The sequence below is a fragment of the Streptomyces sp. NBC_00820 genome (genome assembly GCF_036347055.1).
GTDB lineage: Bacteria > Actinomycetota > Actinomycetes > Streptomycetales > Streptomycetaceae > Streptomyces.
In genome coordinates, this window is sequence record NZ_CP108882.1 from 6,802,724 (window position 1) to 6,859,991 (window position 57,268).

Annotated in this window: 46 protein-coding genes and 4 pseudogenes (1 of these 50 only partly in view); 24 read left to right on the forward strand and 26 right to left on the reverse strand. The window is 72.6% G+C overall.

The annotated features are described in order from the left end of the window. Positions 1-1,204, forward strand: the 3' portion of a protein-coding gene (locus tag OIB37_RS30355) for a discoidin domain-containing protein (RefSeq protein ID WP_330460806.1). The gene continues 974 nt to the left of window position 1, outside the view; only the last 1,204 of its 2,178 coding nucleotides appear in the window; its start codon lies beyond the left edge, outside the window; the stop codon is at positions 1,202-1,204. A gap of 60 nt (positions 1,205-1,264) precedes the next feature. Here OIB37_RS30355 and OIB37_RS30360 read toward each other — a convergent pair whose 3' ends face one another. Together OIB37_RS30360 and OIB37_RS30365 are read right to left on the reverse strand one after the other, a co-directional pair. Next, a complete protein-coding gene (locus tag OIB37_RS30360) occupies positions 1,265-2,548 on the reverse strand; it encodes an MFS transporter (protein WP_330460807.1) in 1,284 nt (427 codons plus the stop codon). A gap of 53 nt (positions 2,549-2,601) precedes the next feature. Further along, on the reverse strand, positions 2,602-2,931 hold the full coding sequence (locus OIB37_RS30365) for a transposase (protein ID WP_330460808.1): 330 nt from the start codon (positions 2,929-2,931) through the stop codon (positions 2,602-2,604). 77 nt (positions 2,932-3,008) lie between these two features. Between OIB37_RS30365 and OIB37_RS30370 the strand changes: the two genes are divergently transcribed. The 4 genes and pseudogenes from OIB37_RS30370 (at position 3,009) to OIB37_RS30385 (ending at position 5,658) form a co-directional block, all read left to right on the forward strand. Continuing rightward, positions 3,009-4,235, forward strand: coding sequence for an RNA-guided endonuclease InsQ/TnpB family protein (locus OIB37_RS30370; RefSeq protein ID WP_330462021.1), 1,227 nt, complete (start codon positions 3,009-3,011; stop codon positions 4,233-4,235). 32 nt (positions 4,236-4,267) lie between these two features. Then, positions 4,268-4,462: pseudogene (locus OIB37_RS30375) on the forward strand (alkaline phosphatase family protein); the annotation flags it as partial. Between the two features lie 17 nt (positions 4,463-4,479). Next, positions 4,480-4,737: pseudogene (locus OIB37_RS30380) on the forward strand (phospholipase domain-containing protein); the annotation flags it as partial. 66 nt (positions 4,738-4,803) lie between these two features. Further along, a complete protein-coding gene (locus OIB37_RS30385) occupies positions 4,804-5,658 on the forward strand; it encodes a phospholipid scramblase-related protein (RefSeq protein ID WP_330460809.1) in 855 nt (284 codons plus the stop codon). A gap of 77 nt (positions 5,659-5,735) precedes the next feature. Here OIB37_RS30385 and OIB37_RS30390 read toward each other — a convergent pair whose 3' ends face one another. Further along, positions 5,736-6,836, reverse strand: coding sequence for a hypothetical protein (locus tag OIB37_RS30390; protein WP_330460810.1), 1,101 nt, complete (start codon positions 6,834-6,836; stop codon positions 5,736-5,738). Continuing rightward, positions 6,833-7,633 carry a phosphatase PAP2 family protein gene (locus tag OIB37_RS30395; protein ID WP_330460811.1) on the reverse strand — a complete coding sequence of 267 codons (801 nt, stop codon included), beginning with the start codon at positions 7,631-7,633 and terminating at the stop codon, positions 6,833-6,835. Before OIB37_RS30395 ends, OIB37_RS30390 begins: the two co-directional genes overlap by 4 nt. Positions 7,634-7,857: 224 nt before the next feature. Here OIB37_RS30395 and OIB37_RS30400 point away from each other — a divergent pair, with 224 nt between their 5' ends. After that, entirely contained in the window at positions 7,858-8,472 is a 615-nt protein-coding gene (locus tag OIB37_RS30400) for a TetR/AcrR family transcriptional regulator (RefSeq protein ID WP_330460812.1), read from the forward strand. Between the two features lie 227 nt (positions 8,473-8,699). On the opposite strand, the gene OIB37_RS30405 is transcribed toward OIB37_RS30400, so the two are convergent. The 3 genes from OIB37_RS30405 to OIB37_RS30415 all read right to left on the reverse strand — a co-directional run bounded on the left by OIB37_RS30405 (position 8,700) and on the right by OIB37_RS30415 (position 12,512). Then, positions 8,700-9,824: a DUF2510 domain-containing protein gene (locus tag OIB37_RS30405; protein ID WP_330460813.1), complete on the reverse strand. Its 1,125-nt coding sequence runs from the start codon at positions 9,822-9,824 to the stop codon at positions 8,700-8,702. 107 nt (positions 9,825-9,931) lie between these two features. Further along, positions 9,932-11,125, reverse strand: a complete 1,194-nt coding sequence (locus OIB37_RS30410) for an anhydro-N-acetylmuramic acid kinase (RefSeq protein ID WP_330462023.1) — start codon at positions 11,123-11,125, stop codon at positions 9,932-9,934. Between the two features lie 4 nt (positions 11,126-11,129). Then, positions 11,130-12,512: an MFS transporter gene (locus tag OIB37_RS30415; protein ID WP_330462024.1), complete on the reverse strand. Its 1,383-nt coding sequence runs from the start codon at positions 12,510-12,512 to the stop codon at positions 11,130-11,132. A gap of 249 nt (positions 12,513-12,761) precedes the next feature. Between OIB37_RS30415 and OIB37_RS30420 the strand changes: the two genes are divergently transcribed. Beyond that, entirely contained in the window at positions 12,762-15,449 is a 2,688-nt protein-coding gene (locus OIB37_RS30420; RefSeq protein WP_330460814.1) for an ATP-binding protein, read from the forward strand. 45 nt (positions 15,450-15,494) lie between these two features. On the opposite strand, the gene pcaDC is transcribed toward OIB37_RS30420, so the two are convergent. The 6 genes from pcaDC to OIB37_RS30450 all read right to left on the reverse strand — a co-directional run bounded on the left by pcaDC (position 15,495) and on the right by OIB37_RS30450 (position 20,964). Further along, positions 15,495-16,652: a bifunctional 3-oxoadipate enol-lactonase/4-carboxymuconolactone decarboxylase PcaDC gene (gene pcaDC / locus OIB37_RS30425; protein WP_330460815.1), complete on the reverse strand. Its 1,158-nt coding sequence runs from the start codon at positions 16,650-16,652 to the stop codon at positions 15,495-15,497. After that, positions 16,649-17,995, reverse strand: coding sequence for a 3-carboxy-cis,cis-muconate cycloisomerase (gene pcaB, locus OIB37_RS30430; RefSeq protein WP_330460816.1), 1,347 nt, complete (start codon positions 17,993-17,995; stop codon positions 16,649-16,651). The genes pcaDC and pcaB overlap by 4 nt, the downstream gene beginning before the upstream one ends. Beyond that, positions 17,992-18,597 (reverse strand): protocatechuate 3,4-dioxygenase subunit alpha, encoded by a 606-nt coding sequence (gene pcaG / locus OIB37_RS30435; RefSeq protein ID WP_330460817.1) that lies wholly within the window; start codon positions 18,595-18,597, stop codon positions 17,992-17,994. The genes pcaB and pcaG overlap by 4 nt, the downstream gene beginning before the upstream one ends. A 7-nt stretch (positions 18,598-18,604) precedes the next feature. Then, entirely contained in the window at positions 18,605-19,378 is a 774-nt protein-coding gene (gene pcaH / locus OIB37_RS30440; RefSeq protein WP_330460818.1) for a protocatechuate 3,4-dioxygenase subunit beta, read from the reverse strand. 186 nt (positions 19,379-19,564) lie between these two features. Continuing rightward, the gene (locus tag OIB37_RS30445) at positions 19,565-20,209 is read right to left on the reverse strand and encodes a CoA transferase subunit B (RefSeq protein ID WP_330460819.1); all 645 of its coding nucleotides are present in this window, start codon (positions 20,207-20,209) and stop codon (positions 19,565-19,567) included. Beyond that, positions 20,209-20,964, reverse strand: a complete 756-nt coding sequence (locus OIB37_RS30450) for a CoA transferase subunit A (RefSeq protein ID WP_330460820.1) — start codon at positions 20,962-20,964, stop codon at positions 20,209-20,211. The genes OIB37_RS30445 and OIB37_RS30450 overlap by 1 nt, the downstream gene beginning before the upstream one ends. A gap of 184 nt (positions 20,965-21,148) precedes the next feature. On the opposite strand from OIB37_RS30450, the gene OIB37_RS30455 reads away from it, so the two are divergent. Next, entirely contained in the window at positions 21,149-21,616 is a 468-nt protein-coding gene (locus OIB37_RS30455; protein WP_330460821.1) for a MarR family winged helix-turn-helix transcriptional regulator, read from the forward strand. Positions 21,617-21,625: 9 nt separating this feature from the next. On the opposite strand, the gene OIB37_RS30460 is transcribed toward OIB37_RS30455, so the two are convergent. Beyond that, a complete protein-coding gene (locus tag OIB37_RS30460; RefSeq protein ID WP_443058223.1) occupies positions 21,626-22,642 on the reverse strand; it encodes a DUF3048 domain-containing protein in 1,017 nt (338 codons plus the stop codon). A gap of 150 nt (positions 22,643-22,792) precedes the next feature. Beyond that, on the reverse strand, positions 22,793-23,878 hold the full coding sequence (locus OIB37_RS30465) for an ATP-dependent DNA ligase (protein ID WP_330460822.1): 1,086 nt from the start codon (positions 23,876-23,878) through the stop codon (positions 22,793-22,795). Between the two features lie 74 nt (positions 23,879-23,952). On the opposite strand from OIB37_RS30465, the gene ligD reads away from it, so the two are divergent. After that, positions 23,953-24,972, forward strand: a complete 1,020-nt coding sequence (gene ligD, locus OIB37_RS30470; RefSeq protein WP_330460823.1) for a non-homologous end-joining DNA ligase — start codon at positions 23,953-23,955, stop codon at positions 24,970-24,972. A 320-nt stretch (positions 24,973-25,292) separates the two neighbouring features. Beyond that, positions 25,293-26,363, forward strand: a complete 1,071-nt coding sequence (locus OIB37_RS30475; protein WP_330460824.1) for a LacI family DNA-binding transcriptional regulator — start codon at positions 25,293-25,295, stop codon at positions 26,361-26,363. 21 nt (positions 26,364-26,384) lie between these two features. Here the strand turns inward: OIB37_RS30475 and OIB37_RS30480 are convergent, their stop codons facing one another. Beyond that, a complete protein-coding gene (locus OIB37_RS30480; protein WP_330460825.1) occupies positions 26,385-27,173 on the reverse strand; it encodes a VOC family protein in 789 nt (262 codons plus the stop codon). Positions 27,174-27,418: 245 nt separating this feature from the next. Between OIB37_RS30480 and OIB37_RS30485 the strand changes: the two genes are divergently transcribed. Next, positions 27,419-27,664: a WhiB family transcriptional regulator gene (locus OIB37_RS30485; RefSeq protein ID WP_330460826.1), complete on the forward strand. Its 246-nt coding sequence runs from the start codon at positions 27,419-27,421 to the stop codon at positions 27,662-27,664. A gap of 108 nt (positions 27,665-27,772) precedes the next feature. Here OIB37_RS30485 and OIB37_RS30490 read toward each other — a convergent pair whose 3' ends face one another. From OIB37_RS30490 to OIB37_RS30500, 3 genes are all read right to left on the reverse strand, one after another. Continuing rightward, positions 27,773-28,747 carry an acyl-ACP desaturase gene (locus tag OIB37_RS30490; RefSeq protein ID WP_330460827.1) on the reverse strand — a complete coding sequence of 325 codons (975 nt, stop codon included), beginning with the start codon at positions 28,745-28,747 and terminating at the stop codon, positions 27,773-27,775. 294 nt (positions 28,748-29,041) lie between these two features. After that, complete coding sequence (gene ddaH, locus OIB37_RS30495; RefSeq protein ID WP_330460828.1) at positions 29,042-29,818, reverse strand: dimethylargininase; 777 nt, start codon at positions 29,816-29,818, stop codon at positions 29,042-29,044. 155 nt (positions 29,819-29,973) lie between these two features. Continuing rightward, complete coding sequence (locus OIB37_RS30500) at positions 29,974-31,623, reverse strand: ABC-F family ATP-binding cassette domain-containing protein (protein WP_330460829.1); 1,650 nt, start codon at positions 31,621-31,623, stop codon at positions 29,974-29,976. Positions 31,624-31,954: 331 nt separating this feature from the next. On the opposite strand from OIB37_RS30500, the gene OIB37_RS30505 reads away from it, so the two are divergent. Continuing rightward, positions 31,955-32,806, forward strand: a complete 852-nt coding sequence (locus tag OIB37_RS30505; protein ID WP_330460830.1) for an isocitrate lyase/PEP mutase family protein — start codon at positions 31,955-31,957, stop codon at positions 32,804-32,806. Positions 32,807-32,858: 52 nt separating this feature from the next. On the opposite strand, the gene OIB37_RS30510 is transcribed toward OIB37_RS30505, so the two are convergent. Then, positions 32,859-33,275 carry an SsgA family sporulation/cell division regulator gene (locus tag OIB37_RS30510; RefSeq protein ID WP_330460831.1) on the reverse strand — a complete coding sequence of 139 codons (417 nt, stop codon included), beginning with the start codon at positions 33,273-33,275 and terminating at the stop codon, positions 32,859-32,861. Positions 33,276-33,499: 224 nt separating this feature from the next. Between OIB37_RS30510 and OIB37_RS30515 the strand changes: the two genes are divergently transcribed. Beyond that, complete coding sequence (locus OIB37_RS30515) at positions 33,500-34,621, forward strand: WD40/YVTN/BNR-like repeat-containing protein (protein WP_330460832.1); 1,122 nt, start codon at positions 33,500-33,502, stop codon at positions 34,619-34,621. A gap of 158 nt (positions 34,622-34,779) precedes the next feature. Continuing rightward, complete coding sequence (locus OIB37_RS30520) at positions 34,780-35,112, forward strand: plasmid stabilization protein (RefSeq protein WP_330460833.1); 333 nt, start codon at positions 34,780-34,782, stop codon at positions 35,110-35,112. Between the two features lie 10 nt (positions 35,113-35,122). On the opposite strand, the pseudogene OIB37_RS30525 reads toward OIB37_RS30520, so the two are convergent. Together OIB37_RS30525 and OIB37_RS30530 are read right to left on the reverse strand one after the other, a co-directional pair. Then, a pseudogene (locus tag OIB37_RS30525) lies at positions 35,123-35,317 on the reverse strand (YciI family protein); the annotation flags it as partial. Positions 35,318-35,326: 9 nt separating this feature from the next. Beyond that, positions 35,327-36,955 carry an IS200/IS605 family accessory protein TnpB-related protein gene (locus OIB37_RS30530; protein WP_330460834.1) on the reverse strand — a complete coding sequence of 543 codons (1,629 nt, stop codon included), beginning with the start codon at positions 36,953-36,955 and terminating at the stop codon, positions 35,327-35,329. A gap of 195 nt (positions 36,956-37,150) precedes the next feature. Here OIB37_RS30530 and OIB37_RS30535 point away from each other — a divergent pair. Both OIB37_RS30535 and OIB37_RS30540 read left to right on the forward strand, forming a co-directional pair. Further along, positions 37,151-37,471, forward strand: a pseudogene (locus tag OIB37_RS30535) (endonuclease V); the annotation flags it as partial. Positions 37,472-37,582: 111 nt separating this feature from the next. Beyond that, on the forward strand, positions 37,583-38,062 hold the full coding sequence (locus OIB37_RS30540) for a hypothetical protein (RefSeq protein ID WP_330460835.1): 480 nt from the start codon (positions 37,583-37,585) through the stop codon (positions 38,060-38,062). Between the two features lie 61 nt (positions 38,063-38,123). On the opposite strand, the gene OIB37_RS30545 is transcribed toward OIB37_RS30540, so the two are convergent. Further along, a complete protein-coding gene (locus tag OIB37_RS30545) occupies positions 38,124-39,326 on the reverse strand; it encodes a saccharopine dehydrogenase family protein (RefSeq protein WP_330460836.1) in 1,203 nt (400 codons plus the stop codon). Between the two features lie 385 nt (positions 39,327-39,711). Here OIB37_RS30545 and OIB37_RS30550 point away from each other — a divergent pair, with 385 nt between their 5' ends. The 3 genes from OIB37_RS30550 to OIB37_RS30560 all read left to right on the forward strand — a co-directional run bounded on the left by OIB37_RS30550 (position 39,712) and on the right by OIB37_RS30560 (position 44,615). Continuing rightward, a complete protein-coding gene (locus OIB37_RS30550) occupies positions 39,712-41,094 on the forward strand; it encodes a CaiB/BaiF CoA transferase family protein (RefSeq protein ID WP_330460837.1) in 1,383 nt (460 codons plus the stop codon). An 87-nt stretch (positions 41,095-41,181) separates the two neighbouring features. Next, positions 41,182-42,396, forward strand: a complete 1,215-nt coding sequence (locus OIB37_RS30555; protein ID WP_330460838.1) for an acetyl-CoA C-acetyltransferase — start codon at positions 41,182-41,184, stop codon at positions 42,394-42,396. Positions 42,397-42,437: 41 nt separating this feature from the next. After that, on the forward strand, positions 42,438-44,615 hold the full coding sequence (locus OIB37_RS30560; RefSeq protein WP_330460839.1) for a 3-hydroxyacyl-CoA dehydrogenase NAD-binding domain-containing protein: 2,178 nt from the start codon (positions 42,438-42,440) through the stop codon (positions 44,613-44,615). A 33-nt stretch (positions 44,616-44,648) separates the two neighbouring features. Here OIB37_RS30560 and OIB37_RS30565 read toward each other — a convergent pair whose 3' ends face one another. Then, positions 44,649-45,518: a MerR family transcriptional regulator gene (locus OIB37_RS30565; RefSeq protein WP_330460840.1), complete on the reverse strand. Its 870-nt coding sequence runs from the start codon at positions 45,516-45,518 to the stop codon at positions 44,649-44,651. 209 nt (positions 45,519-45,727) lie between these two features. On the opposite strand from OIB37_RS30565, the gene OIB37_RS30570 reads away from it, so the two are divergent. Continuing rightward, positions 45,728-47,194 (forward strand): amino acid permease, encoded by a 1,467-nt coding sequence (locus OIB37_RS30570; protein WP_330460841.1) that lies wholly within the window; start codon positions 45,728-45,730, stop codon positions 47,192-47,194. 42 nt (positions 47,195-47,236) lie between these two features. After that, on the forward strand, positions 47,237-47,725 hold the full coding sequence (locus tag OIB37_RS30575; protein ID WP_330460842.1) for a macro domain-containing protein: 489 nt from the start codon (positions 47,237-47,239) through the stop codon (positions 47,723-47,725). A gap of 75 nt (positions 47,726-47,800) precedes the next feature. Here OIB37_RS30575 and OIB37_RS30580 read toward each other — a convergent pair whose 3' ends face one another. Next, positions 47,801-49,333, reverse strand: coding sequence for a M1 family metallopeptidase (locus OIB37_RS30580; protein ID WP_330460843.1), 1,533 nt, complete (start codon positions 49,331-49,333; stop codon positions 47,801-47,803). Between the two features lie 173 nt (positions 49,334-49,506). Here OIB37_RS30580 and OIB37_RS30585 point away from each other — a divergent pair, with 173 nt between their 5' ends. The 3 genes from OIB37_RS30585 (at position 49,507) to OIB37_RS30595 (ending at position 54,485) form a co-directional block, all read left to right on the forward strand. After that, on the forward strand, positions 49,507-51,456 hold the full coding sequence (locus OIB37_RS30585; RefSeq protein WP_330460844.1) for a Xaa-Pro dipeptidyl-peptidase: 1,950 nt from the start codon (positions 49,507-49,509) through the stop codon (positions 51,454-51,456). 198 nt (positions 51,457-51,654) lie between these two features. Then, the gene (locus OIB37_RS30590; protein ID WP_330460845.1) at positions 51,655-52,782 is read left to right on the forward strand and encodes an oxidoreductase; all 1,128 of its coding nucleotides are present in this window, start codon (positions 51,655-51,657) and stop codon (positions 52,780-52,782) included. Positions 52,783-52,844: 62 nt separating this feature from the next. After that, positions 52,845-54,485, forward strand: a complete 1,641-nt coding sequence (locus OIB37_RS30595; RefSeq protein WP_330460846.1) for an ABC-F family ATP-binding cassette domain-containing protein — start codon at positions 52,845-52,847, stop codon at positions 54,483-54,485. Positions 54,486-54,555: 70 nt separating this feature from the next. On the opposite strand, the gene OIB37_RS30600 is transcribed toward OIB37_RS30595, so the two are convergent. Then, positions 54,556-57,012 (reverse strand): Tex family protein, encoded by a 2,457-nt coding sequence (locus OIB37_RS30600; protein WP_330460847.1) that lies wholly within the window; start codon positions 57,010-57,012, stop codon positions 54,556-54,558. Positions 57,013-57,268: the final 256 nt, after the last annotated feature.

A 57,268-nucleotide genomic window follows, 5' to 3' on the forward strand; every position in this document is an offset into this window, starting at 1 on the left:
GGTGGAGAACAACCGCATCCTCGACACCACCGCCGACGGCCTCAACCTCAACGGCAACGCGCACGGCGTCCGGGTCAGCAACAACTTCCTGCGCAACCAGGGCGACGACTCGCTCGCCATGTGGTCGCTGAACTCGCCGGACACGAACTCCAGCTTCGTGAACAACACGATCTCCCAGCCCAACCTCGCCAACGGCATCGCCGTCTACGGCGGTTCGGACATCACGGTCAGCAACAACCTGGTCTCCGACACCAACGCCCTCGGCAGCGGCATCGCGATCTCCAACCAGAAGTTCCTCGACCCCTTCAGTCCGCTGGCCGGCACCATCACCGTCGACGGCAACACCCTGGTACGCGCCGGCGCGATGAACCCCAACTGGAACCATCCGATGGGCGCCCTGCGCGTCGACTCCTACGACAGCGCCATCAACGCCACCGTCAACATCACCAACACCACGATCACCGACAGCCCCTACAGCGCCTTCGAGTTCGTCTCCGGCGGCGGTCAGGGCTACCCGGTCAGGAACGTCAACGTGACCGGCGCGACCGTGAAGAACACCGGTACGGTCGTGGTCCAGGCCGAGGCGCAGGGCGCGGCCACCCTCCGCAACGTCACCGCCACCCAGACCGGCGCCGCCGGGATCTACAACTGCCCCTATCCGGCGAACTCCGGCTCCTTCACCCTCACCGACGGCGGCGGCAACTCCGGCTGGAACAGCACCTGGTCGGACTGCTCCACCTGGCCCCAGCCCGGCCAGGGCAACCCGGACCCCGACCCCGCCCGCAACCTCGCCAAGGGACGTCCCGCCACCGCGACCGGCTCCCAGGACGTCTACACCCCGGGCAAGGCGGTCGACGGGGATGCCAACTCCTACTGGGAGTCGGCCAACAACGCCTTCCCGCAGTCCCTCACGGTCGACCTCGGCTCCCCCTACGCCGTCCGCCGGCTGGTGCTGAAGCTGCCGCCGTCCACGGCGTGGGGCGCCCGCACCCAGACCATCACCGTGCTCGGCAGCACCGACGGCTCGTCCTTCGCGACCGTGTCCGGCGCACAGGGCTACCGCTTCGACCCGGCCACCGGCAACACGGCCACGGTCTCGCTGCCCAGCGGCACCTCCCTGCGCCACCTCCGGCTGACCGTCAGCGCCAACACGGGCTGGCCGGCCGGGCAGTTCAGTGAGGTGGAGGCCTACCTGACGCCGTGACCGGTGTCCGTCGCGCCGACCGGGCCGGGCATGAAGGGCCGTTCCGCCTCCGTGCCCGGTTCAGCGGCGCAGCTCCGCGTGCGCCGTCTCCGGCATGCGCAGGTACACCAGCGAGGAGACGAGGCACAGCGCGGCGACGTACCAGGGGAAGAGCCCGGAGTGGCCCAGATCCTTGAAGAGCGTGCCGACGTACGGGGCCGTACCGCCGAAGAGGGCGACGGTCAGCGAGTAGGGAAAGCCGATACCGGCCGCGCGCACCCGGGGCGGGAACACCTCGGCGTTCACGGCCGCGCTGACCGAGGTGAAGCCGGTCAGCAGCACCATGCCCGCGCACTGCACGAGCAGCAGCGTCGTGAACGAGTCGCGCAGGGCGTGCAGCAGGGGCACCGCGAGCAGGGCGAATCCCAGGCCGAAGAAGAGGAGCACCGGCCGGCGGCCGAACCGGTCGGAGAGCAGCCCGCCGAGCGGCTGGAGCAGGCCGAAGAAGGCGAGCGAGATCGTGCCGGCGAGAAGGGCGTCCGACTTCGCGACGCCCGCGTTGAGTTCCGCGTAGGTCGGCAGGTACGACGTCCAGGTGTAGTAGGCGATGGTGCCGCCCGCCGTGATGCCGCAGATCAGCAGGGACTCGCGAGGATGGCGGCGCAGGGCCTCGAACAGGCCCGGCCGGGGCGCCTGTCGCTGCTCCGCGCTCCTGGTCTCGTGCGCGCCCTGCCGGATCCAGAAGCCCACCAGGCTGAGCACGGCACCGAGGACGAACGGAACGCGCCAGCCCCAGCCGTTCATCTGCCCGCCGTCGAGCGTGTCCACGAGCAGCGTGGCGATGCCGGACGCGAGGAGCTGTCCGGCGGTCGTGGAGACGTACTGGAAACTGGAGAACAGGCCGCGCCGTCCCGGCCGGGCCGACTCGACCAGGAACGTCGTCGAGGCCGCGAACTCGCCGCCCACCGACAGGCCTTGCAGGAGCCGGGCGAGCACCAGGACGACCGGGGCGAGGACACCCGTCGCCGCGTAGGTCGGCGTCAGGCCGACCAGCAGACTGCTGCCGCCCATCAGCAGGATGGTGACCGTGAGGGCCGCGCGCCGCCCGCGCCGGTCCGCGATCGCGCCCATGAGCAGTCCGCCGACCGGCCGCATGAAGAAGCCGACCGCGAAGACGGCGAAGGTCGACAGGAGCGGGACCAGTGAGTTGTCCGCGCTCCGCGGGAAGACCGCGGCCGCGATGTACGTCGCCAGGAACGTGTAGGTGTACCAGTCGTACCACTCCACGGCGTTGCCCACGGAGGCGGCGAGCAGTTGCCGTACGGGCCGCTTGGTCGGCAGGGGAGCCGTGTGTGTCTGTGTCATGTACCGGCCCTCCCCCTCCGGTGCGCCGGGCACACCTCACCGACCGCCGACTTTCACATGGGCGCCATCAGACCCTTCCCTGACGTTCGCCGCTTGACAACGGCCAGGGGTGCCCCACCGCACGATCCGGCGAAGTAGGAACCAGACCAGAAGTGTCCGCCCCACAGGTACCGGCGGGCGTGGTCTTGTTCGCCGTTGAACTGCTTCAGCTCGGCCTCGAAGCCGGCGCGGACCTCCCGAATGATCTCTTCGGTGCGGGGCGGCACGGCGTCGGTGAGCGCCTTCCGCCTGTACTTGGTGGCGAAAACCAAGTGAGCGTGCAGGTTGTAGACAACATGGCGACCGGTTCTGACATCGGGATCAGGGTTCCGGCGCGGTGACATAAACCAATGCCAGGTTCCCGATTGTGAGTCAAGCCGCCTTGGTCAAGCGGCAGTTCGGGCATCGTGCCCGGCTTGCGCTGTCTCCTGCCGGGGTTCGCGCAGCGGATGATCAGGCGCACGCGGCCCGCGCGATGTGGAACCTGCTGCACGCGTGGTGGCGGATGATGCCGAAGGAAGAGCGGACTCTCGCGAACGCCGACGCCGCGATTCGCCAGGCCCGCCAGGACATCGGCTTTCTCGCCGTCCTGCCCGCGCAGGCCGCGCAAGCGGTGCTCAAGACGTACTTCCAGGCGTGGAAGAACTGCTGGGACGGCCGCGCCGACGCCCCGGACTTCAAGGGCCGGCTCCGCACGGTGATGTCCGTGGACATTCCGCAGGGCCGGGACCTGAACATCACCCGCGTGCACCGCCGGTGGGGCATGGTCAACATTCCCAAGGTGGGCCGGGTCCGCTTCCGGTGGACCAAGGGCCTGCCCGTGGGCAAGCACGCCGACACGGAGAACCGGATCACCGGGGCACGACTGATCAAGGACGCGCTCGGCTGGCACATCGCCTTCCGTGTCCAGACCCTTCAGGGCAAGCCCGAGCCCCACCAGGGCCCGGACATCGGCATCGACGTGGGTGTCACCGTGCCCATCGCCCTCTCGGACGGCGAAACGTACGAGCACGGCGAGTGGCTGACCGGCAAGGAGAAGGCCAGGCTCCTGCACGTGGAGCAGCGTGCCGCGCAGCGTAAGCGGCACCGCAAGCCCGGCGAGCGCACCAGCGGCCGGCTGCACCGCACGTACGACCAGATCGCAGGACTCCGCGCGAAAGCCAAGCGCCGGGCCATGGACTGGCAGCATCGGACGACCACCGCCATCGCCCGCACGTACGGCACGGTCGTGGTCGAAGCACTCACCATCACGAACATGGTCAAGTCCGCCAGGGGAACGGTCGAAGAGCCGGGGAAGAACGTCGCCCAAAAATCTGGGCTGAACCGCTCCATCAGCGGGGAGGCCTGGGGGCGCACAGTCACCATGCTGGCGTACAAGACCGCTCAGCTCGGCGGCACCTTGGTCAAGGTCCCTGCCCCGGGCACCTCCCGGCGCTGCTCGGCGTGCGGCTTCACCACACCCGGCAGCCGGGAGTCCCAGGCCGTGTTCGTGTGCAAGAACCCGGACTGCGGCTGGTCGGGCAACGCCGACCACAACGCAGCCCGGAACGTCTTGCATCTGTACCGGATGGGCCTCGCGCTCGTTCCGGCTGCCGGGAGGGCAGTCGTCAGGCGCGCGAAGCGCGTCAAGCCCGCTACCGCAAGGTAAGCAGGAATCTCCCGGTCTCAGTCGGGAGAGCACTTCAATTCGACCAGTACCGCGACGCCGTACCCGGGGACCCCCTGTACGACAAGGCCCACACCGGCACGGACGCGCGACGGGGCGAGGGCCTCTTCGACCGGCTGAAGGCGGACGTACAGGCCGACGAACTGCCCCAGGTCTTCTGGATCGTCGCCCCCGAGGCCTTCACCGAGCATCCCGACTGGCCCGCAAGCTAGGGCGCCTGGTAGGCGACGTCGAACTCACCTTCACCCACAGGGGCGCCGACACGGTGCGGCTGAAGCTGGCCGACGGCTACGGCGGCAGCCCCGTCGCCGTGACCGTGCACCCCGGGGCGACCGTACGGCGGCGGATCGGCCTCGCGGCGAGCAGGCGCTGGTACGACCTCACGGTCACCTCAAACGCCGACCCGGGCTTCCTGCGCGGCTTCGCCGGCCACGTCGAGAACGGGCTCCCCGGCGTCAGCGACCCGGCCCTCGGCACCCCGTGAGCGTGCGATGAGCGCCGCTCCGTACAGACTGGTCAGGTACCGGTCATATCAGGGTAGTGTGCCCCGGTGACCACGCAATCGAACACTCCTGCAGGCTGGTATCCCGATCCGCACGGTGCGGCCCAGACGCTCCGGTACTGGGACGGCACGCAGTGGACCGAGCACACGAACCCGGCGCAGCAGGCCGCCGGTCAGCCCCCGCAGCAGCCGGCCGCGCCCCAGCAGGCAGCGCCGCAGGTCCCGCCGCAGCCGAGCGCCGACCCGAAGGTGCAGCGACAGGTGCAGCAGCAGGCCGGCGTCGCTGCGGGCGGCCCCGGCGGCGGCACCCTCTTCACCGAGCCGGTCCTGGTGGTGAACCAGAAGGCCAAGCTGATCGAGGTGACCAACGAGTACAAGGTCATGGACCAGGGCGGCCGCGAGATCGGCTCGGTCGTCGAGGTCGGGCAGAACCTGCTGAAGAAGATCCTGCGGTTCGTCTCCAGCATCGACCAGTTCATGACGCACAAGCTGGAGATCCGCGACGCCCACGGTCAGCCCCAGCTGGTGCTGACCCGGCCCGCGAAGATCTTCAAGTCCAAGGTCATCGTGACGCGCCCGGACGGTTCGCCGGTCGGTGAGATCGTCCAGCAGAACATGATCGGGAAGATCAACTTCGCGATGAACGTGAACGGCCAGAAGGTCGGCGCGATCAAGGCGGAGAACTGGCGGGCGTGGAACTTCGCCATCGTCGACCACGCGGACAACGAGGTCGCCCGGATCACCAAGACCTGGGAAGGTCTCGCCAAGACGCTGTTCACGTCGGCGGACAACTACGTCCTCCAGATCCACTACCAGCTGCCCGAGCCGCTGCTGAGCCTCGTGGTGGCGACGGCCCTGACCGTGGACACCGCACTCAAGCAGGACTCGCGAGGTCTGGGCTGAACACGTCCCACGGGGACACGGCGACGGCGGCCGGCGCGCGCGGAGAATCCGCACGCACCGGCCGCCGTCTTTCGCGCTCAGTGCGCGGTGAGGTGTCCGGGCTGTTCCGGCCGGCGGGGCGGTTCCGGCTGCCGGGGCCGCTGCCGCGGCACCAGCGCCGGCTCGGCCGTCGCCGTCGCCGGCTCCAGGGCCAGCACCGCCGCGACGGGATGCTCACCGTCGTGCGAGGGCTCGTCGTACCCGGGGCGCCCACGGCCGGCCGGGGTGTGCTCGGGCCGCCCGCGGCCGGCCGGGGCGTACGCGGGTCGGTCGTGTCCGGCACCGTCGCGCTCGGGCACCTCGTGCGCGGTGCCGGACCCGGGCGTCACCCGGGTCAGCAGGATCACACCCCAGGCGGAGAGGGCGGCCCCGGCCAGCGCCAGCAGAACGCCGTCGGCGCCCCCCTGGAGCCCCTGGCCGAGCAGGGTCAGACCGATGACGGCGGCGGCCACGGGGTTGGCCAGGGTGACCACGGCCAGCGGCGCGCCGAGGCCGCCGCGGTAGGCCGTCTGCGCCAGCAGCAGCCCGCCGGTGGCGAACGCGGCGACGAGGACGGCGACCACGACCACCTCGACGCTCAGCACCGGCCCCGAACGGTCGGTGGCCGCCACGGTCACCGTCTGGGTGAGCGCGGAGGCGACACCCGAGGCGAAACCGGAGGCGGTGGCGTGCCGCAGGCCGGGCCGGGTACCGGGCCAGGACAGCACGCCGATCGCGGCAGCCGTCGTACCGGCGACCACCAGCGCCTCGGTCATGCCCAGCACCCGTGACGGCGCCGGCCCCGAGGCGGAGATCAGCAGCGCGCCGAGCCCCACCAGCGTCAGCCCCGTGCCTCGCCACTCCATCGCACTGACCCGCCGGCCGGCCGCGCGCGCCCCGAGCGGCACCGCCGCGACGAGGGTGAGCGCGCCCAGCGGCTGCACCAGGGTGAGCGGTCCGTACTTCAGGGCCACGGCGTGCAGCAGCGCGGCGGCGGCGTTCAGGCCGACCGACGACCACCAGGAAGGGGTGCCGAGGAGCCTCGCCAGGCCGGCGCCGGCGTTGCGGGCGGCCAGGCGTTCCTGGGCGACGGCGGCCAGGGCGTAGGCGACGGCCGAGACCAGGGACAGGCCCACGGCGACCAGTGCGGCGGTGTTCATCGGCCCGCTCCCACCAGGCCGGTGTCCTGGGGGGTGAGCTGTCCCGTGCCACGCCCCGCGGTGCTCGCGGTCCGGTGCGGCGGGTGGACGACCGCGAGGGCGGTGCCGAGCAGGGCCGTCGCGATGATCGAGTCGACCCAGTAGTGGTTCGCGGTGCCCACGATGACCAGCAGGGTGACCAGCGGGTGCAGCAGCCACAGCCAGCGCAGGTGCGACCGGGTGGCCACGATCAGGCCGATCGCCACCATCAGGGCCCAGCCGAAGTGCAGCGAGGGCATCGCTGCGTACTGGTTGGAGAGGTGGTCGCCGGCGGGCGGGCCGTAGACGGAGGGGCCGTAGACCCGGGCCGTGTCGATCAGGCCGATGCCGGACAGCATGCGCGGCGGGGCCAGCGGGAACGCGAACGGGAACACCAGGGCCGCGCCGGTCACCGCCGCCAGGACCCGGCGGGCCCACACGTAGTGCGCGGGGCGGCGCAGGTACGTCCAGACCAGGAAGGCCACGGTGGCGGGGAAGTGGACCGTCGCGTAGTAGGTGTTCGCCACGTGGACCAGGGCGTCGCTGTGCAGCAGCGCCGACTGGACGCCGGTCTCGCCGGGGAGGTGGAGGGTCCTCTCCAGATCCCACACGCCGTGTGCGTTGTCCAGGGCGAGGCGGGTGTGGCCGATGGCCAGCCGCCGGCCCTCCTTGTAGACGAGGAAGAGCCCCGCGACGAGCAGGAACTCGCGTATCAGCGGCGGGCGCGCCGCGACTGTCGCGTCCGGCTCTGGATCCGCAGGCTCGGTGGGGTCATTCATCCCCGGCCCTTTCATGGCAGTGGTGCTTGTGGTGGTGCTGTGCCGAGCCCCGGGCCGAGGTCCGAACTCAGCGATACGTCGCCGTACCGATACGGTAGTGTACCGATACGTCGCCGTACCGGTACACTGACGTATCGATTGAGGTGCGACACACTGGAAGCAGGTGTGGCGCGGTCCTGGGGCGCAGCCGGGGCGGGCCGTACGGGAGTGAGGAGGAGCCGCGCATGACGTCGCAGGCCGCTGAGGGACCGGAGGCGGTCGCCGCCGCGCGTCGCTCCAAGATCACTCCTGAACGCGAGCGGGAGTTCTTCGACGCCGTCCTGGAGCAGATCCGCGAGTGCGGCTACGACTCCGTGACGATGGAGGGCATCGCCGCCAGCACCCGGTGCAGCAAGTCCACGCTCTACCGGCAGTGGAAGACCAAGCCCCAGTTCGTCGCCGCCGCGCTGCGCTCCAGCCGCCGGGTACGCTTCGCCGGGATCGACACCGGCTCGCTCGCCGAGGACCTGCGCCAGGCCGCGCGGGCCGCGGGTGACTGGTCCACCAAGGACACCAAGCTGCTGCAGGCGCTGGGGCACGCGGTCACGGCCGACGAGGAGCTGGCCCAGGCGCTGCGCGAGGCGCTCATCCTCCCCGAACTCGCCGCGCTCCAGGAGATCATCGGGCGGGGCGTGGCGCGGGGCGAGGTGGCCGCGGACCATCCGGCGCTGGAGTACATCCCCGCCATGATCTTCGGTGTCCTGCGGGTACGCCCCGTGCTCTGCGGGCAGTACGGCGACGCCGAATACCTCGTCCGGTTCGTGGAGGCGGCGGTCCTGCCCACCCTCGGACTGACATGAAGCCCAGGCCGCCGTTCAACGGGATGACTGAACGGTGACCTGCTCGCGCCGCACCGTGGGGACGGGGGCGGCGCGCACCCCCGGCCGGGTGGGGTTCCTCTTGAGCGGAGAGGCGCCCTGCCCGGCCGTTCGACTTGAGCGGAGAGGCGCCAGCCCAGCTGTTCGACGTTTGTCGGGGCCGTCGGGCGGGCGCCGCCTCGGAGGCCCCGAGGCGGCGCCCGCCCGTCTCAGGCGTTCTGGCCGCTCCCGTCGCCGGACGACGCCTCGATGCCCTTGAGGATCTCGTCCATGACCGATGTCGGTCGGCCGACGTCCAGGCCGAAGCGCACCACCAGGATGCGCCGGGCGTCCTGCGGTGAGGGGAAGGCGACCGACTCGACGTAGCCGTCGGCGCCCTTGCTGGTGACCGCTTTCCAGCGCACCAGGTACCCCTTCTGCCCGGCCACCGTGACCGCCCGGGAGGCCAGCACCTCGTGCGAGGTCAGGCTCCCGTAGGTGGTGCCGCCGTACGCGTGCTCGGCGTTGGCCGCGATGTCCGCCTTGGCGACCGCCTCGGCCGTGTCGCCCTTGGTGCCCAGGTCCTCCGCCGACGCCGAGTAGGCGCCCCCGGCGGTACACGTCTCCTGACTGTTGCCCGGGCACTTGTAGGCGTCGTCCGAGGTCACCTGCGCGCCGGCGGCGAGCGGCTCGCCCGTCCACCCCCGCGGCACCGGCAGGCTGATCCCGTTGACCTGGTCCGGCACGGTCCCGCCGCCCTTGACCTTCGGCACCCCCGGCCCCGGCCGCGGGGACTCGTCCGGCCCGCTGGAGCCGCCGGAGCCGTCCGGTCCGCCGGAGCCACCCGGTTCGTGCCCCCGCTCCTGTCCCTGCTGGGAATCCGTGCGGCCGCCGCTGCCGCCGCCGTCCTGGGAGAGGGCGTACACGCCGACTCCGATGCTGACCAGGACCACGGCCGCCGCCGTGGCGGCTATGCCGATGCGCAGCCCACGCCTGGGCGCGGCCGGCGGCTGGGCGGGATACGCCGGGTATCCGGGGTGTCCCGGGTGTCCCGGGTGCGAGGGGTACGCCGTCCCGCCCGCGTACGGCGAGCCGGTCGGGTAGGCCGGGTAGGCCGGGGTTCCGGGATACGCCGGCGCCCCGGGGTACCCATAACCGCCCGGCCCGCCCGGCCCGCCCGGTCCGGCCGGTTGCGCGGGGGGAACCGGCTGCCCCTGCGGACCCCACGTGGCGGAGGCCCCGGCGGGGCGCGTCCGGTCGGTCCAGGCCGTGCCGTCCCACCAGCGCTCGGTGGGCGGGGCGTTGTGCGTCTGCCCGGGATCGGGGTACCACCCCGGAGGAGTCACCTGCGTCATGCCCCCACCGTATGAGGCGTCGATAAAAGTGTGATGAGAGCGTCCCCCGCCAACTCGGCGGAGCGGTGTGTTTCGCCTCGTTTAGCCTTTTTCGGTCCCGGTTTTCCTCACCGCGAACTGGCCGCGTGCGCCGCCTGTGCCGTCTCCTCGCCCGTCACCACGAGTCGCACCGGGCCCCTCGCCGCGGGCGGCGGCAGCCGCAACGGGCCGCGACCGGGCGTCAACGAGCCCAGAACGCTCGGATGCCGGGCGCCCGTGCTGCGCGGATCGGTGCCGGGCAGGCCGTGCGCGGTGAGGAAGCCGAGCACCGCGAAGGCGTACGCCTCCTTCGCGGCGGCGGGCAGTCCCAGCTCGTCCGAGGTGCGCACCGCGATGCCGGGGAGCAGCCCCCGGAGCATGCCCATCAGGACCGGATTACGGGTGCCCCCGCCGGAGGCGACCACCTCCGTGGCGCCGGCGGACCGCACGGCGTCGGCGACCGTACGGGCCGTCAGCAGGGTGAGCGTCGCCAGCACGTCCTCGGCCGGAAGGCCGTCGAGACCGCCCGCCGCCCGCAGGTATCCCGGATGGAACAGCTCCTTGCCGGTCGTCTTGGGCGGCCGCAGCGCGTAGTACGGCTCTGCGAGCAGCCGTTCCAGCAGGGGCTGGTACGGCGCTCCGCGCGCGGCCAGTGCCCCGTCGGCGTCGTACGCCCGGCGCCCGCCGCTGAACTCCCGGGCCGCCGCGTCGAGCAGCGCACAGCCCGGCCCGGAGTCGAAGGCCGTCCCGTCCGGAGCGGTCAGGTTGGCGATGCCCCCGATGTTCAGCGCCACCGGTCTGCCCGGCAGGCCCCGCAGCCACAGCAGGTCGACCAGGCTCACCAACGGCGCGCCCTGGCCGCCGCCCGCGACGTCCCGGGCGCGGAAGTCGGCCACCACCGGCAGTCCGGTCGCCTCGGCGATCCAGGCGGGCTGCCCCAGCTGCAGCGTGCCGTGCACGCGTCCCGCGTCGACCCAGTGGTAGACGGTCTGACCGTGCGACGCCACCAACTCGGCACGGCCATCACACAGTTCACGGTCGGCGCGGACGGCCGCCGCCGCGAACGCCTGCCCGATCCGGGTGTCCAGCCCGCACACCTCGGCCAGTGGCACGGCGCCGGGTGGCAGCGCCGCCGCGAGGGCCCGGCGCAGGTCGTCGTCGTACGGCGTGCTCACCATGCCGCGCGGCTCCAGCACCAGCGCCTCCCCGTCCAGGCGGAGTTCGGCGGCCGCCGCGTCGACCGCGTCGTACGACGTCCCCGACATCAGCCCGATCACCAGCACTTGCTCAACCACCCTTCCGGGAAGGAGTTCCGAGCAGCGCGAGCGCGCTCACCGCGCACGCCGCCGCCGCGTAGTACGCGGGCACGTCCAGGTTCCCGGTCCGCCGTACCGCTTCCGTGATGATCAGTCCCGCGCATCCGGAGAACACCGCGTTCGACAGGGAGTAGGCGAGCCCGAGCCCCGTCCAGCGCACCCGCGCCGGGAACATCTCGGCGAGCAGCGCGGGTCCGGGACCGGCCATCAGCCCCACCACCGCACCCGCGGCGAAGGTGGCCACGCCCTTGGTGGTAGCAGAAGTCCCGCCGTCCTGGAGCAGGTTGAGCAGCGGAACCGCCAGGGCCGCGACCAGCACCGCCCCCGCCAGCATCACCGGCCGCCGCCCCACCCGGTCGCTGAGCAGCCCCGCCGGGAGGATCGCCGCGGCGAAGCCCAGGTTGGCCGGCACGGTGGCGAGCAGCGCGTGCCGCATGTCCGTGTGCAGCGAGGTCTGCAGATACGACGGCAGGACGACGAGGAAGGTGTACCCGGCGGCCGCCCAGCCCATGACCCGCCCGGCGCCCAGCAGCACCGCCGACGCCATCGCCCTGGCCCCCACGCCGGCGGCCTCCCGCGCCCCGTCGGCCCCGTCGCGCCCGCCGACCACATCGGCCCCGCTCGCCGAGCCGACTCCGCTCGCCGAGCCGACTCCGCTCGCCGAGCCGACTCCGCTCGCCGAGCCGACTCCGCCGGTCCCGTCGGCCGTGTCCGTGCTCGCCTTCCGGAACTCCGGTGTCTCCGCAAGCCCCACCCGCAGCCACAACGCCACCAGGCCCAGTGGCAGGGCGAGAAGAAACGGCAACCGCCAGCCCCAGGAGGTGAGTTGATCGCCACTGAGCACCGTGGCCGTCCCCGCAGCGACACCGGCGCCCCCCAGCAGGCCGAGCGCCACCGTGAACGACTGCCACGCCCCGTACAGCCCGCGCCGGCCGGGCGGGGCGTACTCCGTCAGCAACGCCACCGCGCCACCGAACTCCCCTCCCGCCGACAACCCCTGGACGACCCTCAGGAACGTGAGCAGCCAGGGCGCCAGGGCGCCCGCCGTGGCATAGGTCGGCAGCACGCCGATCAGCGCCGTCGCGGCCGTCATCAGCGCGATGACCCCGATCAGCACCGGCCGCCGGCCCACCCGGTCGCCGAGCCGGCCGAACAGGGCGGCGCCGAGCGGGCGGAAGAAGAACGCCAGCGCGAAAGAGGCGTAGGTGCGCACGAGCGCCTCGGTCGTGCCACCGCCCGTCGGTGTGAAGAACCGGTCGGCGAGGACCGTGGCCAGATAGCCGTAGACGCCGAACTCGTACCATTCCACGAGGTTGCCCACCGACCCCGCGGCCACCGCCCGCACGGACGGCATCCGCGCCGCCGCGCCCTCGCGCGACCCGCGATCCTCCCGGTCTTCGAAAACCAGCTTCATCCCAGGCCTTGCTGACGGTCCGTCGACTGAGTGCGGGCTGGTCGGACAGTGTGCGCGTCGCCCGCGCTTACCGGGTTTCACCCGGCGGTGCAACTCCTGCCCGGTCCGGCCTCCACTTATCCCTCCGGACGGCTACGCTCGTGCGCGGTACGTCATTCGGGCGACATGACGACGTGGGGAGGAGACGCGATGACGGAGGGCCGGCCGCCGGCGGCCGACTCGGCTTCCCTGTGGGAGCGGGACACGGAGATCGCCACCGTCGCGCAGGTGCTCGACGACCTGTGCGCCGACCAGTCCTCCGCGGGCAGCCTGCTGGTCATCAGGGGCGAGGCCGGACTCGGCAAGACCGCGCTGCTCGCCGAGACCCGCCGCATGGCCGAACGCCGCGGCTGCCGAGTGTGGTCCGCCCGCGGCGGCGAGACCCTCAAGTCCGTCCCCTTCAACGTGGTACGGCAACTCCTCCAGCCCGCGCTCATCTCCCTGCTGCCCGAAGAGGCCCGCGAGTACCTCGGCGACTGGTACGACATCGCCGGCCCCGCCCTCGGCATAGTGGACCCCGGCGCGGGCAGCGTCGACCCGCAGTACGTGTGCGACGGACTCGTCGCGGCCGTACGCCGGCTCGCCCGCCGGGAGTGGCCGCTGGTGCTGCTCGTCGACGACGCCCACTGGGCCGACCAGGAGACCCTGCGCTGGCTCGCCGCGTTCGCCGAACGCCTCGACGACCTGCCCGTCCTGGTCGTGGTCGGCCGCCGGCCCGGCGAGGTGAGCGGTGAGAGCGCCCGCCACCTCGACGCGGTGGCCGCCACGGCGGGCCGCCCCGTCATCAACCTCAGCGCCCTCACCCCGGACGCCTCCGCCGGACTCACCCGCGCCACCGTCGGCCGGCACGCGGACGACCCGTTCTGCCGCGAGGTCTGGGCCGTCACCGGCGGCAACCCGTACGAGACCGTCGAACTGCTCGCCAAGGTCCAGGACAGCGAACTCCAGCCGGTCGAGACCCGCGCCGACGAACTGCGCGCCCTGAACCGCTCCGCCCGCGGCGGCGGACTCGTCGACCGTCTCAAGGGACTCGGCATCGAGGCCACCCAGTTCGCCTGGGCGGCCGCCATCCTGGGCAACGAATGCAGGGTCGGCCTCGTCGCACGGCTCGCCTCCATGGCCCCGCACGTCGCCGGACACTGCGCCGAACTGCTCCGCAGCGCCCGCATCCTCACCGACGCCCCCACCGACCGGACCACCCCCGCCTCCGACGACGGCGCGCTGGAGTTCGTCCACCCGCTGATCGCCTCCGCCGTCTACAACTCCATCCCGTCCGCCGTGCGCACCGCCATGCACGGCATCGCCGCGCAGATCGTCACCGAGACCGGACGCGGCGCCGCCGAGGCGTCCCGGCACCTGCTCAAGGTCCATCCGGACGACGACGAGGAACTCGTCGCGCAACTGCGCGAGGCCGCCCGCGAGCACCTCGCCGTCGGCGCGCCCGACGCGGCCCGCCGCTGCCTGGAGCGCGCCCTGCAGGAACCCCCGCGGCCCGAGACACACGCGCACGTCCTCTACGAACTGGGCTGCGCCACCCTGCTCACCGCGCCCGTCGTGACCATCGAGCACCTGCGGTGCGCGCTCGGCATGTCCGGCCTCGACGGCGGCAAGCGCGTCGACGCCGTGGTCCGGCTCAGCCAGGCGCTGCTCCACAACGACCAGTTGGAGGAGGCCGTCCGCACCGTCGAGGCCGAGGCCGCCCGGCACGACGCGAGTCCCGTCAAGATGCGACTGCAGGCCGTGCAGTTCATGTGGGAGGGCATCCACGGCGAGACCGCCTCACCTGAACGATCGAGGCGCCTCGCCGACCTCGCCGCCACCTGCACCGGCCGGGACAACTCCGAGCGCGCCCTGCTGATCCTGCGCGGCTTCGACGCGATGACCCACGGCGAGAGTGCCGAGGAAGTCCTCGAACTGTGCGATCGCGCCCTGGTCAACGGCCGCCTCGCACCCGGCCTCGGCTGGACCGACGGCGAATGGGGCATGGAACTGCTGATGATGCTCGGCAGCACCTACGCCTACGCCGACCGCCTCGACCGCGCCGAGAGCCTCTTCTCCGAAGCACTGCGCGCCTACACCGGCGCCGGCTGGCGCGGCGGCCACCTCTCCCTCGCCAACGCCTACCTCGGCCTCGCCTACCGCCGACAGGGTCGGCTCCGCGACGCCGAGACCAATCTGCGCGAGGCCCTGACCCAGGCCGAACGCGTCGGCCGGGGCCTGCCGCTGTACTGGTCCGCGACCTGCGGGCTCATCGACACCCTGCTCGCCCGCGGCCACGTCGACGAAGCCCGGTCCATCGCCGAGCGCCACACCTTCAGCCCGCCCTACCCGTCCACCATCGTCCTCCCCGACATCCGCACCGTGCGCGGCCGCCTCCTGCTCGCCGTAGGCCGAACCGAGGACGGCATCAACGAACTCGAGGCCGCCGAGAAGACCGCCACCTCCCGCGGCGGCCACAACCCCGTCCTCGCCCCCTGGTCCATCGACCTCGCCAAGGCCCTCGCCACCCAGGACCCCGCCCGCGCCGCCCGACTCGCCACCGAGGCCCGCCGCCAGGCCGAACACTTCGGCACGGACACCGCCATCGGCGAGGCCCTCCGCTGCGCGGCGGCCCTGGAGACCGGCCAGCAGGCGGTACGCCTGGCCGCCCAGGCCGTGGCCTACCTGGAGGCCTCGCCCTGCCAGTACGAGCACGCCGCGGCCCGGGTCGAGTACGGCATCGCGGCCCGCTCCGTCGCCGAACTGAACCGGGGCCTGGCCCTGGCGCGCTCCTGCGGCGCCGACGGGCTGGTGGCGCAGGCGAGGGAGGTACTGGAGACGGGGCGGGGACTGCGGTAGGACGGCGAAGGCAAGCCGGACCGGCGACGGCAGGTGGGACCGGCTTCACGGAGACTTCCGTGCCGCCTCCTCCTGGTGCTCCTCCGCCCGTTCCTCCTCGGACAGCACCCGTTGGGCCGTCGCGAACGCCGAGTTGGCCGCCGGTATTCCGCAGTACACGGCGGTCTGGAGGAGAACCGCGCCGATCTCCTGGGGTGTGAGCCCGTTGCGCCGGGCCGCCCGGACGTGCATCGCCAGCTCCTCGTGGTGGCCGCGCGCGGCCAGCGCGGTCAGGGTGATCATGCTGCGCTCGCGCCGCGACAGGGTGGGATCGGTCCAGATCTCGCCCCAGGCGTAGCGGGAGACGAACTCCTGGAACCGCGCGGTGAACGGCGTCTGCCGGGCCTGCGCCCGGTCCACGTGCGCGTCGCCCAGCACCTCCCTGCGTACGGCCGTCCCGCTCGCGGGCGGCCCGTCGAGCCAGGTGCGCAACGCGGCCAGGACGGCCTCCGGGCACTGCGCGGGCGCGAGGTGGGCCGCCCCGGGCAGCTCCATGAGCGTGGCCCCGGGCACCGCGTCCGCGATCTCCCGCAGCTGCGCGGGCGGTGTCGCCGCATCCCGCCGGCCCGCGACCAGCAGGGTGGGTACGGCGACGCGGGTGAGCCGGTCGCGCAGGTCGAAGGCGGCGAGCGCGTCACAGCAGGCGGCGTAGGCCCCCGCGTCCGCCTCCACGTGGTCCCGGACCAGCCGGGGGACCGTGAACCCGGGCGTGAACCAGCGCGCGTCCGCGCTCTCGGCCAGCCACCCCAGGCCCTCCCGCCGCACCCGTTCCGCCCGGTCGCGCCACGGTGTGCTGCCACCGAAGTGCGCCGAGGAGCAGATGACGGCCAGGGACGTCAGGCGCTCGGGACGGTGGACGGCCAGGTGCAGGCCCACCGCGCCGCTCAGGGAGACGCCCGCGTAGGCGAACCGCTCGATGCCGAGGGCGTCGGCGAGGTCCAGGACCAGGCCGGCCAGGTCCCCGACGGTGGCCCCCGGCCCGATCAGATCCGCGGCCGAGCCGCCGTGCCCCGGCAGATCCCAGCGCACCACCCGGTGACCGGAGGACAGCTCGGGCGCGATCCGGTCCCACAGGGCGTACGAGGTGCCGAGGGACGGGCCGAGCAGCAGCGGGGGAGCGGCGGCCGGGCCTTCCGTCAGGTGATGCAGGAGTTCCACGGTCAACGTCGCTCCAGGGCACGGTCGGTGAGAGACCCGGCGAAACCCGTGCAGCGCTCCGGGTCGGTGAGGTCGTCCAGATCCAGATCCTGCAATTCCGGTTCCTCCGACAGGAGTTCGGGCAGCGAGCGCCCCCCGGTCAGGGCCCGCCCTGCCAGCGAGGTCAGCAACTCCCTTGCGCGTGACCGGCCGAGGACGGGCGCGAGCGCGGCGGACAGCCGTTCGGAGAAGATCAGCCCCCGCGTCGCCCCGAGGTTCGCGCGCATCCTCCCGGGGTGCACGGTCAGCCCCTCGGCGAGGGCGGCCGCGTGACCGGCCGCGCCGCCGACCAGACGCAGCAGGTCCCGCAGCGGCTCCCATTCGGCGTGCCAGGCGCCGGCCGGGCGTTCGTCCTCGGCGGCGAGACCGCCGTACAGGGTGGCCGCGAGCTGGGGAGCGCGCCGGGCGGCCGCCGCGAGCAGCGTGGACCGCACCGGGTTCGCCTTGTGCGGCATGGCCGACGAGCCGCCGCCGCGGCCCTCGCTCAGCTCACCGACCTCGGTGCGCGACAGCGTCAGCACGTCCGCGGCGAACTTGCCCAGCGCGCCCGCCGTGAACGCCAGGCACCCGGCGAGGTCGGCGACGGGTGCGCGCAGCGCGTGCCAGGGCAACACCGGTGCGACAAGGCCGACTTCGCGGGCGTACGCCTCGGTCAGGGCCGCCGCGTCGACGGCGCCGTACGCCTGGAAGGCCGCCAGGGTTCCCGCGGCGCCGCCGAGTTGGACGGGCAGGGAGTCCCGTACCCGGGCGGTGCGGTCCCGCGCGTCGAGGATCAACGCCCGCCAGCCGGCCGCCTTCAGACCGAACGTCGTCGGTACGGCGTGCTGGGTGAGGGTCCGCCCGGGCAGCACCGTGTCCCGGTGCTCGGCGGCGAGCGCGGCCAGCGCCCGTTCGGTCCGGGCGAGGCCGTCGAGGAGCGGGGCGAGGGCACGTAAGGCGACCAGCATCGTCGCGGTGTCCATGATGTCCTGGCTGGTCGCGCCCCGGTGCACGTAGGGGCCGAACTCCGCCCCGGCCGCCGCTGTCAGGTCGGCCACCAGGGGGATGACCGGGTTGCCGCCGGCGGGGGCGCGGGCGGCGAGGGAGCCGATGTCGAAGTTCGCCGGCACCGCCGCCCGCGTCACCGCCGCCGCGGCCTCGGCCGGGGCCAGCCCTAGCGCGGCCTGCGCCCGGGTCAGCGCCGCCTCGGCGTCGAGCAGTGCCCGCAGGTAGGCGTGGTCGCCGGTCTCGGACGCGGCGTCGGACAGGCTCCATGCCGGGGCGAGCAGACCGGCGTCACCGGCGTGCGGAGAGGGCGGCGGCGTCTTCACCGGAACTCCAGGAAGACCGTCTCGCCGTCACCCTGGAGGCGGATGTCGAAACGGTAGGTGCCGCGGCCCTCGTCGGCGGCGATGAGCGTGCCGCGCCGGTCGCCCACCCGCGCGAGCAGCGGGTCGGCGGCGAGCGCCGCTTCGTCGCCGGGCAGGTAGACGCGGGTGAACAGGTGGACGAGCAGGCCGCGCGCGAAGACGCAGAGGCTCAGGTACGGGGCGCCGCGGCCGCGGGCGCCCGGCCGCAGCGTACGGGCGTACCAGTGGCCGCCCGCATCCGTAGGCGCCCGCCCCCACCCTGTGAACTCCACACCGGTGCGCCCGAGTTGGTCGCCGGTCGCCGGGTCCCGCCGGATCGAGCCGTCCACCTGCGCCACCGTGCCGTCGAGGCCCGCGCCCCACAGCTCGACCAGGGCGTCCGGCACCGGCCGTCCGTCTCCGTCGAGGACGTACCCGTGCACGGTGACCGTGCCGGGATGCCCGGGCGGCGCGATCTCCTCGCCGCCGCGGAAGGGGAGGGCGTACCCGTAGAAGGGGCCGATCGTCTGGGAGGGGGTCGGCGGGAGGCTCCGGGGCGGGCCTTGGGCGTCGGCCGTCGTCATGGCGGGGTCAGCGTCCTTCCTGGGTCCAGGTGGCGGCCGGGCCGTCCAGCACGATGTCCCAGCGGTACCCGAGGGAGAACTCCGGTACCGACAGGGTGTGGTCGTAGGCCGCCACCAGGCGCCCGCGGGCCGCGTCGTCGGTCACGGACCGGAGGATCGGGTCGTAGGGGAAGAGCGGGTCGCCGGGGAAGTACATCTGCGTCACCAGGCGCTGCGTGAACGCCGTGCCGAAGACGGAGAAGTGGATGTGGGCCGGGCGCCAGGCACCCACGTGGTTGCGCCAGGGGTAGGGGCCGGGCCGGACGGTGGTGAAGCGGTAGCGGCCCCCGGCGTCGGTGAGGGTGCGGCCGGCGCCGGTGAAGTTCGGGTCCAGCGGCGCGTCGTGCTGCTCGCCCCGATGGGCGTACCGCCCGGCCGAGTTGGCCTGCCAGATCTCGATCAGCTGGCCGCGGACCGGGCGTCCGGCGCGGTCGAGGAGTCGTCCGGACACGGTGATCCGCTCGCCGATCGGTTCGCCCGCGTGATGCCGGGTGAGGTCGTTGTCGATGTCGGTGAGGTCACGCAGGCCGAAGGCGGGGGAGTACAGCTCCACCGCCTCGGGGTCCGCGGTGGTGTCGATGGCGACCGGGGGCCGGTGCGGGTGGCGGAGCCGGGTGGAGCGGTAGGGGGCGTAGCCGGGGCGGGGGTGGTGCTCGACCGGGGCGCCGTCCGCGATCCGCTTCTCGTACGCGGCGCGCTCGGCGGCCGTCTCCTGGTCGATGTCCTGCTGCGTGAGGGGCATGGGTCACCTGACGCTTTCCTGGCGTTCGGGACGAGGGCGGGTACGCGAGCGGGTGGGAGGGCGGGGCGAGGGGTGCGGTGCGGGCCCCGGCGCGGGCCGGTCGCATGCGGGAGCGGACATGGGAGCGGACATGGGAGCGGATGCGGGAGCGGGCCTGCCGCGAAACGGGAGCGGGGTGAGCCGGGTTCACGACAGGTGCTCTGCGACGGCCAGTTCGGCCGCCGTCTTCGCGACGACCTCGTCGACGCTCACCCCCGGGGCCGTCTCCACCAGGGCGAACCCCGCGGCCGTGACGTCCAGTACCGCCAGGTCGGTGATGACCCGGTGCACGCACGCCCTGCCGGTGAGCGGCAGCGTGCACCGGTCCAGGAGCTTCGGGGAACCGTCCTTGGCGGTGTGCGTCATGAGGACGACGACCGTACGGGCGCCGTGCACCAGGTCCATCGCCCCGCCGATCCCGGTGACCAGCCTGCCGGGGACGGCCCAGTTGGCCAGGTCGCCCCCGGCGGACACCTGCATCGCGCCCAGTACGGCCACGTCGATGTGCCCGCCCCGGACCATCGCGAACGACAGCGCCGAGTCGAAGAAGGACGCTCCGGGCAGGACCGTCACGGTCTCCTTGCCGGCGTTGATCAGGTCCGGGTCGATCCCGCCCTCCTCCGGGTAGGGCCCGGTGCCCAGGACGCCGTTCTCCGACTCCAGGACCACCTCCACGCCCGCCGGCAGATGGTTCGGGATCAGCGTCGGCAGGCCGATGCCCAGGTTGACGTACTGGCCGTCCCTGAGGTCGCGGGCGGCGCGCGCGGCCATCTCCTCGCGGGTCCATGCCATCAGGGCCGCACCGTCCGGCGCTCGACCCGCTTGTCCGCCGCCTGTTCGGGCGTGAGCGGCACCACCCGCTGTACGAAGATGCCGGGCAGGTGCACCGCGTCCGGGTCGATCTCCCCTGGCTCGACGAGCCGTTCCACCTCCGCCACGGTCACCCGGCCCGCCATCGCGACGGGCGGGTTGAAGTTCCGGGCGGACTTGGCGAAGACCAGATTCCCGTGCCGGTCGCCCTTGGCGGCGCGGACCAGCGCGAAGTCGGTGCGGACGGCCCGCTCCAGGATGTACTCGACGCCGTCGAACTCCCGTACCTCCTTCGGCGGTGACGCCAGGGCGACCCCGCCGTCACCGTCGTAGCGCCACGGCAGCCCGCCCTCGGCGACCTGCGTGCCCACCCCGGCCGGGGTGTAGAAGGCGGGGATTCCGGCGCCGCCGGCGCGCAGCCGCTCGGCGAGCGTGCCCTGGGGGATCAGTTCGACCTCCAGCTCGCCGGCCAGGTACTGGCGGGCGAACTCCTTGTTCCCGCCCAGGTAGGAACAGGTCACGCGGGCGATGCGGCCGGCGGCCAGCAGGACGGCGAGGCCGGTCTCCATCGCCCCGCAGTTGTTCGACACCACGCGCAGACCGGTCGTCCCGCGCTCGTACAGCGTCTGGATCAGCACGTTCGGCACACCGCTCAGGCCGAATCCGCCGACCGCGAGGGACGCGCCGTCCGGCACGTCGGCCAGCGCCGCTCCGGCCGTGGCGACCACCTTGTCCATCGGCGCGGCTCCCTCTCCGTGAAGTCGTCAGAGCACTGAGCATGTCCCGCGAGGTGCGTCCTCACGCTCGCACCGGGCCTCGGATCCCGTCAAGGCCCCTCCGTACAAGGGCTGTTGTGGCGCAGACAGTGGACCCGTGGACGCGTATCGTTCAGTGCACCGACGAACCGATCCGGGGGCGTACATGGCCGCGGTTGACCTCGCCACGCATCCCGGGCACCTGGCCCGGCGGCTGCAACAGGCACACCACCTGCTGTGGAACACGATGGTCTCGGAGGAGATCACCTCCCCGCAGTTCGCGGTCCTGAACGCCGTCGCCGCCGAACCGGGCCTCGATCAGGGGACCGTGGGGGAGCGGGTGGGCCTGGACCGGTCGACCGTCGCCGAGGTCGTCAGCCGGCTCGGCCGCCGCGGGCTGCTGAACAAGGTGCGCGACCGGCACGACGGCCGCCGCTTCCTGCTCCGCCTCACCGACGACGGCCTGCGCGTCCACCGCAAGCTGACGGTGCGCACGGCCCGGATGAACCAGGTCCTCCTCGCCCCGCTCTCCGCCGACGAGCAGACCGTCTTCCTCGACCTGGTCCGCAGGGTCGCCGACGCGGCGGAGACCCTGCGCAGACCGTCGGAGCCGCCGGCCGCCCGGCAGGACTGAACGCGCCGCTCAGGAGGGAGCCTGGGCGAACACCACCCACACCTGGCCGTCGGCGAAGTTCATCCGGCCGCCGTCCGCCGTCTTGAACGTCGTACCGTCCGTGGCGGCCGGGCGTGACCAGGTCGCGTCGAAGGAACGTCCGTCGCGCAGCACGTCGGCCTTCCCGGAGCCGACCGTCTCGGTGTACGGCGTGGGGTTGCCGAGCACGTCGTGGTAGCGCGAGGAACGGACCTCGACGTACTGCACGACGACCGTCGCCGGCGCGATCCGCGTGCCGTCGGTGGTCACCGCGGGGGTGCCGTCCATCGAGACCAGCCAGCGTCCCCGCCCGGCCGACCAGCGGAAGGCGAAGCGGGCCGCCGGGTAGCGAACGGTGCGCGTGGTCTCGGGCGTTCCGCCGGACGGGGCGGGGCCGTAACGGAACCCCGTGGTCAGCGCCGCCTTGCCCGGGGCCGAGGGCAGCAGCCGGGAGGGGCGCAGAAAGAGGTTGTGCGGGGCGGCCCTGCCCGCGTTCCGGACGTAGGCGCCGGCGGCCTCGTCGGGCGACTTCGCCCGCAGGGGCGCCCGGTCGATCAGGGGCAGCAGCTTGCGCTGGGCTCCGGAGAAGGCCAGCGTCGGATTCCGGAACTGGCGCAGCAGCTCCAGGTCGGACTCGCGGGCGCTGCGCACCGGTCCGACCGACTTCGGGAGCGTGGTCGCGTACACCGCCATCAGCCTGCTCAGGCCGCCCTCGACCTGCTCCGCGTACACCACGTCCGCCGCGTCGAGTCCGGTCTGCGGGCGGGCCGCGCCCACGTTGTCGATCTTCACGGCGAGCGGGGAGCCGGCGGTCGCCGAGCCGCTCGGTGGCGCGCTCTCGCGCGGCCCGCGGCCGTCAACGGCCGGGCCGTGGTTCGTGCAGCCCGCCATGAGCGAGGCCGCGAGGCCGGCGCCCACCAGCGTGCCCGCCAGCGCGGCGCGCCGCCCACGCGCCCCTACGCCGCCCCTGAGGCCGCCCCTGAGACCGCCCCTGAGTCCGATGTCCATCGTTCCCACCCCGCCCGTCCGGCCGGTCGATTGTGCGCCCATTCAGAACACGGCAGGCCATACCCGATCGGTTCCGGTCGCGCGCGTTCGTTGGGCCGATCGGCCTCGGGAATGTCCCCTGCCGGTGGCCCACCGGCGACCTCACCCGCCTCACCCGCCAACCCCGCCTCCCCCGTTCCCCAGGATCTCCGCGAGGTCGTAGCGCACCGGCTCCTCCAACTGGGCGTAGGTGCAGCTCTCCGGAGCGCGGTCCGGGCGCCAGCGGCGGAAGCGGGCGGTGTGGCGGAACCGGGCGCCGTTCTCCATGTGGTCGTAGGCCACCTCGGCGACCCGCTCCGGCCGCAGCGGCACCCAGGACAGGTCCTTCTTGCCCGACCAGCGGCTCGGCGCCCCCGGCAGCCGGGCCGTCTCGTGCGCGGCCTCGTCACCCCAGGCCGCCCACGGGTGCCCGGAGGGGTCGGCCATGCGCAGCGGCTCCAGTTCCTCGATCAGTTCGGCGCGCCGCTTCATCGTGAAGGCCGCCGCCACGCCGACGTGTTGCAGGGCGCCCCGGTCGTCGTACAGGCCGAGCAGCAGGGAACCCACGACCGGGCCGCTCTTGTGGAGGCGGTAGCCGGCCACGACCACGTCCGCCGTCCGCTCGTGCTTGATCTTGAACATGACCCGCTCGTCCTGCCGGTAGAGGAGATCGAGCGGCTTGGCGACGACCCCGTCCAGTCCGGCGCCCTCGTACTGCTCGAACCACCGCCGCGCCACCTCGGCGTCGGTCGTCGCCGGCGCCACATGGACCGGGGCGGTCACGTCGGCGAGGGCGCGCTCCAACAGGGCCCGGCGGTCGGTCAGGGGGACGTCGAGGAGGGAGTGGTCGTCCAGGGCCAGCAGGTCGAAGGCGACGAACGACGCCGGGCTCCTCTCCGCCAGCATCCGAACCCGCGAGTCCGCCGGATGGATCCGCTCGGTCAGCGCGTCGAAGTCCAGCCGGCCGTTCCGCGCGATCACGATCTCCCCGTCCAGCACGCACCGCTCGGGCAGCCGCTCCCGCAACGCCGCGACCAGCTCCGGGAAGTACCTGGTCAACGGCTTGCCGGTACGGCTGCCCAGCTCGACCTCGTCCCCGTCACGGAAGACGATCGCCCGGAACCCGTCCCACTTCGCCTCGTAGTGCATGTCCGGCGGAATCCTCGCCACCGACTTGGCGAGCATCGGCTTCACGGGCGGCATCACCGGCAGATCCATGCGTCCGATTCTGCGCGCATACGACCACCGACGCCCGGTGTGCGCGGTGTGCGGGCTGCGCCTACCGTGGCCGCATGGGTGATGCGGTGGAACTGGACGTGGCCGGCCGGGCCGTACGGCTGTCCAGCCCGGACAAGGTCTTCTTCCCCGAGCGCGGATTCACGAAGCTGGACGTCGCCCAGTACTACATGGCCGTCGGGCCCGGCATCCTGCGCGCCCTGCGCAACCGCCCCACCACCCTGGAGCGCTACCCGGACGGCGTCGACGGCGAGTGGTTCTACCAGAAGCGGGCCCCCAAGGGCATGCCCGACTGGATCCCGACCGCCCACATCACCTTCCCCAGCGGTCGCAGCGCCGACGAGATGTGCCCCACCGAGGAGGCCGCTGTGGTGTGGGCCGCCCAGTACGGCACGCTCACCTTCCACCCCTGGCCGGTGCGCCGCGACGACGTCGACCATCCGGACGAACTCCGTATCGACCTCGACCCGCAGCCCGGCACCGACTACGCCGACGCCGCCCGTGCCGCCCTCGAACTGCGCGGCGTCCTGGAGGAGTTCGGCGGTCTGCGTGGCTGGCCCAAGACCTCCGGCGGGCGCGGTCTGCACGTCTTCGTGCCCATCGAACCGCGCTGGAACTTCACCCAGGTACGACGCGCCGCGATCGCCCTGGGCCGGGAGATGGAACGCCGGATGCCCGACCGGGTGACCATCAAGTGGTGGAAGGAGGAAAGGGGCGAACGTATCTTCCTGGACTACAACCAGACGGCTCGCGACCGCACCATCGCCTCCGCCTACTCCATCCGGCCCCGCCCGTACGCGCCCGTCTCCGCACCGCTGCGCTGGGAGGAGGTCGGCGTGGCGGAGCCCCGCGACTTCGACATCGTCACCATGCCGGAGCGGTTCGCCGAACTCGGCGACGTCCACGCCGACATGGACGACCACGCCTACTCCCTGGACGCCCTCCTGGAACTGGCCCGCCGCGACGAGCACGACCACGGCCTGGGCGACCTGCCGTACCCGCCCGAGTACCCGAAGATGCCCGGCGAGCCGAAGCGGGTGCAGCCGAGCCGGGCGCGGCGTGAAGAACAGTCCTGAGGCGACCACCGGCACGTCGTAGGGATCGGGACCCGGCTCCTTCGGCGGGTGCTCGGTGAGCAGCCGGTGCGCCCGTCCGAACGCGTCGACCGAGCTGAGGACGACGACGGACCGGGCGTGACAGTGGCACGACAGCGGCGCGGCAGCCGGGCGTGACCCACGAGCCGGGTCTCCGGGCGGCCGGCCCGCATCAGCCTTCCTCGTCCTCATGCGGCGACCCCCACTTGTGCGGACGCCGCGTGGAGCTCCCCTTCGCGCCCCGTCGGCGCCGTCGCGCCGCCGCTATCCTGATCGCCAGCCGCCGATGGAGGAGTCCCGAAGTGACCGACGCCGTCTCGCGTCCCACGCTGGAGGCCGTGGCCGCGCGGGCCGGGGTGTCCCGGGCCACGGTGTCACGGGTGGTCAACGGCGGGGACGGGGTCCGGGAGTCCCTGGCCGGCCGGGTCCGCGCGGCGGTCGAGGAACTGGGCTACGTGCCCAACCAGGCGGCACGCAGCCTGGTCACCAAGCGGCACGACGCCGTCGCGGTGGTCATCGCCGAACCCGAGACCCGCGTCTTCGCCGACCCCTTCTTCGCCCTCCAGCTGCGCGGCATCAGCAAGGAACTCGCCGCCCACGACAACCAGCTGGTCCTGCTGCTCACCGAGGGCAGGGACGACCACGCGCGCGTCGCCCGCTATCTCGCCGGCGGCCACGTCGACGGCGCCCTCGTCTTCTCCCTCCACCTCGACGACCCGCTCCCGGCACTGATCCGCAAGGCGGGCGTCCGCACGGTCTTCGGCGGCCGGCCGGACTGGAGCGACGACGGCACCGGCGGCGCGGTGTACGTCGACAGCGACAACCGGGGCGGTGCGCGCACGGCCGTACGCCATCTCGTGGCCCTCGGCCGGACCCGGATCGCGCACATCACCGGCGCCCTGGACCAGACCTCGGCGGTGGACCGGCTGGAGGGTTACCGGGACGTCGTGGGTGACGCCGCCCCCCTGCTCGTCGTGGAGAGCGACTTCACCCCGGCCGGTGGTGAGCGCGCCATGCGCGAACTCCTGGACCGCAGCCCGGACGTGGACGCCGTGTTCGCCGCCAACGACCTCACCGCGCTGGGTGCTCTGCGCGTGCTGCGCGAGAGCGGCCGGCGCGTGCCCGAGGACGTGGCCGTGATCGGCTTCGACGACATGCTGCCGGTGGCCGAACAGACCGAGCCGCCGCTGACCACCGTCCGTCAGGACATCGAGGGGATGGGCCGGCTGATGGCCCGGGTCCTGCTGCACGGCGAGGACGGCCGGGGAGACGGCGCCGGCCCTGTCCGGGGAACCTCCGGTGCGGGGCCGGCGGGCGCGGCCGCTTCGAGTGTCGTGCTGCCGACGACACTGATACGCCGGGCGTCCGCCTGAGCCCGCTCGCTCTCAGGCCTCCTACGACTGTGGCTCACCCTTGATCACCGCGAATACGGCCCCGTACGGGTCGGCGAGCTGGGCCATTCGGCCCACGCCCTCCATGGTGGTCGCGGGCATGCGCACCGTGCCGCCCAGCTGCCGCGCGTTCATGACCACGGCGTCGGTGGACTCGACCGCGAAGTAGGGGAGCCAGTGCGCGCGGGACCCCGCGTCCGCCGGGGCGTCGGCGAGCGGGACCATGCCGCCGAACATCGTGTCATCGCCGCCGCCGGCCGGATTCACGCACGTGTAGGTGCCGCCCGGGAACGGCAGCGCCGAGGTCTCCAGTCCGAGGACCCGGTGGTAGAACGCGGCGGCCGCCGCCACGTCCGGTGTGTACAGCTCGGCCCAGCACAGCGCACCCGGCTCGTCCGCCACGTCCACCCCCGTGGTCCGGCCCGGCTGCCAGATCCCGAACGGCGCGCCCGCCGGGTCGGCGAGGACCGTCATGTGGCCCTCCCCCATGACGTCCATGGGAGGGAACAGCACCCTGCCGTGGGCCTGTTCGGCCGTCTTGGCGGTGGCCTGCGCGTCATCGCTTCGGAAGTAGACCGTCCAGGCCGGCGGGCCCTGATCCGGGCCGGTCGGCATCGCACCGGCGACGGTCCTGCCGTCCAGCTGGAAGAAGCCGTAGCCGCCGGCCTCCGGCCCTGCCGACCGGAACTGCCAGCCGAACAGAGCACCGTAGAAGGCGCACGCGCCGTCGAGGTCGGGGGAGCCCAGGTCGATCCAGTTCGGAGCGCCGTCGACGAAACGGGTGGTGAGCATTCGCCCTCCTTGAAAGGGACCCGTGGAAGCCTGTCCTCCGCCCGCCCCATGCGGTGCGGAGTGCCCTGCCGAATGCACTCCCGAGTCTCGCACCGCCCACTGACAACCGCTGGCGCGGCGGCTCCCGCGCGCCGCCGTGCGCGGGCGGCATCCGGCGGAGCATCATCAAGGTGGCCGCGCGCCGCCGCCGTGCCGTTGAGCCGGCGTTGATCGAACGTTTTTCGCCGCACGGCACGATCCTGGCCATGCACATCGACACGATCACCCCGGCCGCCCCCACCTGGCAGGCCCAGGCCCTGTGCGCGCAGACCGGGGCGGACTTCTTCTTTCCCGAGCCCGGCAGCTCGGTCCGCGAGGCGAAGCGCATCTGCGGCATGTGCGAGATGCGGTCCGCGTGCCTCGACTACGCGCTCGACAACGACGAACGCTTCGGCGTCTGGGGCGGCCTGTCGGAGAAGGAACGCCTCGCCCTGCGCCGCACAGCGCGCTGACCCCCTGCGCGGCTGCTTCGCCTGCACAGGGGGTCGGGTGCTCGGTGCCCGGGGCTCAGAGGCCAGGGCCCAGGGGGCTCAGGGCCCGAGGGGGCCGGGTGCTCGGGCTCAGCTTGCCGCGCGTGCCGCCATGCGGGCCTTGCGGGCCGCCAGCCGCTCGTCGAACTTCGAGGCCTCCGCATCGAGGCCGCCCATGAACAGGCCGAGTTCCTCCTGCGCCTGGCGTCCCTCGGGGCCGAGTCCGTCGATCTCCATGATCTTCAGGAAGCGCAGCACCGGCTGGAGGACGTCGTCGTGGTGGATGCGCAGGTTGTAGACCTCGCCTATGGCCATCTGCGCGGCGGCGCGCTCGAAGCCGGGGATGCCGTGCCCGGGCATGCGGAAGTCGACGACGACGTCCCGCACCGCCTGCATGGTCAGGTCGGGGGCGAGTTCGAAGGCGGCCTTCAGGAGGTTGCGGTAGAAGACCATGTGCAGGTTCTCGTCGGTGGCGATGCGCGCCAGCATGCGGTCGCAGACCGGGTCGCCGGACTGGTGTCCGGTGTTGCGGTGCGAGATGCGGGTGGCCAGCTCCTGGAAGGCGACGTAGGCGATGGAGTGCAGCATCGAGTGCCGGTTGTCGGACTCGAAGCCCTCACTCATGTGCGACATCCGGAACTGCTCCAGCTTGTCCGGGTCGACCGCGCGCGAGGTCAGCAGGTAGTCGCGCATCACGATCCCGTGCCGGCCCTCCTCCGCCGTCCAGCGGTGCACCCAGGTGCCCCAGGCGCCGTTCCGGCCGAAGAGCGAGGCGATCTCGTGGTGGTAGCTCGGGAGGTTGTCCTCGGTCAGCAGGTTGACGATGAGCGCGGTGCGCCCGATCTCGGTCACCTTGGACTGCTCCTTGCCCCAGGCCTCACCGTCGTCGAACAGGCCGGGGAAGTTGCGTCCGTCGCTCCAGGGCACGTACTCGTGCGGCATCCAGTCCTTGGCGACCGTCAGGTGCCGGTTCAGCTCCTTCTCGACGACTTCCTCCAGCGCGTACAGCAGCCGCGCGTCGGTCCACACGGACGGGCTGCCGAGAGGGGGGGAGGTGATCGTCACGAGAACTCCAAGGGATGCCGAGCGGGGGAGCGCGAGAAGAAGGAGAAGGGGAAAGCGAGGAAAGGGGACGAAAGGGGGTGGAAATGGGAGCGAAAGGGGGATGGTCCGGCGAGCGGTGCCGGGAACCTACGAGATCGTAGGCTACGTCTGCGTAGGTTACGAAGCCGTAGGTTAAGGACGTCGTAAAGATCGCCGATCAAGTGGTGCAACACGGTCTTTTGCGGGCACGAAGCGGACATGCGAACGGCCCCGGGACCTCGGGTCCCGGGGCCGTCGAAGCGACGGGATCACCCGTCAGACGTACAGCTCCCGCAGGCGCACGGAGAGGCACGTCACACAGCCCTCCAGCTTCTCGAACTCACTGATGTCGACGGTGACCACCTCGTAGCCGAGGTCGGTCAGCAGCTCCATCGTCCTGGGCGCGCTCCGCGACATCAGCAGCGTGTGCCCGCCGAGCAGCACCACGTGCCCGCCGGACTCCTCGGGCACCGACAGGAAACGCGGGAACAACGACGGCCGGTCCAGCTTCGGGATGTGCCCGATGACCGTCCCGTCCGGCAGCGCCGTGACCGCCGACTTCAGGTGGAGCACCTTGCTCACGGGCACGGGCACCACGCGCGCGCCCAGCGGCTCGAACGCGGCCCGCAGCTGCCGCAGGCCGTCCACGTTGGTCCGGCCGCCCCGGCCGACGTAGATCGTGTCGCCGACCTTGAGGACGTCACCGCCGTCCAGCGAGCCGGGCGCCCATATCCAGTTCACCGAACAGCCCAGGCTCGCCACCGCCTCCTCGACGCCGGGCGACTCCCCGCGCCGCGACTCGGCGCCGGGCCTGGTGATCAGTGCCACGTTCTTGTACATGACGACGGTGTCCTCCACGAACACCGAGTCCGGGCAGTTGTCGGCCGGGTCGACCTCGATCGTCTCCCAGCCGTGCTCGCGGAGCGCCTCGACGTACGCCTCCCACTGCTTGACGGCGAGCTCCACGTCGACCTTCTCCCGCTCGATGTGTGTGACCAGCCCTTCGGCGAGGCGCGGGCTGGGGCGGCGGACCAGGGCCTTCTTGCTGGGCACGAGGGATCTCCGTATCGGCGGTGGGGGTTCCGGCGCCCGTGATGCGGCGCTGGTCCGCCATCATGCAGGGCGACTTGGCAAGTGCAAAACCGTGGCTGACGGGCTGTCGCCCACCTGAGACGCCCTCCCTTCCCGGCCTCGGGGCGACGCGCCCGCTATGCCGGATTCTCGAGTTCCTCCGGTGTCGTCTCCCGGAGTTCACCGTCCTCCATCAGCAGCCAGCGGGTGATGCCGAGGGACTCCAGGAACGGCACGTCGTGACTGGCGACGAGCAGCGCGCCCTCGTACGACTCCAGCGCGGAGGTCAGCTGCCGGACGCTCGCCATGTCGAGGTTGTTGGTCGGCTCGTCGAGCAGGAGCAGCTGCGGCGCGGGTTCGGCGAGCATCAGCGCGGCCAGTGCCGCCCGGAACCGCTCGCCGCCGGAGAGCGTCCCCGCCCGCTGGTCGGCCCGCGCGCCCCGGAACAGGAAGCGGGCCAGCCGCGCCCGGACCCGGTTGTTGGTGGCGTCCGGCGCGAACCGGGCCACGTTCTCGGCGACCGTCAACTCCTCGTCCAGGACGTCCAGACGCTGTGGCAGGAACCGCAGCGGTACGTGCACGTGCGCCTCGCCGGCCACCGCCTCCAGCTCCCCGGCCACGGTCCGCAGCAGCGTCGTCTTGCCGGAGCCGTTGCGTCCGACGAGCGCGATCCGCTCCGGTCCGCGCAGATCGAGGATCCCCCCGACGCGCGCCCCGTGGGCCAGCTCCAGGTTCTCCAGGGTGAGCACCTCCCGGCCGGGCGGTACGGCGGTGTACGGCAGGTCGACACGGATCTCGTCGTCGTCCCGTACGGCCTCCACCGCGTCGTCCAGCCGCTCCCGGGCCTCGGCGAGGCGCCCCTCGTGCATGATGCGGTGCTTGCCCGCGGACTCCTGGGCGGCCCGTTTGCGCGCGCCCATGACGATCTTCGGCTCGCGCTTGGATTCCGCCATCTTCTGCCCGTACCGCTTGCGGCGGGCCAGTTTGACCTGGGCGTCGACCAGTTCGCGCTTCTGCTTGCGCACGTCCGCCTCGGCCACGCGCACCATCCGCTCGGCGGCCTCCTGTTCGCCGGCGAGGGCCTCCTCGTAGGCCGAGAAGTTGCCGCCGTACCAGGCGACCTCCCCCGAGCGCAGGTCCGCGATCCGGTCGACCAGGTCCAGCAGTTCACGGTCGTGGCTGACCACGACGAGGACGCCCGGCCACGCGGCGACGGCCGCGTACAGCCGCCGACGCGCGTACAGGTCGAGGTTGTTGGTGGGTTCGTCGAGGAGCAGGACGTCCGGTCGGCGCAGCAGCAGCGCGGCCAGGCGCAGCAGCACCGACTCGCCGCCGGACACGTCGCCGACGGTGCGGTCCAGGCCGATGTGGCCGAGGCCGAGTTCGCCGAGGGTGACCAGTGCGCGCTCCTCGACGTCCCAGTCGTCGCCGACGGTCTCGAAGTGCTCCTCGGACGCGTCGCCCGCCTCGATCGCGTGCAGGGCGGCCCGCCGGGCGTCGATTCCGAGGACCTCGTCGACGCGGAGCGTGGTGTCCAGCGTGACGTTCTGCGGGAGACAGCCGATCTCGCCCGTCGCCTTGACGACGCCGCCGGACGGCACGAGTTCGCCGGCGAGCAGCTTCAACAGGGTCGACTTCCCTGACCCGTTGACGCCGACCAGTCCGGTCCTGCCGGGGCCGAAGGCGATGTCGAGGCCGTCGAAGACGGGGGTGCCGTCGGGCCACGCGAAGGACAGGGACGTACCGGAGAGGGAGGAGGAACGGGCAGGGGTGGAGGAAGCAGACATACGGGCCTCACGGGTGCTGGATGCGGTCTGGGTGGGTGCGTGTCGAGACACCGCGAGGCGGAAACCGGAGACCTGGGCACGGGAGGGCCACGAAAAAAGGCCTGTGCCTGAGGACGGCTCGGACGCCGAGGTCGTACGCCACGCACACCCCTGGGGTGTGAACGCGGTGTCTCAGAACCTCAGACGAGCAACGTCCTTCTCCAATCGACGGCAACAGAACCGCTGACTACCGTAGGAGGGGCGGGGAGAGGTGTCAACGCGATTTAGTCGGGCCCACGTCTGTGTCGGATTCCTGCGAGCGGTTCCCCGCCCCGGCTGTTTGACTGGGGCCATGACGAACCAGAACCAGCACCCGCTCCTGGAGTCCGCCCTCGCCTTCCGTGCCCTGCACGTCCCCGGCCGCCCGCTGGTCCTGCCGAACGCCTGGGACGCGGTGAGCGCCGCCGTCGTCGAGGAGGCGGGCGCCGCCGCCGTGGCGACCACCAGCGCCGGCCTCGCCTGGGCGCTCGGCGCCGCCGACGGCGACCGGCTGGAGCGCGAGCGCGCACTGGAGGCCGTCGGCCGCATTGCCCGCACGGTGCGGGTCCCCGTCACCGCCGACATCGAGAGCGGCTACGCCGCGGACGCGGCGGGAGTCGCCGACACCGTCCGGGCGGTGCTCGCCGCCGGCGCGGTCGGCGTCAACATCGAGGACGCCCGGCACACCCGGCACGAAGAGGGCGGCGAGCCGCTGCGGCCGGTGGCCGAGCAGGCGGAGCGGATCGCCGCCGCCCGCGCCGCCGCCGACGCGGCCGGTGTCCCGCTGTACGTCAACGCGCGGATCGACACCTTCCTGCGCGGCGACGGGGGAGTGGACCACACCCTGGAGCGGGCCGCCGCCTACCTGGCCGCGGGCGCCGACGGGATCTTCGTCCCCGGGACCGTCGACCCCGGCACCGTCAAGGCGCTCGTCGCCGGCGTCGACGCGCCGCTCAACGTGCTGGTGGGTCCCGGCGCGCCGCCGGTCGCCGAGCTGGCCGCGCTCGGCGTCGCCCGGATCAGCGCGGGCTCCGCGATCGCCCAGGCCGCCCACGCCCTGGTCCGCCGCGCCGCGCGGGAACTCCTGGAGGAGGGGACGTACGGGGAACTGGCCGACGCGTCGTTCGACCACGGCGCGCTGAACCGGCTCCTCACGCGCGCGTAGAGACGCGCGGGCATGAGGACGTGAAGACGCGCGGAGGCGAAGACGCGCGGTTTCAGCAGGCGTCCCGCATCAACCGCGCGAGGCCGTCGTCCAGGTCCATCTGGAGGTGCTCCCGGCCCACGGGCACCAGGTCGCGGGTCGCCTTCAGGAACTCCCGTATCTCGCCGGAGCGCACATGCACGAGCGCGGTGCCCTCGGGCGCGTGGAACTCCAGCACCGTGCGGCCGTAGCCGTACGGCCGCACGCGCACGTCCCCGTGGCCCTCGGGGCCCTGGAGCCCGGCGGCGAGCAGCTCACGGGAGAACGTCCAGCAGACCTCGACGCCCTCCAGGGTGGCCGGGGCCGGGAAGGTCATGCGGATGGCGAACGGGTCACGACGGTCGTAGCGCAGTTTCGCGGGAATGGTCGGCATGCGCGGTGCGGCGGCGACGAGACGCGCCTCGACGGCCTGCTCGATGACGGTGGACAACGCCTTGCTCCCTCGTGACGGCTGGACGGACTTCCGGGCGTGTGCGACCTGGTACTGGAAGAGACGACGGAACCGGCCGATCCGTGCACAGGGAGACGGGGGGAGCGGGAGTGAGCTCGGTCACCGTCTTCGTGGACCGGCCGCCCCCGTGCCCCGCGCGTCCGCCCTCTGGACGGCGACCGGGTGGTGGACTAGCTTCGCCCGCCATGAGGCGCTTGGGAAGCATGCGACGCGGGGGACGTACGGGCCTGCTGGTCACGGCGGGGGTGGCGTGCGCAGCGGCACTGGCCGCGCTCACCGTGCCGGCTGCGCAGGCGCGGCCGCTGGGGCACGGGGCGGGACACGAGGCGGTGCCCGGAGCGGGGCACCGAGCGCTGCACTGGGCCGAGAAGAGCAGCGGAACCCCGCAGGTCCGCTTCCGCGGTCTGGCCGCCGTCGACCGCGACACCGCCTGGCTGGCCGGAACCGGCGGCACCGTGCTGCGTACGACGAACGGCGGCGCGGCCTGGCGCGACGTCTCGCCGCCCGGCGCGGCCGATCTCGAGTTCCGGGACGTCGAGGCGTTCGACGCGCGCCGCGCGGTGGTGCTGGCCATCGGCGAGGGAGAGGCCTCCCGCGTGTACCGCACCGACGACGGCGGGGCGAGCTGGACGGAGTCCTTCCGCAACACCGATCCGAAGGCCTTCTACGACTGCCTCGCCTTCTTCGACCGCCGCCACGGCCTCGCCATGAGCGACCCCGTGGACGGACGGTTCCGCATCCTGTCGACCAGCGACGGTGGCCGCTCCTGGCGGCTGCTGCCCACCGCCGGCATGCCGGCCGCCCTGGACGGCGAGGCGGGTTTCGCGGCGAGCGGCCAGTGCCTGGTCACCGCCGGCCCGAAGGACGTGTGGCTGGCCACCGGCGGGGGCGCCCGCGCGCGCGTGCTGCACTCCGGCGACCGCGGAGTGACCTGGACGGCCACCGACACACCGGTCCTGGCCGGTGATCCGGCCCGGGGCGTGTTCGCGCTCGCCTTCCGCGACCGCGCCCACGGCATCGCGGCCGGCGGCGACTACCGCCCCGGGCAGGCCTCACCACGGTCCGTCGCCGTCACCGCCGACGGCGGCCGCACCTGGCGGTCCGCCGACACTCCGCCGCCCGCCTACCGCTCCGGCGTCGCCTGGCTCCCGCACAGCCGCACCGCCGCGCTCGCCGTCGGCCCCACCGGCACCGACCTCACCACCGACGGCGGCCGCACCTGGCACACGATCGACACCGGCTCGTACGACACCGTGGACTGCGCCCCCGGCCTCGGCTGCTGGGCCGCCGGGGAGAAGGGCCGCGTGGCCCGGCTGGAACGCTGAGGCAGGCAGGCAGGAAGGCAAACAACCGGAACCGGGTACTCGTGTCCGGTGCGGACGACGTGAGCGACGTGAGCGACGCGGACGGCGCGAACGTTGTGACCGCACGCAGGACGCGAAGAGGAGCGAGGGGGGAACGAAGGGGAGCGAAGGGAGCGATCATGCCCGCCGGTTCCAGCCGCAAGCGCGAGCGGCAGTACGAGCACATCAAGGACAGCGCGCTGGATCGGGGCGAGAGCCCCGAGCGCGCCAAGGAGATCGCCGCGCGGACGGTGAACAAGGAACGCGCCCGCTCCGGCGAGTCGAAGACCGCCAGTCGCAGCTCGCTCCAGGACATGTCGTCCGGCGAGCGCGGCGGCAAGCGGTCCGGCAAGGGACCCCAGGGCCCGACCTACGACCAGCTCTACAACGAGGCCCGGCAACGCGGCGTCCACGGCCGGTCGGACATGAACAAGGAAGAGCTGCGGCGCGCGCTCGACGCCAAGAAGAGGTGAACGCCCGCGATCAGCCCAGAGTCTGCCGATGGGCTTCCAGGCCGGGCGCCGTCTTCGTGGCGACGAACTCCGTGACGCGGTACGCGCAGACCCCGGCGGTGACGAACGGGTCGGCGACCACGATCTCCTCGATTTGGGCACGGTCCTCGGCGACGGCCAGGATGACCCCGCCGTCACGGGGCATCTTGCGCCCGGAAGCGAGGAAGAACCGTTCCTAAAGGCTGAGTGGGAGTGAGTCCTGTTGCCAGGATTCGTGCTCAGCCGTGTGCCCCGAACGGTGTTGGGCACGCTGGTCGCCCGCTTTCGCTCCGCTGCCGGTGCGCACGGATCGTGTCCGTGGTCCGGGGATGCGGGGGCGGGTTTCCTCACGCCCCGGGGTGTCCGGTCGGGCCTGGACGGTCCGATGCCCGTGCACATCGCTCTGGTGTGCACGGGGCGGTGTCGTCCGTCGCCGGATCGGGTGCCCCAGGGCGCGTCTGCCGATCGCGATGCTCGCGGCATCGTGACGGGTGGGCTTTCTGGTGGTGCTGGTGAGGGGTTTCTGCCAGTGCTGGGCGCCCCACCGGGAGGTGTAGGCCGGGTCCACGGCGACGACGGGGATGCCGAGTTCGGCGGCCATGGACACCAGCCGGGCACGCAGCCGGGCCGTGGGCATGCCGGAGATCAGTTTGCGGAAGCGTTTGCGGCGGCCGTGCTTCTCCCGGGTCTTCTCCGCCGTGAAGTCGAGGTCCTCGACCGCGATCGCCAGGTGGTGTTGCTTGGCCCAGTGCAGAAGGCGGATGAGGGCGTGGCGGATCTGGGCGTCACGGTGGTGGGTGGTGCCGTTCAGGTTGTAGGCGAAGGTGCGTGGGGCGCCGAGCGGGTTGCCGTGGGTGTCGAGGCGCCAGGCGGCGAGGTGGTCGGCGTTGGTGTCCACGCCGATCATCCCGTTCACGCGGGCGGTTGCGAGGGGGACGGTTGCGGCTGGGGGGATGGTCCATGAGGCGGTGAGGTACCAGCGGCCGCGGACGGTGTCTTCGTGGATGCGGTAGGCCACCGCCCGGTTCGCGCTCACGCGGTCACGCCACTGTTCGCCCCGGTGCGCGAATGCCACCCGGGCGTCCAGCGCGTACCGGCCGTGCGGGGCGTTCGCCAGCCGTGCGAGCGGGGTGGGGAGTTTGATGCTGACCTCGCCGTCCGGGCTGACGCGGATCGTCTCGTTGCCGAACCGCTTCCCCGACTCCCCGTCGGCCTGCAGGAACCTGCGCTCGGCCTGCCACCGCTCACGCCACTCCGGCTCGGTGAGCCCGGCCGCATCCAGGTGGTGGCGGGTGTTCAGCAGACGCTTCCCACCCCGCACCACCGACACGACACCGGACCGCCAGTCGGCGCGTACGGCCTGGAGCCGGTCCTCCAGAACATTCAGTCGGCGGGACTTGGCGAACCACTCCCGCCTGCTCCGGTACCCGCCCGGCGCCCGCTTGCCGCCCTTCTCGCAGAGCGGGAGGGACAGCCGGTGGGCGATCGTGCGCACTCCCGCCTCCAACCCCTGCACATGCGCGAGCTGGGCGCGGCGGGCCAAGGCCCATTGGTCGTGGGTGGCTTTCGTGATCGAACCGGCCCAGCGCGAGGACGAATCACCGGTCAGGGCACGCTTACGCTCCGCCCATGCATCGCTGGTGTGGTCCAGCCCGGCCGCGCACCGGGTCTTCAGGTCGCGGGAGGCCAGCGAACCGAGCAGGTCACCGACCAGCCGCAGTACCTCCTCGTCCCCGGCGGTCAGGCCCTTGAGCCGGTCACGGACCGCAACACCCGCAGGGCCGGGCACCACGAACGACGCCGCCACCTCCCGCAACCCACCCACCCCACCCGCCCCCTGATCCCCTTCAGACCCCGAAAACATCCACCACCCCACCCAACGACCACCCCCCGAAAAGGTCACCCATTCGACACACGAACACCCACCCACCCCGACCGACCGACCGCCCGCCATGCACCACGACCTCGGCCACTGACTCATGCACGCCAGAACACACTCATGGGAAAATACGCAGCAACAGCTCACAACCCCTTCACCTTCACCTACGACGACCCCGGCCCCGCCCGGGGCAGCGCGGCCCCCCTGCTCGCCGGCACCGAGGAGGTCGGCCGCGCCCTGCGCACCCGGCACGGTGTCAAGCCGGTCTTCGTCTCCGTCGGCCACCGGATGAGCCTGGACAACGCCGTGGCCCACACGCTCGCGCTCACCCCGTCGTACCGGCTCCCGGAGACCACGCGCAGGGCGGACGCGCTGTGCCGTGCCGCCCTGCGCGAGGAGGCACGGCGCGAGGCCGGCGACGGCGCGCGGGAGCCGTCGACACGGCAGGCGCCGACCTCCTGACCCCCGAGCCGTGGACGGCCGGGCCGTCGCCCGGTCCGAGCGCGAGACATGATCCGGTCCGAGGACGAGACTTGATCCGGTCCGGGGACGAGACATGAAAGGGGCTCCGGGGTGTACGAACTCCAGGCAGTGATAGCCAGGGACGAGGTGCTGCGTGCCGTCGCGCGCGGCCTCGCCGCGGCCGCGACGGCGCCGGTCGGCCAGGGCTTCTCGCTCATGCCGATGACGCGCGAGCTGTTCGACGGCGTCACGGACGGCAGCGCGGCGGAACCCCTGGGGTTCTGGCGGCTGCCGGCGGGCTTCGACGGCACCCTGGCCCGGTGGTCCACCACGGGAGCCGTCGCCTACGTCGAGTCCGAGTACTTCGGTGGCGTCGGCGAAGAGCGGGCAGCCGTCTGGGACGGCGGGGCACTCGTGCTGGGGCCGCTGCACCTGCCGGAGGGACAGGCGTTCCCGCGCGACGGCGGTCCGGTCTCCCAGGCACTGCGACGCCTGGGAGTGGTGGCAGGAGCCACGGAGGACGAGTTCACCGCGGTGGGCCTGGACCGCCATCGGTGCGGCGAGGACTGGATCGCCGCCGGGCGCGGGTAGAGCCGATGGCCGTCAACTGCCGTTTTCGGTCGGTAGTCGACGGCTCGCGGCGTCCTGGGTGTCAGCCGGCGGTCGTAGGGGCCTGCTCCCGTTCGGCCGCCACCCGGAACGTGATGCCCGCCGCGCGCAGCCGCTCGGTCAGGGCGTCGCCCATCGCGGTGACCGTGGTGACCTGGCCGGATGTCGGCGGGGTTGGGTCGAACGCCAGGCACAGGGCCGATTCGGCGAACATCTTGGCCGTCTCGTCGTAACCGGGGTCGCCGCCCGAGACCTCGGTGAAGACGCGGCGGCCGCCGCCCTCGCCGACGAAGCGCAGCCGGAACCAGCTCTTCGCCCGCTTCTCGGGGCTCGGGCCGTCGCCGGGCCTGAGACGGTCGGACAGCCAGCGCCGGGCGGACGGCAGTTGGGCGGCGGCCGCGAGTGCGGTGACCGCGGCGGCGCCGCCCGCGGCGACCGGCAGGTGCCTGACCGCGGCGTAGTGCCGGTAGCGGAAGTCGGGGCCGTACCGGTCCAGGGCCTTGGCCGAGCGGCGCACGATCTGCGGGTCGAGCGTCGGCAGCGGGAGTGCCCAGGCGCCGACCTCCCTGGCGAACCGGGGCGCGCCGGCCGGGGCGGCCACCCGGCGGTCCATCAGGCGCGGTTCGTGGCGGCCGCGGTCGCGGGCCGCGGCCCGCATCCGCCGGCCGCGCGCGAACTGGTTCAGGGCCGAGGCCAGCGTGCCCCCGGAGAAGGCCGCGTCGGCGGTCACGAAGCCGTCCACGGTCAGCGGCACCCCCTCGGGCAGCTGCCGCACCGTGAAGTACACGCCCAGGTCGTGCGGCACGGAGTCGAATCCGCAGGCGTGCACGAGGCGGGAGCCGGTCTCCCGCGCGCGTGCGTCGTGCCGGACGTACATCAGGTCCACGAACTCGGGCTCGCCGGTCAGGTCGAGGTAGTCGGTGCCGGTGTCCGCGCAGGCGGCGACGAGTTCCTCGCCGTAGGTGAGGTACGGCCCCACGGTCGTGGCCACCACGCGCGCGTGCTCCGCGAGAGCGCGCAGGGTGGCGGGATCGCCCACGTCGGCCCGCAGCACCCCGACGCCCTCGCCGCCGGGCAGCCGCTCGCGCAGCCGTTCCAGCTTCTCCTCGTCGCGGCCCGCGATCGCCCAGCGCAGGCCTTCGGGCGCGTGCGCGGCGAGGTACTCCGCCGTCAGCGTGCCCACGAAGCCGGTGGCTCCGAAGAGGACGATGTCGTAGGGACGGTCTGTCCTGTTCAGCCTGCTCATGGCACCCCTTGGTCGTGCAGCCCGTGCCGCTGTCGGTGGCTGAGGCTAGCGTGAGGAGTGCGGAGTCGGACGACCAGCCCGGAGGCAGCGGTGGCGGTGGCCAGGAATGCCCTGAAGAAGCGGGAGAAAGCGCGCGGGTCCGCGCTCTCCCCGCCCGGCGCCGGGCTCGCGGGGCCGCCGTGCGACCGGATCGAGGAGAGCCGTCGGGCGGGTCGCCCCCCGAGCGGTTGACAGCGGAACCCGTCGCGTTCCGGCCTTCCGCGGCACCGGCTCGCCGGGCACTTGGCTAAGCGCTTGCTCGTTAGGTCTTGTGTCCGGTCGGACACGTTCTTAGCATCACCGGTGTTACATCAGTTGTGTCACACGCGCTTGGGGGCTGGACGGCATGACGAAGGCACAGACGCCAGGGCGGCACGGCCCGCTGCACGGCGTGCGCGTGGTCGAGCTGGCCGGCATCGGGCCCGGGCCCTTCGCCGCCATGCTGCTGGCCGACCTCGGCGCCGACGTGGTCCGGGTGGACCGCCCGGGCGGCCCCGGCCTCGGCATCGACCCCGCGCACGACGTGACCAACCGCAACAAGCGCTCGGTGATCGTCGACCTCAAGACGCCGGACGGACCCGCGCGCGTGCTCGACCTCGCCGAGCGCGCCGACATCCTCGTCGAGGGCTACCGCCCCGGCGTCGCCGAGCGGCTCGGCATCGGCCCCGAGGCCTGCCACGCCCGCAACCCCCGTCTGGTCTACGGCCGCATGACCGGCTGGGGCCAGGACGGCCCCCTCGCCGAGCGCGCCGGCCACGACGTGGCCTACATCGCCGTCACCGGCGCCCTCGGTATGACCGGGCGCCCGGACGAGCCCCCGGCCTTCCCCGCCAACCTGCTCGGCGACTACGCGGGCGGCTCCCTCTACCTCGTCGTCGGCGTCCTCGCCGCACTCCACCACGCGCGCGAGAGCGGCGCCGGGCAGGTCGTGGACGCCGCGATCGTCGACGGTACGGCGCACCTCTCCGCGATGATCCACGGCATGCTGGCCGCGGGCGCCTGGCAGGACCGGCGCGGCGCCAACCTGCTGGACGGCGGCTGCCCGTACTACGGCACCTACGAGACCGGTGACGGCCTGTACATGGCCGTCGGCGCACTGGAGCCGCAGTTCTACGCCGAGTTCCTGCGCCTGCTCGACCTGGAGGACCTGGCGTCTGCCCAGCTGGACTGGGCACGCTGGGGCGAGCTGCGCGAGGCCCTCGCCGCCCGCTTCAAGTCCCGTACCCGGGCGGAGTGGACGGCCGTCTTCGAGGGTTCGGACGCCTGCGTGGCCCCCGTGCTGTCCCTGCGCGAGGCCCCGCACCATCCGCACCTGGCCGCCCGCGGCACCTTCACCGACCACGGCGGCATCACCCAGCCGGCCCCCGCCCCCCGCTTCTCCGCCACCCCCACCGCCGTCCGCACCGGCCCCGCCCTGCCCGGCACCGGCACCCACACGGTCGCCCAGGACTGGAACATCCCAGCCCTCGCGCCGGACGGGCCGACTGCCGCCCCCGGCAAGTCGGGCCCCGGCACGCCCGCCCTCGCGCCGGACGATCCCGCTCCGGCCCTCGGCACGCCCGCTCCCGCGCCGGACGGGTCCGCTCCCGCGCCGGACGGGTCCGATCCCGCGCCGGACGGGTCCGCTCCCGCGCCGGACGGGTCCGCTCCCGCGCCGGACGGGTCCGATCCCGCCACCCCCGTCCACCCCGCGCGCCCGACCGACGCCCCCGCCGCAGGCGGCGCCTGACGCCGCGTCACCGATTCGCCCGCCCGGCGACGACCTCGCCCGACCTCGCCCGACCCCGCTCGGCCCACCCTCCCGAAAGGCATCCCAGTGAGCACCGAAGCGTACGTGTACGACGCGATCCGCACCCCGCGCGGCCGCGGCAAGGCGAACGGCGCCCTGCACGGCACGAAGCCCATCGACCTGGTCGTCGGCCTCATCCACGAGATCCGCGACCGCTTCCCGGACCTCGATCCGGCCGCCGTCGACGACATCGTGCTCGGCGTCGTCGGCCCCGTCGGCGACCAGGGCTCCGACATCGCCCGGATCGCCGCGGTCGCCGCCGGACTGCCCGACACGGTCGCCGGCGTCCAGGAGAACCGCTTCTGTGCCTCCGGCCTGGAGGCCGTCAACATGGCGGCCGCCAAGGTCCGCTCGGGCTGGGAGGACCTGGTCCTGGCCGGCGGCGTGGAGTCGATGTCCCGGGTGCCGATGGCCTCCGACGGCGGTGCCTGGTTCAACGACCCGATGACCAACATCGCCACCAACTTCGCCCCGCAGGGCATCGGCGCCGACCTCATCGCCACCATCGAGGGCTTCTCCCGCCGCGACGTCGACGAGTACTCGGCGCTGTCCCAGGAGCGCGCCGCCACCGCCTGGAAGGAGGGCCGCTTCGACCGCTCCGTGGTCCCCGTGAAGGACCGCAACGGCCTGGTCGTCCTCGACCACGACGAGCACATGCGCCCCGGCACCACCGCCGACTCCCTCGCGAAGCTCAAGCCCTCCTTCGCGGACATCGGCGAGCTGGGCGGCTTCGACGCGGTCGCGCTGCAGAAGTACCACTGGGTGGAGAAGATCGACCACGTCCACCACGCGGGCAACTCCTCCGGCATCGTCGACGGCGCCTCCCTCGTCGCGATCGGCTCCAAGGAGATCGGCGAGCGCTACGGCCTCACCCCGCGCGCCCGGATCGTCTCCGCCGCCGTCTCCGGCTCCGAGCCCACCATCATGCTCACCGGCCCCGCCCCCGCCACCCGCAAGGCGCTCGCCAAGGCCGGCCTGACCATCGACGACATCGACCTCGTCGAGATCAACGAGGCGTTCGCCGCGGTCGTCCTGCGCTTCGTGAAGGACATGGGCCTGTCCCTGGACAAGGTCAACGTCAACGGCGGCGCCATCGCGCTGGGCCACCCCCTCGGCGCCACCGGCGCGATGATCCTCGGCAGCCTCGTGGACGAACTCGAGCGCCAGGACAAGCGTTACGGCCTCGCCACCCTGTGCGTGGGCGGCGGCATGGGCGTCGCCACCGTCATCGAGCGCGTCTGAACTCCCCGCGGAACCACGAGACCTCAACGGAGACGACTGTCATGACCGAGAGCACCACCATCCGCTGGGAGCAGGACGACACCGGTGTCGTCACCCTCGTCCTGGACGACCCGGACCAGTCCGCGAACACCATGAACCAGGCGTTCCGCGACTCCCTCGCCGCGATCACCGACCGGCTGGAGGCCGAGAAGGACTCCATCCGGGGCATCATCCTCACCTCCGCCAAGAAGACCTTCTTCGCCGGCGGCGACCTGCGCGACCTGATCCGCGTCACCCCCGAGACCGCCCAGGAGCTCTTCGACGGCGGCCTCGCCATCAAGCGGAACCTGCGCCGCATCGAGACGCTCGGCAAGCCCGTCGTCGCCGCCATGAACGGCGCGGCCCTCGGCGGAGGCTTCGAACTCGCCCTGGCCTGCCACCACCGCGTCGCGCTCGACGCGCCCGGCTCCAAGATCGGCTGCCCCGAGGTCACCCTCGGCCTGCTCCCCGGCGGCGGCGGGGTCGTCCGCACCGTCCGCCTGCTCGGCATCGCCGACGCCCTGCTGAAGGTGCTCGTGCAGGGCACCCAGTACAGCCCCCGTCGCGCGCTCGACAACGGGCTCGTCCACGAGGTGGCCGAGACCCCGCAGGACATGCTCGCCAAGGCGCGCGCCTTCATCGACGCCAACCCCGAGTCGGCGCAGCCCTGGGACAGGCCCGGCTACCGCATCCCCGGCGGCACGCCCGCCAACCCGAAGTTCGCCGCCAACCTGCCGGCCTTCCCCGCCAGCCTGCGCAAGCAGACCGGCGGCGCTCCCTACCCGGCTCCGCGCAACATCCTCGCCGCGGCCGTCGAGGGTGCTCAGGTCGACTTCGAGACCGCCCAGGTCATCGAGGCCCGCTACTTCGTGGAGCTGGCCGCCGGGCAGACCTCGAAGAACATGATCCAGGCCTTCTTCTTCGACCTCCAGGCCGTCAACTCCGGCGCCAACCGCCCCAAGGGCGTCGAGCCCCGCAAGGTCCGCAAGGCTGCCGTCCTCGGCGCCGGCATGATGGGCGCCGGCATCGCCTACTCGTGCGCCCGCGCGGGCATCGACGTCGTCCTGAAGGACGTCTCCCTGGAGGCGGCCCTCAAGGGCAAGAGCTACTCCGAGAAGCTGTGCGCCAAGGCCGTCGCCCGGGGCCGCACCAGCCAGGAGAAGGCCGACGCGCTGCTCGCCCGCATCACCCCCAGCGCCGACGTGGCCGACCTTGCCGGCTGCGACGCGGTGATCGAGGCCGTCTTCGAGGACACCACCCTCAAGCACAAGGTCTTCCAGGAGATCGAGTCCGTCGTCGCGCCCGACGCGCTGCTGTGCTCCAACACCTCCACCCTGCCCATCACCGCCCTCGCCGAGGGCGTCGAGCGCCAGGGCGACTTCATCGGGCTGCACTTCTTCTCGCCCGTCGACAAGATGCCGCTGGTGGAGATCATCAAGGGCGAGCGGACCGGCGACGAGGCCCTCGCGCGCGCCTTCGACCTGGTCCGGCAGATCAACAAGACGCCGATCGTCGTCAACGACTCGCGCGGCTTCTTCACCTCCCGGGTGATCGGCCACTTCATCAACGAGGGCGTCGCCATGATCGGCGAGGGCATCGCGCCCGCCTCCGTGGAGCAGGCCGCCGCCCAGGCCGGCTACCCCGCCAAGGTGCTCTCCCTCATGGACGAGCTGACCCTCACCCTCCCGCGCAAGATCCGAAACGAGACGAAGCGGGCCGTGGAGGAGGCCGGCGGCACCTGGACCCCGCACCCCGCCGAGGCCGTCATCGACCGGCTCGTCGACGAGTTCGACCGCCCCGGCCGCAGCGGCGGCGCCGGCTTCTACGACTACACCGAGGACGGCAAGCGGGCCGGACTGTGGCCGGGCCTGCGCGAGCACTTCGCCAAGCCCGGGTACGAGATCCCCTTCCGCGACATGCAGGAGCGAATGCTCTTCGCCGAGGCGCTGGACACCGTACGGCTCCTCGAAGAGGGCGTGCTGACCTCGGTCGCCGACGCCAACATCGGCTCCGTCTTCGGCATCGGCTTCCCGGGCTGGACCGGTGGCGTGCTCCAGTACATCAACGGCTACGACGGAGGCCTGCCCGGCTTCGTGGCACGCGCGCGTGAGCTCGCCGAGCGCTACGGCGAGCGGTTCACGCCGCCCGCGCTGCTCGTGGCGAAGGCGGAGAAGGGCGAGACCTTCACCGACGCGCGCTGAGGCGCCGCCTCACACGCCGCCCTCCACGCCGTCTCACGCACCGGGCGCACCCCGGGGACGCTCGTCGTCCCGGGGTGCGCCCTCGGCGTCCTTCAGCCATTCCCGCAGCTCCTGCTTCAGGGACCGCTGGAACGCCGTGAGCAGGGCCTGCACCACCAGCGGCTCCATGTGCGCGGACAGCGAGCGCACGTCCCGCGCGTCCCGTTCGCGCACCGCGTCCCGCAGCAACCGCGACATCTCCTGGGCCGCGGCGCGGGAGTGCTCCATGAGCGCGGTGCGGGCCGCGAGGATCACCTCCTGGGACAGCGGGACGTCCAGGAGCTGCACACCGAGCCGGAGCAGAGCGGAGTCGACGCGGTAGGCGTTCCCCCCGCCTTCCCCGTTCTCTCCGGCCTCCCGGCTCTCTCCGGCCTCCCGGCTCTCTCCGGCCTCCCGGCTCTCTCCGGCCTCCCGGCTCTCTCCGGCCTCCCGGCTCTCCCCGTGCTCTCCGTCCTCGGCGCGGGCGATCATGTCCAACGCCATCAGCCGGCGCACGTCCTCGTCGCTCAGCGGACGTCCGGCCCGCCGGCCCAGCTCCTCGCGCGTGAGCGTCTCCACCGCCTCGGGGGCCCACGAGGACACCACGGCCCGGTGCACGGCCAGATCCTGCTCGGTCAGGTCGGCCGGCAGGTGCCGCAGATACCGCTCGATCGCGGCGAGCGTCATGCCCTGGAGCTGCAGCTCGTCGATCAGCGCCAGCCGGGCCGCGTGCGCGCGCCCGTACCGCCCCACCCGGCGCGGACCGATCTCCGGCGGCGGGAGCAGCCCGCGGCTGCTGTAGAAGCGGACCGTGCGCACGGTCACGCCCGACCGCGCGGCCAGCTCGTCGATGGTGAGGGTCGGCTCCTCGGCCTCGGTCGTCATGTCGAGCAGTATTGCTGTCTCACCAAAGGTGTGTAACCCGGGGAGGTCGTGTGAGAAGAGCCGCTCTGTGACCTGGACCACCGCAAATCGGTGATCTCTCTGAGAAACTGCTGGCTTGGTCTGTACCACTCTTCGCCGAGCCGGTGCGGGCCGGACTGTACCGACCCCGGGCCCTCGCGGTCCGGGCGCACCAGGAAAGTGGAACCACCGTGAGCAAGGACGCCGTGGAATCGGCACCGGCCACCGCCCCTGCGCAGGTGGCCCAGGCTCCCGCGGACGCGGGTGACGCCGGCTACAGCAAGGACCTCAAGGCCCGCCATGTCAACATGATCGCGATCGGCGGCGCCATCGGCACCGGCCTTCTGCTGGGTGCCGGCGGCCGCCTGCACAACGCGGGCCCCGCCCTCGCCGTGGCCTACCTGGTCTGCGGCGTGTTCGCCTTCTTCGTCGTACGCGCCCTCGGCGAGCTCGTCCTCTACCGGCCCTCGTCCGGGTCCTTCGTGTCGTACGCGCGCGAGTTCCTCGGCGAGAAGGGTGCCTACGTCGCCGGCTGGATGTACTTCCTGAACTGGTCGACCACCGGCATCGCCGACATCACCGCGATCGCGCTCTACACGCACTACTGGAGCATGTTCACGACCATCCCGCAGTGGGTGCTCGCGCTGATCGCCCTCGCGGTGGTCCTGGCGGTGAACCTGATCTCCGTGAAGATCTTCGGTGAGATGGAGTTCTGGTTCGCGATCGTCAAGGTCGCCACCATCGTCGGCTTCATGCTGGTCGGCATCTTCCTGCTCGCCACCCAGCACAAGGTCGGCGGCCACACCCCCGGCCTCGGCGTGATCACGCAGCACGGCGGGCTCTTCCCGCACGGCATGATGCCGGCCGTCCTGGTCATGCAGGGCGTCATCTTCGCGTACGCCGCGCTGGAGCTGGTCGGCGTCGCGGCCGGCGAGACCGCCGAGCCGCAGAAGGTCGTCCCGCGCGCGGTCAACTCGATCATGTGGCGCGTGGCCCTCTTCTACGTCGGCTCCGTCGTCCTCCTCGCCCTGCTGCTGCCCGGCTCGGTCTACTCGGGCGACCAGAGCCCGTTCGTGACGGTGCTGTCGAAGATCGGCGTGCCGGCCGCCGGCGACGTGATGAACCTGGTCGTGCTGACCGCCGCCATGTCGTCGCTGAACTCCGGCCTGTACTCCACCGGCCGCATCCTGCGTTCCATGGCGATGGCGGGCTCGGCGCCCAAGTTCACCGCCCGGATGAACCGCAGGCAGGTCCCCTACGGCGGCATCCTGCTCACCTGCGGGGTGTGCGTGCTCGGCGTCGGCCTGAACTACCTGGTGCCGTCCCAGGCCTTCGAGATCGTGCTGAACGTCGCCTCCCTCGGCATCATCAGCACCTGGGTGATCATCATGCTCTGCCACGTGGTCTTCGTCCGGCGGGCCAAGGCGGGCCAGGTCACCCGGCCGAACTTCCGCCTCAAGGGCAGCCCCGTCACGGAGATCGCCACGATCACCTTCCTGCTGGTCTGCCTCGGCATGATGTGGAACGACCCCGAGGTCGGCCGCAAGACCCTGCTGCTGATCCCCGTCATCGCCGTCCTGCTGGTCGCCGGCTGGTTCGGCGTGCGCCGCCGGGTCTCCGCCACCGCCGACAAGGAACTGGCGAACCTCACGAAGTAGCGGCTCGGAGCCACTGCCAGTGGCAGCGCCTACGGTGGCGTCATGTCGGATATCAGGTATGTCCGGGGTGACGCCACCGCTGTGTCCGGGGCCGGCGCCCAGGTGATCGCCCATGTCTGCAACGACATCGGGGGCTGGGGGAGAGGCTTCGTCCTGGCGCTCTCGCGCCGCTGGCCGGAACCGGAGGCGGCGTACCGCGCCTGGTACCGCGGCCGGGCGGACAACGACTTCGCTCTGGGCGCGGTCCAGCTGGTCCAGGTCGAGCCGCGCCTGTGGGTGGCCAACATGATCGGCCAGCACGGCATCGCACGGGGCGGCAAGAGCGTCCCCGTGCGTTACGAGGCGATCGACACCGCCCTCGGCCGCCTCGCCCCAAAGGCGGCCGAGCTCGGTGCCCGCGTGCACATGCCCCGCATAGGCTGCGGCCTCGCGGGCGGACGGTGGTCCCACGTCGAGCCGCTCGTCACCGAGCGGCTGGTGAAGCGGGGGATCGCGGTGACGGTGTACGACGTGGGGGAGAGCGGGGGATGACCGTTCACCGGGGATGGGCGTTCACCGGAATGACCGTTCGCCGGGACGACCGTTCACCACCCGCTCTCCGGGACGTCAGTGCACGTCGTTCGTCGCCTCGATCTTCTTCCACGACCTCGGCTGGACGACCGCCCCGGCCGCTGCGGCCGTGTCGCCCGGACCGGCCGCCCTGCCCGCCTTGGCCGGTCCGGTGAGGGTCGCCACGCCCCCGGCCGGAGCCGCCGGCTTCACCGGCTGGAACAGCCAGGTGTCGAACAGAGCGGCCAGCGGCTTGCCGGAGACCTCCTCGGCGTACTTCTGGAAGTCGGCGACGGAGGCGTTGCCGTAGGCGTGCTCCTTCGGCCAGCCCTTCAGGACGGCGAAGAACGCGTCGTCGCCGATCTCGTCGCGCAGCGCCTGGATGGCGAGCGCGCCCCGGTCGTAGACGGCGAGGTCGAACTGGGCGTCCGGGCCCGGGTCGCCGGGCTTGACCGTCCAGAACGCGTCGTCGGCCGGGTGGGAGGCGTACACGTAGTCGGCGAGCTCCCGCGTGGTGCCCTCGCCCTCGTGCTCGGACCACAGCCACTGCGCGTACCGGGCGAAGCCCTCGTTGATCCAGATGTCCTTCCAGCCCTTGAGCGACACGTCGTCGCCGTACCACTGGTGGGCCAGCTCGTGGACGACCACGGAGGTGTTGGAGCCGTTCGCGAACTGCTTCGGGCTGTAGTAGACGCGGGTCTGCGTCTCCAGCGCGTAGCCCGTGGTGGTGTTCGGTACGTACCCGCCGGCCGAGGCGAACGGATACGGCCCGAAGTAGCCGCTCAGCCAGTCCACGATCTCCCCGGTGCGCTCCACACTGGCGCGCGCGGCTCCGTCGTTGGCGCCGAGGTCGGTGCTGTAGGCGTTGATCACGGGCACACCGCCGTCGGAGGTGCCGGTCGTGATGTCGAACTTCCCGAGGGCGAGCGTGGACAGATAGGTCGCCTGGGGCTTGTCCTGCCGCCAGTTGTAGCGCGTCCAGCCCAGCTTCGAGCTGGTCGACTGCAGGGTGCCGTTGGAGATGGCCTGGGTGCCGTCCGGGACGGCGACGGAGACGTCGTAGGTGGCCTTGTCGCTGGGGTGGTCGTTGCTCGGGAACCACCACCAGGCGGCCTCGGGCTCGTCGGCGGCCACCGCGCCGTCGGGGGTGCGGTGCCAGGTGGTGAAACCGTAGGCGCTCTTGGCCGACGGCACCCCGCTGTAGCGGACGACGACGGTGAGGGGCGTCCCCTTGGCCAGCGGCGTGTGCGGGGTGACGACCAGTTCGTGCTGTCCGGACGCCGCGAAGGACGCCTTGGCCCCGTTGACCCGCACCTCGCTCACGTCCAGCAGGAAGTCCAGGTCGAAGCTGGAGAGATCCTGCGTGGTCCTCGCCAGGATGGTCGCGGTGCCCTGCAGTTCGTCCGTCCGCGGCTGGTACTGCAGCCGCAGGTCGTAGTGCGAGACGTCGTAGCCGCCGTTGCCGTAGTACGGGTAGTAGGGGTCGCCGATGCCCGGCGCTCCGGGGGAGTGGCTCGCGGCCGATGCCGGGATCGCCAGCAGGAGGGAGGCCGCCGCCAGTGCTCCCGGCGCGATGATTCTGCGGTGCACGTCAGCTCCAAGTCGTCGGGACAGGAAGTCTGTTCGGAGCCTATTCAGACCCGGTGACCCCTGCCCTGTCCATGGCCCCTCGTGTCACACGATTGCCATCCGGCCGTCACGAGTCCCACCGGTCACCGTGATGCCCCCTTCTGTGCGGGAGTTGGCCGGAGTACCGTCCGCCCATGCCGAAACGTACGCGCTTCACGCTCTGGAGAACGTTCGTCACCGCGGCCGTCGCAGCCCTGACGGCCGCCCTCCTCACCCCCGCCGCCGCTCAGGCCGCGCCCCGCGAAAGCCGGCCCGTGTACTCGTACGCGCACGCCGTCCGCGAGTCCGTCTGGGTGGACACCGGCCTCGACGGGGACGGCGACGGGCGCACCGACCGCGTCGCCGCGGACATCGTCCGCCCGTCCGAACCGGCCCGCCAGGGCCACAAGGTGCCCGTCATCATGGACGCCAGCCCGTACTACTCCTGCTGCGGGCGCGGCAACGAGAGCCAGCTCAAGACGTACGACGCGCAGGGCAACGTCGTCCAGATGCCTCTTTTCTATGACAATTACTTCGTTCCTCGCGGCTATGCCTTCGTCGGTGTCGACCTGGCCGGCACCGACCGCTCCGACGGCTGCGTCGACGTCGGCGGCCGCTCCGACATCCAGTCCGCCAAGGCTGTCGTCGACTGGCTGAACGGCCGCGCCAGGGCCTACAGCAGCCGTACCGGCGGCACCCCGGTCAGGGCCGGCTGGAGCAACGGCAGGACCGGCATGATCGGCAAGAGCTGGGACGCCACGATCGCCAACGGCGTCGCCGCCACCGGCGTCAAGGGTCTGAAGACCATCGTCCCGATCAGCGGCATCTCCTCCTGGTACGACTACTACTTCGCCCAGGGCGCCCCGCTGTACGACGGCGGCCCCGACGAACTGGCCGGCTACGTCGAGAGCGACGACGCGACGGCCCACTGCGCGGCCGTACAGCGGAAGCTCGCCGACGGCAGCCCGCGCAGCGGCGACTGGACCCCGCTGTGGACCGAGCGGGACTACGTGAAGGACGCCGGGAAGGTCCGCGCCAGCGTCTTCCTCGTGCACGGCATGCAGGACCTCAACGTCCGCACCAAGCACTTCGGTCAGTGGTGGGACGCGCTCGCGAAGCACGGGGTCGAGCGGAAGATCTGGCTCTCCCAGACCGGGCACGTCGACCCCTTCGACTACCGGCGCGGCGCCTGGGTCGACACCCTGCACCGCTGGTTCGACCACGAACTCCTCGGCTACGACAACGGAATCGACCGCGAGCCGATGGCCGACATCGAGCGCCACCCCGACCAGTGGGTCACCTCCACGGCCTGGCCGCCGCACGGCACCGCGGCCACCACCCTGCGTCCGGCCCCCGGCACCACGGCCGGTGTCGGCACGCTGGGCCTGCGCACGGCCCACGGCACCGCGTCCTTCACCGACGACCCCGGACTCGGCGAGACGGACTGGGCCGCCCACCTCACCACGCCCACACCGGAGAAGGCCGGCTTCCTCACCGCCCCGCTCGGCCGCGACCTGCGGCTGTCCGGCTCCTCCCGGGTGACCGTCACCGCCACCCCCTCCACCGCCTCGGCCCACCTGACCGCCGCCCTGGTGGACCTCGGACCGGACACCATCCGCGACTACGCCGACGCCGCCGAGGGCATCACCACCCTCACCGACCGCACCTGCTGGGGCGAGAGCACGGCCGGGGACAGCGCCTGCTTCAAGGCCACCCGGGCGAAGACCGTCGGTGTCGACTACACGGTGATCAGCCGCGGCTGGGCCGACCTCGGCCACCACGCCTCCCTCGACCGGGGCGAACCGCTCACCCCGGGCCGGGCCTACACGATGACCCTGGACCTGGCGGCCACCGACCACGTCGTCCCCAAGGGCCACCGCCTGGCGCTGATCGTGGCGGGCACGGACAAGGACCTCATCGACCCGCCGTCCAGCCGGCCCACCCTCACCCTGGACCTGTCACGCACGACCGCCGTCGTTCCGGTCACCGGTGGCGCGGCCGCCTTCGCCCGCGCCACCTCGGGCGGCGCGCACCCCGCTCCCGCACCGCGGACCTGGAACGGCGTCCGGGCACCGCAGACCGCGCGGCACGTCCCCGCGAGCTGACGGCTCTCCGGCACCCCTGCCGGTGCCGGGCGGTGGCGGGCGCCCAGCCCTCCGGGGCCGCGCGCCCGCCACCGCCCGGCACCGGTGCCTGACGCCCGCCACGCCCGGCGCCGGTACGCCTCGCGCCGGGCGTGGCGGGCGCTGACGGAATATGTCATGCCGTGCTCACATCCGTCCCGGCGTGGGGATACTCACAGCATGTGCGCCGCATACGCGACCTTCGGCCTGGCCCCGGCGATCCGCGCAGGCGGTGTCCTCGCCGACGGCGGCCACCGGGTCCACCGCGACTTCGTGGACTTCATCGTCGACGGACGCCCGCTGCTCCTGCTGCTCTCCGACCTCGACGCGGTCTCCCCGCTCGCCTCCGACGTCCCGCCCGCCGTCTTCACCGCACAGGTGAGCGCCCTGCTGCTGGAGACCGCACCGCCGCTCCCGGACGGCCGGTTCGTGATCTACGGCTGCCCCGAGTGCGAGGACCTGGCCTGCGGCGCGGTCACCGCCGTCATCGAGCGCGACGGCGACGACGTCGTCTGGCGGGATTTCGCCTGGCAGACCGGCGAGCACGCGGACCTGGAACGTGACGGCTACCACGGCACGGGCCCGTTCCGCTTCCGCGGCCCCGAGTACCGCACCGCGCTCAGGGCCCTGAGCGGCACGGAGCTGATCGACACGGAGCGGAACGACACGGCACTGAGCGGTACGGAGCTGATCGGCACGGCACGGATCGGTACCGCCCCGCTCGACGAGGCCGATGGCCGGGCCGGGGCGCGCCGCCGGGTGCTGCTGATCGGTGCCCGGACCGCTGTTCTCGCCCGGCCGGCCGCCGCGCTGCGCGCCATCGGCATCGGCGCGGAGATCACCCCGGACGTCGTCGACGTCGCCGCGGAGGAACTGCGCGGCTACGGCGCCGTCGTGTTCGCGCGAGCGGTCGGCGAGCCGGAACGGGCCGCCGTACGCGAGGCGTTCGAGCGCGCCGGGGCGGACGTCGCCTATGTCGACGAGCGGGTCCCGGCCGTGCCGCTGCTCGTCGCCCAGGTGGAGCAGGCCCTGGACCGCGGTCCGCTCCGCCACCGGCGGCTCACCGGGCTGGCCGTCGCCGACGGTGCCGCGCACCTGGAGGTGGCCTTCCCCTGCCGGGTCCGTGTCACCGCGTACCGCCTCGGACGGTTCCACCGCACCCACGTCCAGGAGGCCTTCGACGGCGTCCTGGAGGCCGGCCGGCACCGCGTCGCGCTGGACCCGGGGGCGGTACGGGGCGAGTCGGCCGTGGTGGCCAGGGCGTCCGGGAGCGTGCTGGTGGAGCGGGTGGAGGGGGTGGCCGGGTGAGGCTCCGGCCGGCCGCCGTGTGCTGAGCGCGGGTCCCGTGGAGCATTAGGATCGGCCTTCTGATGACTGCCACCCTCGTCGCCAAGAACCTCGCCGCCGGCCACGGCGACCGCTCCCTGTTCTCCGGACTCGACCTCGTCGTCGCGCCCGGCGACGTGATCGGTCTCGTCGGTGCCAACGGTGCGGGCAAGTCCACACTGCTGCGCCTGCTGGCCGGGCTGAGCGCGCCCGAGGAGGGCGAACTGCGGCTCTCCCCGCCGACCGCGACCGTCGGCCATCTGCCGCAGGAGCCGGAGCGCAGGCCGGGCGAGACCGTCCGGGAGTTCCTGGCCCGCCGCACCGGCGTCGCCGAGGCGCAGCGCGTGATGGACGAGGCCACGCAGGCCCTGGTCGACGGCGCGCCCGGCGCCGACGACGCCTACTCCACCAGCCTGGAGCGCTGGCTGGACCTGGGCGGCGCCGACCTGGAGGAGCGCGCCGAGGAGGTCGCCGACTCCCTCGGCCTGGCCGTGGACCTGGACCAGCCGATGACCTCCCTCTCGGGCGGTCAGGCGGCCCGCGCCGGCCTCGCCTCCCTCCTGCTCTCCCGCTACGACGTCTTCCTCCTGGACGAGCCCACCAACGACCTGGACCTCGACGGCCTGGAGCGCCTGGAGCGCTTCGTCGCCGGACTGCGCGCCGGCACGGTGGTCGTCAGCCACGACCGCGAGTTCCTGACCCGCACGGTCACCAAGGTCCTCGAACTCGACCTGGCCCAGGGGCAGATCAACCTCTACGGCGGCGGTTACGCGGCCTACCTGGAGGAGCGGGAGACCGCCCGCCGGCACGCCCGCGAGGACTTCGAGGAGTACGAGGGGAAGAAGAGCGCCCTGGAGGACCGCGGCCGGATGCAGCGGTCCTGGATGGACAAGGGCGTGAAGAACGCCCGGCGCAAGGCCGGCAACGACAACGACAAGATCGGCCGCAAGTTCCGCAGCGAGGCCAGCGAGAAGCAGGCCGCCAAGGCCCGCCAGACCCAGCGCATGATCGAGCGCCTGGACGTGGTCGATGAGCCGCGCAAGGAGTGGGACCTGCGCATGGAGATCGCGGCCGGCCCGCGCTCGGGTGCCGTGGTCGCGACCCTCAGGGACGCCGAGGTCCGGCGCGGCGACTTCGCCTTCGGGCCGGTGTCCCTCCAGATCGACTGGGCGGACCGGGTCGCGGTCACCGGAGCCAACGGCGCCGGCAAGTCCACCCTGCTCGGTGCCCTGCTGGGCCGCGTCCCGCTCGACTCCGGGCACGCCTCGCTCGGCTCGGGGGTGCTGGTCGGCGAGGTCGACCAGGCCCGCAAGCTGTTCCACGGCCCCGAGGCCCTGCTCGACGCCTTCTGCGCTGCCGTGCCCGACACCGAGCCCGTCGAGGTGCGCACCCTGCTCGCCAAGTTCGGCCTGAAGTCCGAGCACGTCCTGCGCCCGGCCGCGACCCTCTCCCCGGGCGAACGCACCCGCGCCGCCCTGGCACTGCTCCAGGGCCGGGGGGTCAACCTCCTCGTCCTCGACGAGCCGACGAACCACCTCGACCTGCCCGCCATCGAACAGCTGGAATCGGCCCTCGACGCCTACGAGGGCACCCTCCTCCTGGTCACCCACGACCGCCGCATGCTGGACGCGGTCCACGTGAACCGCCGCCTGGAGGTGGCGGACGGCAAGGTGACCGAGCGCTAGAACGTCTCCGCGAAGCGGCCTGGCCGGGGCGGGGGCGTGCGGAATGTGCCGCGCGCCCCGCCCCACCGGCTCAGCGCTTGCCGTCCTTCGGGTTCAGCAGCCCCGCCCGGCGCAGCGCGTCCGCCATCGCGCTGTTGGCCGGTGCCGGAGCCTGACGACCGCCCCGGTCACCGCCGCGCCCCTGCCGCTGGGCCTGGCCACCCTGGCCGCCCTGCCGCTGGCCCTGGCCCTGACCGCTCTGTCGCTGGCCCTGACCCTGCCGCTGCTGCGGCGGCCGGGAGCCGCCGCCGCGCTGCTGGCGGCCGCCCTGGCCCTGGCCCTGCGGCGCGGCCTCGTCGTCCAGCCGCAGCGTCAGCGCGATCCGCTTGCGCGGAATGTCCACGTCCAGGACCTTCACCTTGACGATGTCACCGGACTTCACGACATCCCGCGGGTCCTTGACGAACGTCTTGGACATCGCCGAGACGTGCACCAGCCCGTCCTGGTGGACGCCGATGTCCACGAACGCCCCGAAGGCCGCCACATTGGTGACCACGCCCTCCAGGACCATCCCGGAGGACAGGTCGGAGATCTTCTCCACACCCTCCATGAAGGTCGCCGTCTTGAACGCCGGACGAGGGTCGCGGCCCGGCTTCTCCAGCTCCTTCAGGATGTCCGTCACGGTCGGCAGGCCGAAGGTGTCGTCCACGAAGTCGGCCGGCCTGAGCGAGCGCAGCGCGGCCGTGTTGCCGACGAGGGAGGCGACCTGCTCACCGGTCGCCTTCACCATGCGCCGCACGACGGGATACGCCTCCGGGTGCACGCTGGACGAGTCCAGCGGATCGTCACCCCCGCGGATCCGCAGGAAGCCCGCGCACTGCTCGTACGCCTTCGGGCCCAGCCGGGCCACCTTCTTCAGCGCCGGGCGCGACAGGAACGGGCCGTTGGCGTCACGGTGCGCCACGATGTTCTCCGCGAGCGAGGCGGAGATGCCGGACACCCGCGAAAGCAGCGGTACGGAAGCCGTGTTGACGTCCACGCCGACGCCGTTCACACAGTCCTCGACCACCGCGTCCAGCGAGCGGGACAGCTTCACCTCGGCCAGGTCGTGCTGGTACTGGCCGACACCGATCGACTTCGGGTCGATCTTCACCAGCTCGGCCAGCGGGTCCTGGAGCCGGCGCGCGATGGAGACCGCGCCGCGCAACGAGACGTCCATGTCGGGCAGTTCCTGCGAGGCGTAGCTCGACGCCGAGTACACCGACGCGCCCGCCTCGGAGACCATCACCTTGGTGAGGTTCAACTCCGGGTGCTTGGCGATGAGTTCGGTGGCGAGCTTGTCGGTCTCGCGGGACGCCGTGCCGTTGCCGATCGCGACCAGCTCGACCGCGTGCTCCTTCGCCAGCCGCGCCAGCTTGGCGATCGCCTCGTCCCACCTGTTGGCCGGGACGTGCGGGTGGATCACGTCCGTGGCGACGGCCTTGCCGGTGGCGTCGACCACGGCGACCTTCACACCCGTACGGAAGCCGGGGTCCAGGCCCAGCGTCGCGCGCGTGCCGGCCGGCGCGGCCAGCAGCAGGTCGCGCAGGTTGGTGGCGAACACGTTCACCGCCTCGTCCTCGGCCGCCGTGCGCAGCCTGAGGCGCAGGTCGATGCCGAGGTGCACCAGGACGCGGGTGCGCCAGGCCCAGCGGACCGTGTCCGTCAGCCACTTGTCGCCGGTCCGGCCCTGGGGGGCGATGCCGAACCGCCCGGCGATGATGCCCTCGTACGACGACGGCCCCGACGGGGTCTCGGTCTGCTCCTCCGGCTCCAGGACGAGGTCCAGCACCTCCTCCTTCTCGCCGCGCAGCATCGCCAGGATCCGGTGCGAGGGCAGCTCGGTGAACGGCTCGGCGAAGTCGAAGTAGTCGGCGAACTTGGCGCCCGCCTCCTCCTTGCCCTCGCGCACCTTCGCGGCCAGCCGCCCGCGCACCCACATGCGCTCGCGCAGCTCGCCGATCAGGTCGGCGTCCTCCGAGAACCGCTCGGTCAGGATCGCCCGCGCGCCCTCCAGCGCGGCCTGCGCGTCGGCGACACCCTTGTCCGCGTCCACGAACGCGGCCGCCGCGGCCTGCGGGTCGACCGTCGGGTCGCTCAGCAGCCCCTCGGCCAGCGGTTCGAGACCGGCCTCGCGTGCGATCTGCGCCTTGGTGCGCCGCTTCGGCTTGTACGGCAGGTAGATGTCCTCAAGCCGCGCCTTGGTCTCGGCGCCGCGGATACGCGCCTGAAGCTCCTCGGTCAGCTTGCCCTGCTCGCGCACCGACTCCAGGATCGCGGCCCGACGGTCCTCCAGTTCCCGCAGGTAGCGCAGCCGTTCCTCGAGCGTGCGCAGCTGCGCGTCGTCGAGCATCTCGGTCGCTTCCTTGCGGTAGCGGGCGATGAAGGGAACCGTCGAGCCGCCGTCGAGCAGCTCCACCGCGGCCTTCACCTGCCGCTCCCGTACGCCGAGTTCCTCGGCGATCCTGCCTTCGATGGACCCTACTTCGATGGACTCGGGTGTCGTCACGATCCCGTACCGCCTTCTCCACTGAGGTTGCGCGGCAATTGTGGCAGGTGACACCGGCAACCAGGGCCAAGGGCCTCGCCCGCGTGCGCCGCCGGGTCGCGCGTCGGCCGCCACGCACCACCGAGGCGGCACCGCAGCGGGACCGAGGCGGCACCGGAGCGGCACCAAGAGGGCACCGAGGCGGCCCCGGGGCGGTTGTAAGGCCGCCGCGGAGCGGTGGTGGCGCGGGCCGCATGGCAGGAAAGGTGGGAAGTGC

Excerpts from the sequence above, each read along its gene's own strand:
- OIB37_RS30465 (WP_330460822.1), bottom strand. The coding sequence starts at position 23,878 with ATGGATCTGCCGGTGATGCCGCCCGTGAAGCCGATGCTCGCCAAGTCG.
- OIB37_RS30520 (WP_330460833.1), top strand. The coding sequence starts at position 34,780 with ATGCCCGCCGGTTCCAGCCGCAAGCGCGAGCGGCAGTACGAGCACATC.
- OIB37_RS30420 (WP_330460814.1), top strand. The coding sequence starts at position 12,762 with ATGACGGAGGGCCGGCCGCCGGCGGCCGACTCGGCTTCCCTGTGGGAG.
- OIB37_RS30390 (WP_330460810.1), bottom strand. The coding sequence starts at position 6,836 with ATGAACACCGCCGCACTGGTCGCCGTGGGCCTGTCCCTGGTCTCGGCC.
- OIB37_RS30505 (WP_330460830.1), top strand. The coding sequence starts at position 31,955 with ATGACGAACCAGAACCAGCACCCGCTCCTGGAGTCCGCCCTCGCCTTC.
- OIB37_RS30565 (WP_330460840.1), bottom strand. The coding sequence starts at position 45,518 with ATGACGACCGAGGCCGAGGAGCCGACCCTCACCATCGACGAGCTGGCC.
- OIB37_RS30480 (WP_330460825.1), bottom strand. The coding sequence starts at position 27,173 with ATGCTCACCACCCGTTTCGTCGACGGCGCTCCGAACTGGATCGACCTG.
- OIB37_RS30590 (WP_330460845.1), top strand. The coding sequence starts at position 51,655 with ATGTGCGCCGCATACGCGACCTTCGGCCTGGCCCCGGCGATCCGCGCA.
- OIB37_RS30395 (WP_330460811.1), bottom strand. The coding sequence starts at position 7,633 with ATGAATGACCCCACCGAGCCTGCGGATCCAGAGCCGGACGCGACAGTC.
- OIB37_RS30460 (WP_443058223.1), bottom strand. The coding sequence starts at position 22,642 with ATGGACATCGGACTCAGGGGCGGTCTCAGGGGCGGCCTCAGGGGCGGC.
- pcaG (WP_330460817.1), bottom strand. The coding sequence starts at position 18,597 with ATGACGACGGCCGACGCCCAAGGCCCGCCCCGGAGCCTCCCGCCGACC.
- ligD (WP_330460823.1), top strand. The coding sequence starts at position 23,953 with ATGGGTGATGCGGTGGAACTGGACGTGGCCGGCCGGGCCGTACGGCTG.
- OIB37_RS30445 (WP_330460819.1), bottom strand. The coding sequence starts at position 20,209 with ATGGCATGGACCCGCGAGGAGATGGCCGCGCGCGCCGCCCGCGACCTC.
- pcaH (WP_330460818.1), bottom strand. The coding sequence starts at position 19,378 with ATGCCCCTCACGCAGCAGGACATCGACCAGGAGACGGCCGCCGAGCGC.
- OIB37_RS30365 (WP_330460808.1), bottom strand. The coding sequence starts at position 2,931 with ATGTCACCGCGCCGGAACCCTGATCCCGATGTCAGAACCGGTCGCCAT.
- OIB37_RS30585 (WP_330460844.1), top strand. The coding sequence starts at position 49,507 with ATGCCGAAACGTACGCGCTTCACGCTCTGGAGAACGTTCGTCACCGCG.
- OIB37_RS30560 (WP_330460839.1), top strand. The coding sequence starts at position 42,438 with ATGACCGAGAGCACCACCATCCGCTGGGAGCAGGACGACACCGGTGTC.
- OIB37_RS30500 (WP_330460829.1), bottom strand. The coding sequence starts at position 31,623 with ATGTCTGCTTCCTCCACCCCTGCCCGTTCCTCCTCCCTCTCCGGTACG.
- OIB37_RS30405 (WP_330460813.1), bottom strand. The coding sequence starts at position 9,824 with ATGACGCAGGTGACTCCTCCGGGGTGGTACCCCGATCCCGGGCAGACG.
- OIB37_RS30450 (WP_330460820.1), bottom strand. The coding sequence starts at position 20,964 with ATGGACAAGGTGGTCGCCACGGCCGGAGCGGCGCTGGCCGACGTGCCG.
- OIB37_RS30360 (WP_330460807.1), bottom strand. The coding sequence starts at position 2,548 with ATGACACAGACACACACGGCTCCCCTGCCGACCAAGCGGCCCGTACGG.
- OIB37_RS30595 (WP_330460846.1), top strand. The coding sequence starts at position 52,845 with ATGACTGCCACCCTCGTCGCCAAGAACCTCGCCGCCGGCCACGGCGAC.
- OIB37_RS30415 (WP_330462024.1), bottom strand. The coding sequence starts at position 12,512 with ATGCCGTCCGTGCGGGCGGTGGCCGCGGGGTCGGTGGGCAACCTCGTG.
- OIB37_RS30545 (WP_330460836.1), bottom strand. The coding sequence starts at position 39,326 with ATGAGCAGGCTGAACAGGACAGACCGTCCCTACGACATCGTCCTCTTC.
- OIB37_RS30550 (WP_330460837.1), top strand. The coding sequence starts at position 39,712 with ATGACGAAGGCACAGACGCCAGGGCGGCACGGCCCGCTGCACGGCGTG.
- OIB37_RS30575 (WP_330460842.1), top strand. The coding sequence starts at position 47,237 with ATGTCGGATATCAGGTATGTCCGGGGTGACGCCACCGCTGTGTCCGGG.
- OIB37_RS30485 (WP_330460826.1), top strand. The coding sequence starts at position 27,419 with ATGCACATCGACACGATCACCCCGGCCGCCCCCACCTGGCAGGCCCAG.
- OIB37_RS30455 (WP_330460821.1), top strand. The coding sequence starts at position 21,149 with ATGGCCGCGGTTGACCTCGCCACGCATCCCGGGCACCTGGCCCGGCGG.
- OIB37_RS30400 (WP_330460812.1), top strand. The coding sequence starts at position 7,858 with ATGACGTCGCAGGCCGCTGAGGGACCGGAGGCGGTCGCCGCCGCGCGT.
- OIB37_RS30515 (WP_330460832.1), top strand. The coding sequence starts at position 33,500 with ATGCGACGCGGGGGACGTACGGGCCTGCTGGTCACGGCGGGGGTGGCG.